The 55,913-nt window shown below is 64.0% G+C and carries 53 protein-coding genes and 1 tRNA gene (2 of these 54 running past the window's edge); 30 read left to right on the top strand and 24 right to left on the bottom strand.

Annotated features, from left to right (window positions below):
- The 7 genes from RX331_RS36140 to rpmH all read right to left on the bottom strand — a co-directional run.
- Positions 1–552, bottom strand: the 5' portion of a protein-coding gene (locus tag RX331_RS36140) for a DUF1036 domain-containing protein (RefSeq protein WP_317258327.1). Its footprint begins 435 nt before the window's first position; the window shows 552 of its 987 coding nt (coding positions 1–552); its start codon is at positions 550–552; the stop codon falls past the left edge of the window.
- 77 nt (positions 553–629) lie between these two features.
- A complete protein-coding gene (gene argB, locus RX331_RS36135; RefSeq protein ID WP_317254331.1) occupies positions 630–1,526 on the bottom strand; it encodes an acetylglutamate kinase in 897 nt (298 codons plus the stop codon).
- 255 nt (positions 1,527–1,781) lie between these two features.
- The gene (locus tag RX331_RS36130; RefSeq protein WP_317254330.1) at positions 1,782–2,153 is read right to left on the bottom strand and encodes a DUF423 domain-containing protein; all 372 of its coding nucleotides are present in this window, start codon (positions 2,151–2,153) and stop codon (positions 1,782–1,784) included.
- Positions 2,153–2,803, bottom strand: a complete 651-nt coding sequence (yihA, locus tag RX331_RS36125) for a ribosome biogenesis GTP-binding protein YihA/YsxC (RefSeq protein ID WP_317258326.1) — start codon at positions 2,801–2,803, stop codon at positions 2,153–2,155. Before yihA ends, RX331_RS36130 begins: the two co-directional genes overlap by 1 nt.
- A gap of 137 nt (positions 2,804–2,940) precedes the next feature.
- A complete protein-coding gene (yidC, locus tag RX331_RS36120; protein WP_317254329.1) occupies positions 2,941–4,818 on the bottom strand; it encodes a membrane protein insertase YidC in 1,878 nt (625 codons plus the stop codon).
- A 19-nt stretch (positions 4,819–4,837) separates the two neighbouring features.
- A complete protein-coding gene (gene rnpA, locus RX331_RS36115) occupies positions 4,838–5,284 on the bottom strand; it encodes a ribonuclease P protein component (RefSeq protein ID WP_317254328.1) in 447 nt (148 codons plus the stop codon).
- Positions 5,285–5,309: 25 nt separating this feature from the next.
- Positions 5,310–5,444 carry a 50S ribosomal protein L34 gene (rpmH, locus tag RX331_RS36110; protein ID WP_008542748.1) on the bottom strand — a complete coding sequence of 45 codons (135 nt, stop codon included), beginning with the start codon at positions 5,442–5,444 and terminating at the stop codon, positions 5,310–5,312.
- Between the two features lie 424 nt (positions 5,445–5,868).
- Here rpmH and RX331_RS36105 point away from each other — a divergent pair, with 424 nt between their 5' ends.
- The 3 genes from RX331_RS36105 (at position 5,869) to RX331_RS36095 (ending at position 8,337) form a co-directional block, all read left to right on the top strand.
- Positions 5,869–7,347, top strand: coding sequence for a HAMP domain-containing sensor histidine kinase (locus tag RX331_RS36105; RefSeq protein ID WP_317254327.1), 1,479 nt, complete (start codon positions 5,869–5,871; stop codon positions 7,345–7,347).
- Between the two features lie 224 nt (positions 7,348–7,571).
- A tRNA-Arg gene (locus RX331_RS36100) sits at positions 7,572–7,648 on the top strand.
- Positions 7,649–7,863: 215 nt separating this feature from the next.
- Complete coding sequence (locus RX331_RS36095) at positions 7,864–8,337, top strand: VOC family protein (protein ID WP_317254326.1); 474 nt, start codon at positions 7,864–7,866, stop codon at positions 8,335–8,337.
- Between the two features lie 15 nt (positions 8,338–8,352).
- Here the strand turns inward: RX331_RS36095 and RX331_RS36090 are convergent, their stop codons facing one another.
- The 3 genes from RX331_RS36090 to RX331_RS36080 form a co-directional block, all read right to left on the bottom strand.
- Positions 8,353–9,117, bottom strand: a complete 765-nt coding sequence (locus tag RX331_RS36090; protein ID WP_317254325.1) for a DUF6683 family protein — start codon at positions 9,115–9,117, stop codon at positions 8,353–8,355.
- Between the two features lie 25 nt (positions 9,118–9,142).
- Positions 9,143–10,288, bottom strand: coding sequence for a hypothetical protein (locus tag RX331_RS36085; protein WP_317254324.1), 1,146 nt, complete (start codon positions 10,286–10,288; stop codon positions 9,143–9,145).
- 214 nt (positions 10,289–10,502) lie between these two features.
- Positions 10,503–11,414, bottom strand: a complete 912-nt coding sequence (locus RX331_RS36080; protein WP_317254323.1) for a hypothetical protein — start codon at positions 11,412–11,414, stop codon at positions 10,503–10,505.
- Between the two features lie 292 nt (positions 11,415–11,706).
- Between RX331_RS36080 and RX331_RS36075 the strand changes: the two genes are divergently transcribed.
- Entirely contained in the window at positions 11,707–12,954 is a 1,248-nt protein-coding gene (locus tag RX331_RS36075) for an FAD-dependent oxidoreductase (RefSeq protein WP_317254322.1), read from the top strand.
- On the opposite strand, the gene RX331_RS36070 is transcribed toward RX331_RS36075, so the two are convergent.
- The gene (locus tag RX331_RS36070) at positions 12,942–13,778 is read right to left on the bottom strand and encodes a hypothetical protein (RefSeq protein ID WP_317254321.1); all 837 of its coding nucleotides are present in this window, start codon (positions 13,776–13,778) and stop codon (positions 12,942–12,944) included. The genes RX331_RS36075 and RX331_RS36070 overlap by 13 nt on opposite strands.
- Before the next feature lie 347 nt (positions 13,779–14,125).
- Between RX331_RS36070 and RX331_RS36065 the strand changes: the two genes are divergently transcribed.
- The 5 genes from RX331_RS36065 to RX331_RS36045 are packed head-to-tail and all read left to right on the top strand — an operon-like array spanning position 14,126 to position 19,417.
- On the top strand, positions 14,126–15,043 hold the full coding sequence (locus RX331_RS36065; protein ID WP_317254320.1) for an ABC transporter permease: 918 nt from the start codon (positions 14,126–14,128) through the stop codon (positions 15,041–15,043).
- Positions 15,040–15,921, top strand: a complete 882-nt coding sequence (locus tag RX331_RS36060) for an ABC transporter permease (protein ID WP_317254319.1) — start codon at positions 15,040–15,042, stop codon at positions 15,919–15,921. Before RX331_RS36065 ends, RX331_RS36060 begins: the two co-directional genes overlap by 4 nt.
- Entirely contained in the window at positions 15,918–16,895 is a 978-nt protein-coding gene (locus tag RX331_RS36055) for an ABC transporter ATP-binding protein (protein ID WP_317254318.1), read from the top strand. Before RX331_RS36060 ends, RX331_RS36055 begins: the two co-directional genes overlap by 4 nt.
- Entirely contained in the window at positions 16,892–17,842 is a 951-nt protein-coding gene (locus tag RX331_RS36050; RefSeq protein WP_317254317.1) for an oligopeptide/dipeptide ABC transporter ATP-binding protein, read from the top strand. Before RX331_RS36055 ends, RX331_RS36050 begins: the two co-directional genes overlap by 4 nt.
- 45 nt (positions 17,843–17,887) lie before the next feature.
- Complete coding sequence (locus RX331_RS36045; protein ID WP_317254316.1) at positions 17,888–19,417, top strand: ABC transporter substrate-binding protein; 1,530 nt, start codon at positions 17,888–17,890, stop codon at positions 19,415–19,417.
- Positions 19,418–19,490: 73 nt separating this feature from the next.
- On the opposite strand, the gene RX331_RS36040 is transcribed toward RX331_RS36045, so the two are convergent.
- Complete coding sequence (locus RX331_RS36040) at positions 19,491–20,015, bottom strand: CGNR zinc finger domain-containing protein (protein ID WP_317254315.1); 525 nt, start codon at positions 20,013–20,015, stop codon at positions 19,491–19,493.
- Positions 20,016–20,187: 172 nt separating this feature from the next.
- Between RX331_RS36040 and RX331_RS36035 the strand changes: the two genes are divergently transcribed.
- The 3 genes from RX331_RS36035 to RX331_RS36025 are packed head-to-tail and all read left to right on the top strand — an operon-like array spanning position 20,188 to position 22,795.
- A complete protein-coding gene (locus RX331_RS36035; protein WP_317254314.1) occupies positions 20,188–21,081 on the top strand; it encodes a haloalkane dehalogenase in 894 nt (297 codons plus the stop codon).
- Between the two features lie 6 nt (positions 21,082–21,087).
- Positions 21,088–22,482, top strand: a complete 1,395-nt coding sequence (locus tag RX331_RS36030) for an amidase (RefSeq protein ID WP_317254313.1) — start codon at positions 21,088–21,090, stop codon at positions 22,480–22,482.
- A gap of 55 nt (positions 22,483–22,537) precedes the next feature.
- Positions 22,538–22,795 carry a hypothetical protein gene (locus RX331_RS36025; RefSeq protein ID WP_317254312.1) on the top strand — a complete coding sequence of 86 codons (258 nt, stop codon included), beginning with the start codon at positions 22,538–22,540 and terminating at the stop codon, positions 22,793–22,795.
- A 362-nt stretch (positions 22,796–23,157) separates the two neighbouring features.
- On the opposite strand, the gene RX331_RS36020 is transcribed toward RX331_RS36025, so the two are convergent.
- Positions 23,158–24,633 (bottom strand): amidase, encoded by a 1,476-nt coding sequence (locus RX331_RS36020; protein WP_317254311.1) that lies wholly within the window; start codon positions 24,631–24,633, stop codon positions 23,158–23,160.
- A gap of 70 nt (positions 24,634–24,703) precedes the next feature.
- Complete coding sequence (locus tag RX331_RS36015) at positions 24,704–25,669, bottom strand: VOC family protein (RefSeq protein ID WP_317254310.1); 966 nt, start codon at positions 25,667–25,669, stop codon at positions 24,704–24,706.
- A gap of 1,372 nt (positions 25,670–27,041) precedes the next feature.
- On the opposite strand from RX331_RS36015, the gene RX331_RS36010 reads away from it, so the two are divergent.
- Positions 27,042–27,608, top strand: a complete 567-nt coding sequence (locus RX331_RS36010) for a thiamine pyrophosphate-binding protein (protein WP_317254309.1) — start codon at positions 27,042–27,044, stop codon at positions 27,606–27,608.
- Positions 27,605–28,204 (top strand): thiamine pyrophosphate-dependent enzyme, encoded by a 600-nt coding sequence (locus tag RX331_RS36005; protein WP_317254308.1) that lies wholly within the window; start codon positions 27,605–27,607, stop codon positions 28,202–28,204. Before RX331_RS36010 ends, RX331_RS36005 begins: the two co-directional genes overlap by 4 nt.
- Before the next feature lie 10 nt (positions 28,205–28,214).
- Here RX331_RS36005 and RX331_RS36000 read toward each other — a convergent pair whose 3' ends face one another.
- Positions 28,215–29,168 (bottom strand): LysR substrate-binding domain-containing protein, encoded by a 954-nt coding sequence (locus RX331_RS36000; protein WP_317254307.1) that lies wholly within the window; start codon positions 29,166–29,168, stop codon positions 28,215–28,217.
- Positions 29,169–29,302: 134 nt separating this feature from the next.
- Between RX331_RS36000 and RX331_RS35995 the strand changes: the two genes are divergently transcribed.
- Complete coding sequence (locus RX331_RS35995) at positions 29,303–30,535, top strand: rhodanese-like domain-containing protein (protein WP_317254306.1); 1,233 nt, start codon at positions 29,303–29,305, stop codon at positions 30,533–30,535.
- A 39-nt stretch (positions 30,536–30,574) separates the two neighbouring features.
- Here RX331_RS35995 and RX331_RS35990 read toward each other — a convergent pair whose 3' ends face one another.
- Positions 30,575–31,291 carry a DNA-3-methyladenine glycosylase I gene (locus tag RX331_RS35990; RefSeq protein WP_317254305.1) on the bottom strand — a complete coding sequence of 239 codons (717 nt, stop codon included), beginning with the start codon at positions 31,289–31,291 and terminating at the stop codon, positions 30,575–30,577.
- Positions 31,292–31,517: 226 nt separating this feature from the next.
- Between RX331_RS35990 and RX331_RS35985 the strand changes: the two genes are divergently transcribed.
- The 6 genes from RX331_RS35985 to RX331_RS35960 all read left to right on the top strand — a co-directional run bounded on the left by RX331_RS35985 (position 31,518) and on the right by RX331_RS35960 (position 35,937).
- The gene (locus RX331_RS35985) at positions 31,518–33,380 is read left to right on the top strand and encodes a DEAD/DEAH box helicase (protein WP_317254304.1); all 1,863 of its coding nucleotides are present in this window, start codon (positions 31,518–31,520) and stop codon (positions 33,378–33,380) included.
- A 43-nt stretch (positions 33,381–33,423) separates the two neighbouring features.
- Positions 33,424–33,711 (top strand): DUF1330 domain-containing protein, encoded by a 288-nt coding sequence (locus RX331_RS35980; RefSeq protein ID WP_317254303.1) that lies wholly within the window; start codon positions 33,424–33,426, stop codon positions 33,709–33,711.
- 210 nt (positions 33,712–33,921) lie between these two features.
- Positions 33,922–34,203 carry a hypothetical protein gene (locus RX331_RS35975; protein ID WP_317254302.1) on the top strand — a complete coding sequence of 94 codons (282 nt, stop codon included), beginning with the start codon at positions 33,922–33,924 and terminating at the stop codon, positions 34,201–34,203.
- Complete coding sequence (locus RX331_RS35970; protein WP_317254301.1) at positions 34,196–34,384, top strand: hypothetical protein; 189 nt, start codon at positions 34,196–34,198, stop codon at positions 34,382–34,384. The genes RX331_RS35975 and RX331_RS35970 overlap by 8 nt, the downstream gene beginning before the upstream one ends.
- 22 nt (positions 34,385–34,406) lie before the next feature.
- Positions 34,407–34,622, top strand: a complete 216-nt coding sequence (locus RX331_RS35965; protein ID WP_317254300.1) for a hypothetical protein — start codon at positions 34,407–34,409, stop codon at positions 34,620–34,622.
- A 58-nt stretch (positions 34,623–34,680) separates the two neighbouring features.
- Positions 34,681–35,937, top strand: a complete 1,257-nt coding sequence (locus RX331_RS35960; RefSeq protein WP_317254299.1) for an aminopeptidase — start codon at positions 34,681–34,683, stop codon at positions 35,935–35,937.
- Here the strand turns inward: RX331_RS35960 and RX331_RS35955 are convergent, their stop codons facing one another.
- Both RX331_RS35955 and RX331_RS35950 read right to left on the bottom strand, forming a co-directional pair.
- Positions 35,938–36,990 carry an amidohydrolase family protein gene (locus RX331_RS35955; RefSeq protein ID WP_317254298.1) on the bottom strand — a complete coding sequence of 351 codons (1,053 nt, stop codon included), beginning with the start codon at positions 36,988–36,990 and terminating at the stop codon, positions 35,938–35,940.
- Between the two features lie 148 nt (positions 36,991–37,138).
- Positions 37,139–37,954, bottom strand: a complete 816-nt coding sequence (locus RX331_RS35950) for an MBL fold metallo-hydrolase (RefSeq protein ID WP_317258325.1) — start codon at positions 37,952–37,954, stop codon at positions 37,139–37,141.
- A gap of 214 nt (positions 37,955–38,168) precedes the next feature.
- On the opposite strand from RX331_RS35950, the gene RX331_RS35945 reads away from it, so the two are divergent.
- Together RX331_RS35945 and RX331_RS35940 are read left to right on the top strand one after the other, a co-directional pair.
- On the top strand, positions 38,169–39,053 hold the full coding sequence (locus RX331_RS35945) for an alpha/beta hydrolase (protein ID WP_317258324.1): 885 nt from the start codon (positions 38,169–38,171) through the stop codon (positions 39,051–39,053).
- A gap of 3 nt (positions 39,054–39,056) precedes the next feature.
- Positions 39,057–40,076, top strand: coding sequence for an alpha/beta fold hydrolase (locus tag RX331_RS35940; protein ID WP_410708046.1), 1,020 nt, complete (start codon positions 39,057–39,059; stop codon positions 40,074–40,076).
- Between the two features lie 31 nt (positions 40,077–40,107).
- Here RX331_RS35940 and RX331_RS35935 read toward each other — a convergent pair whose 3' ends face one another.
- Positions 40,108–41,631 (bottom strand): permease, encoded by a 1,524-nt coding sequence (locus RX331_RS35935; protein ID WP_317254297.1) that lies wholly within the window; start codon positions 41,629–41,631, stop codon positions 40,108–40,110.
- Positions 41,628–42,380: an ABC transporter ATP-binding protein gene (locus RX331_RS35930; RefSeq protein WP_317254296.1), complete on the bottom strand. Its 753-nt coding sequence runs from the start codon at positions 42,378–42,380 to the stop codon at positions 41,628–41,630. The genes RX331_RS35935 and RX331_RS35930 overlap by 4 nt, the downstream gene beginning before the upstream one ends.
- A gap of 285 nt (positions 42,381–42,665) precedes the next feature.
- Here RX331_RS35930 and RX331_RS35925 point away from each other — a divergent pair, with 285 nt between their 5' ends.
- The 6 genes from RX331_RS35925 to RX331_RS35900 all read left to right on the top strand — a co-directional run bounded on the left by RX331_RS35925 (position 42,666) and on the right by RX331_RS35900 (position 49,547).
- Entirely contained in the window at positions 42,666–43,541 is an 876-nt protein-coding gene (locus RX331_RS35925; RefSeq protein WP_317254295.1) for a branched-chain amino acid ABC transporter permease, read from the top strand.
- Complete coding sequence (locus RX331_RS35920; RefSeq protein ID WP_317254294.1) at positions 43,541–44,692, top strand: branched-chain amino acid ABC transporter permease; 1,152 nt, start codon at positions 43,541–43,543, stop codon at positions 44,690–44,692. Before RX331_RS35925 ends, RX331_RS35920 begins: the two co-directional genes overlap by 1 nt.
- Complete coding sequence (locus tag RX331_RS35915; protein WP_317254293.1) at positions 44,689–45,447, top strand: ABC transporter ATP-binding protein; 759 nt, start codon at positions 44,689–44,691, stop codon at positions 45,445–45,447. Before RX331_RS35920 ends, RX331_RS35915 begins: the two co-directional genes overlap by 4 nt.
- A gap of 10 nt (positions 45,448–45,457) precedes the next feature.
- Complete coding sequence (locus RX331_RS35910; protein ID WP_317254292.1) at positions 45,458–46,237, top strand: ABC transporter ATP-binding protein; 780 nt, start codon at positions 45,458–45,460, stop codon at positions 46,235–46,237.
- A gap of 180 nt (positions 46,238–46,417) precedes the next feature.
- Entirely contained in the window at positions 46,418–48,256 is a 1,839-nt protein-coding gene (locus tag RX331_RS35905) for an AMP-dependent synthetase/ligase (protein WP_317254291.1), read from the top strand.
- A 91-nt stretch (positions 48,257–48,347) separates the two neighbouring features.
- Positions 48,348–49,547, top strand: coding sequence for an ABC transporter substrate-binding protein (locus RX331_RS35900; protein WP_317254290.1), 1,200 nt, complete (start codon positions 48,348–48,350; stop codon positions 49,545–49,547).
- 225 nt (positions 49,548–49,772) lie between these two features.
- Here the strand turns inward: RX331_RS35900 and RX331_RS35895 are convergent, their stop codons facing one another.
- The 4 genes from RX331_RS35895 to RX331_RS35880 all read right to left on the bottom strand — a co-directional run bounded on the left by RX331_RS35895 (position 49,773) and on the right by RX331_RS35880 (position 53,783).
- Positions 49,773–50,693, bottom strand: a complete 921-nt coding sequence (locus tag RX331_RS35895) for a transporter substrate-binding domain-containing protein (RefSeq protein ID WP_317254289.1) — start codon at positions 50,691–50,693, stop codon at positions 49,773–49,775.
- Entirely contained in the window at positions 50,690–50,968 is a 279-nt protein-coding gene (locus tag RX331_RS35890) for a c-type cytochrome (RefSeq protein WP_410708346.1), read from the bottom strand. Before RX331_RS35890 ends, RX331_RS35895 begins: the two co-directional genes overlap by 4 nt.
- 88 nt (positions 50,969–51,056) lie before the next feature.
- A complete protein-coding gene (locus RX331_RS35885) occupies positions 51,057–52,721 on the bottom strand; it encodes a methanol/ethanol family PQQ-dependent dehydrogenase (RefSeq protein WP_317254288.1) in 1,665 nt (554 codons plus the stop codon).
- 255 nt (positions 52,722–52,976) lie between these two features.
- A complete protein-coding gene (locus RX331_RS35880) occupies positions 52,977–53,783 on the bottom strand; it encodes a transglutaminase-like cysteine peptidase (RefSeq protein WP_317254287.1) in 807 nt (268 codons plus the stop codon).
- A gap of 595 nt (positions 53,784–54,378) precedes the next feature.
- Between RX331_RS35880 and RX331_RS35875 the strand changes: the two genes are divergently transcribed.
- Positions 54,379–55,913: the 5' portion of a VCBS domain-containing protein gene (locus RX331_RS35875; RefSeq protein WP_317254286.1), read on the top strand. It continues 3,664 nt past the right edge of the window; only the first 1,535 of its 5,199 coding nucleotides appear in the window; its start codon is at positions 54,379–54,381; its stop codon lies beyond the right edge, outside the window.

Raw genomic sequence — 55,913 nt, 5'->3', positions numbered from 1 at the left:
CAGCCCGCGGCTCTTCAAGAACGCCGACAGCGCTCCTTGCGTCTTCGGCCCGTCAACGCCGTCGATCGGGGCGGCGTCAAAGCCGGCGATAACGAGCAGCCGCTGGATGCCAGCGAGCCGCGCCTGCTCGTCGTCATATTCGCTATCCTCGGCGAGATAGGCGACCAGGTTGCCGTCGTCGGTTCGCGTCGGCGTGATCTGGGTGAACGACGCCGGCGTCTGGTTGCCGCGGCATTGGCGGGCAGCGGCGATGACGAAATTGTCGGGCGCGATGCACAGCGTGTCGCTGCCGTTCTGCGGGATCGGCGAGGCGCCATAGACGCCGAGCGCCCGCGCATTCAGGAGGATACGGTCGGCGGTCAGCGCGCCCTGCAGCACCACGCGGCAGGCGGCCGGATCGATCCGGAACCAGCCTCGCGTCGCGGTGGCCGCCTTGTCGTCGATGCCGATCGCGGCCTCGACCACATAGCTCATGCGGTTGCAGAGCTTGAGATCGGCAAAGGCGGGCAGGGAGGAAACGAAGAACGAGATCGCGGCGGCCGGCAGCGCCAGCATCGTGCGCTTTCCATGCCGCCGCACTCCTGCGCGGACGCGGCGCGCGAAAGACGGCGGCGAGGAGGTCGCGGCGGTCACTTGTGGATCAGCGTGCCGGTGCCCTGGTTGGTGAAAAGTTCGAGCAGCACCGCGTGCTGCATCTTGCCATCGATGATCACGACGCCCTGCACGCCCTGCTCCAGCGCGTAGATACAGGTCTCCACTTTCGGGATCATGCCGCCGGAAATCGTGCCTTCGGCGATCAGTTTGCGCGCGTCTTTGACCGACAGTTCCGGGATCAGCTTCTTCGACTTGTCGAGTACACCGGGAACATCGGTCAGGAGCAGCAGCCGCTTTGCCTTCAGGGCACCGGCAACGGCGCCGGCAAATGTATCGGCATTGACGTTGAGCGTGTGGCCGTCATGCGAGGTCGCGAGCGGCGCCAGCACCGGGATCAGCTCATAGCCGATCAATTGGTTCAACAGCGTGAGATCGACCTTGTCGGGATCGCCGACAAAACCGAGATCGACGGCCTTTTCTATGTTCGAATCCGGATCGACCATGGTGCGCGACGTCTTGGTCGCCTTCACCATGTTGCCGTCCTTGCCGGAGAGGCCAACAGCCTTGCCGCCGGCTTCGTTGATGTAGCCGACGAGCTGCTTGTTGACCGAGCCCGCCAGTACCATTTCGACGATCTCGATGGTGGCGGCGTCGGTGATGCGCAGGCCCGCGGCGAATTCCGACTGGATGCCGAGCCGCTTGAGCATGGTCGCGATCTGCGGCCCGCCGCCATGCACCACCACCGGATTGATCGCGGTCTGCTCGAGCAGCACGATATCCCGGGCGAATGCTTTGGCGGTCTCCTCGGCGCCCATGGCGTGCCCGCCATATTTGATGACGATGGTTTCCTCGTCATATTGCTGCATGTGCGGCAGCGCTTCCGACAGGATGCGGGCCTGATCGAGAGCACTGATATTCGGCGCTGAGGTCATGAAGCGGGTCTCGCCATTTCTCGGATGTCGGGCCGGGTTCTATCCGATTGGCGGGCAGGGCGCAAAGTGGGGGGAATTGCGGAGGCTCATGCCCCGGACGCAGCGCAGCGCGTCCAGGATCGCGCTTTGCGCGACTCCGGCAGTGCGCTGCAGAGCCGGGGCCTATGTGGCCGCCAATGGGTCCCGGCTCTGCGGAGCAGCGCTGCCGGACGATGCTACGCATCGCCTAGGCTGCACCGCGTCCGGGACACGAGATTACCCTTTCTTCGGCCACGCCGCTGCGACCGCGAGCGCCAGCCAACTGGCGATCAACAGCGTCCCACCGGTCGGCGCGGCCATCGGAAACAGCCCGTCGCCAGCATAGTGCCGCAGCGTCAGGTCGCCGGCGAACAGGCTCGCGCCGAGAACAAGGCCGAACGCCGCCACGAGGCCGATTCTCGTGTGAACGATGGCGCGCTCAGCCAGCACGACGGTACCCAATACCGCGGAGGCATGAAACAGCAGCATCGACGAGGCCGACGCCAGCCGCGACGCGTCCGCGCCATGGGCCGAGGCTGCCGCCAGCATGACGCCGTCGGCACCCATGATCGCGGCGAGCACGATCAGGATGCGACCGGTGCGGCCCATCAGCCTCGCTCCTTCAACAGCCGCACCATCGCAGCGCGCAATTCGGGCATGCCGGCACCGGTGCGCGAGGATGTCACCAATATCTCCGGAAACGCCGCCGGATGCTTGGCGAGCGCCGCCGTGGTTGCGGCGATGTTTTTCTCCAGCTCGGGCTTCTTCACCTGGTCGGCCTTGGTCAGCACGACCTGATAGCTTACCGCGGACTTGTCCAGCGTCTTCAAGACGTCCTGATCGACATCCTTGATGCCGTGGCGCGCGTCGATCAGCACATAGACTCGCGCCAGCGTGGCGCGTCCCAAGAGGAATTGATGGATCAGCTTGGTCCAGGAGGCGACTTGGGTCTTGGGCGCCGAGGCATAGCCATAGCCGGGCATGTCCACCAGCCGCAGGCCTGTGCCATCCGGGCCGTCGAAGAAGATCAGTTCCTGGGTGCGGCCCGGCGTATGCGAGGTGCGGGCCAGCGCGTTGCGGCCGGTGAGCGCGTTGATCAGGCTCGATTTGCCGACATTGGAGCGGCCGGCAAACGCCACTTCCATGCCGGCCATCGGCGGCAGCGTCTCGATCGAGGGCGAGGCCCAGACGAACTTCCAGTCGCCCGCAAAGAGCTTTCGCCCTTCTTCAATCAGCTTCGCATCGATGTCGGTGGTCATGTGCGAAGGTTCTTTCCATTGCTCGTCATGGCCGGGCTCGTCCCGGCCATCCACGTCTTTTTTCTCCATCGCGGCACTTTAAGACGTGGATGCCCGGCACAAGACCGGGCATGACGGTTCAGTACTCAGAGAAGCTGTTATGAACTACTCGTCAGGCTTTCTTTTTTTTTAGGCGTGAACGTCGCCTTGAGATTGTCGAACAGCTCCACCTTCACGCCGTTCTTGCGCATGATGTAGCTCTGCTGCACGACCGAGAGCAGGTTGTTCCAGGCCCAGTAGATCACGAGGCCTGCCGGGAAGCCCGCCAGCATGAAGGTGAAGATCAGCGGCATCCAGTCGAAGATCATCTTCTGGGTCGGATCCGGCGGCGTCGGGTTCAGCTTCATCTGAAACCACATCGTGATACCCATGATGATCGGCCAGACGCCGAGCGCGAGATAATGCCCGAACACCGGCACAACAGTCGGATCGAACGGCAGCAGCCCGAACAGGTTGAAGATCGTGGTCGGATCGGGCGCCGAGAGGTCCTTGATCCAGCCGTAGAACGGCGCGTGGCGCATTTCGATGGTGACGAACAGCACCTTGTAGAGCGAGAAGAACACCGGGATCTGCAGCGCCACCGGAAGACACCCGGCGATCGGGTTGATCTTCTCCTTGCGGTAGATCTCCATCATCTCCTGCTGCTGCTTCTGCCGGTCGTCCGGATAGCGCTCCTTCAGCGCCTGCAGCTGCGGCTGCACCGACTTCATCTTCGCCATCGACGCGTAGGACTTGTTGGCGAGCGGATAGAACGCCAGCTTCACCAGCACCGTCACCAGAAGGATCGAGACGCCGAAATTGCCGACCAGGTGGAAGAAGTAGTCGAGCAGCAGGAACATCGGCTTGGTGATGAAGTAGAACCAGCCCCAGTCGATCAAGAGATCGAAATGGTTCAGCCCGAGCTGCTTGTTGTAGCCGCCATGGCCGGCGAGCGGGAAGTTGATGCCGACGACGCCGGCCTCCTTGGCGCCCGCGAACAGCCGCGCATTGGCGCTGCCGCTGCCGCCGATCGCAATGGTCTGCGGCTCCAGCAGGTAATCGGTCTGGTAGTGGTGCTTGGTGCCGACCTGGTTGGAGGCGAAGCGTGCCTGCAGCTTGGCCGTGGTGTCGGGCAGCAGCGCCGACGCCCAGTATTTGTCGGTGATGCCGAGCCAGCCATTGGTGACCTTGAAGTCGACGGATTTGGCCTCATCGATCTTCTTGTAGCCGAATTCCTGCAGGCCCTGCTCGCCGAGATAGCCGATCAGGCCTTCGTGCAGGATGTAGTAACCCGAGACCTCGGGCGTGCCGTGCCGGGAAATCAGCGCGAACGGATAGAGCGTGACCGGCGCACTGCCGACATTGGTGACGTCATCCTTGATGGTGAAGAGATAGCGGTCGTCGATCGCGATCGTGCGGCGGAATGTGAGGCCCTCGCCATTGTCCCATTTCAGCGTTATCGGCTTCTCCGGCGTCAGGCTGCCGGAGCCCTCCTGCTGCCACACCGTCTCGCGGTCAGGAAGCCGCGCGGTCGTGCCCGAGGCCGCGACCCAGCCGAACTCGGCATAATAGGGGTGCGCCGTATTCGACGGCGAGAACAGCACGATCGCGGGCGATTTGGGATCGACGGTGTCGCGGAATTTCTCCAGCGAGAGGTCGTCGATACGGCCGCCCTTCAGCGCGATGCTGCCGGAAAGGCGCGGCGTCTCGATCTTGATGCGGGGCGTCGCGGCGATGGCGGTGTCGCGGCTGACGACCGGCTGGGCGGCCTGACCGGCCTGGCCGGCGGGCGCGCCGGGGGCAGGCGTCGCGCCCGGTTGCGGCGTGGCGGCGCCCGGGGCCGGGGCCGACTGCGGCGCCGGCTTGTTGAGCTCGGCCTGAGTCTGCTGTTGCGCGCGCTGCCGCTCCATCTGCGGCACGTTGTAGAAATACTGCCAGGCGATCAGGACCAGGCCGGACAGAATGACGGCGAGGATGGTGTTGCGATTATCGGTCATCGTTTCGGGGTCTCGCCATTCAATTCGGACTGCGGGTCTTGCCGGTTCCGACTGCCGTCGGACCCGAGGCCCTCGTTTTTGGTTCGGATGCGCCGGTATCCACCGCGCTCAAGCGCGCCTTGCCGCCGCCTTGCGGTTTCGGCTGCCGGTCGAGGCGATGCAGCGCCGAGCGGAGATCGTCGAGCATGGTGGCGAAGTCGCGGGTGAGCGCAGCCCGGCGGCCTACCAGCACATAATCATGGTGGGGTCGCATGGATATGACATCCAGCCGCTTCACCAGTTCGCGAAGCCGGCGCCGGATTCGATTGCGCTCGGTAGCGGTGCCGTTTTTCTTGGTAACGGTGAAACCGATCCGGATCGGGCCAGCATCGTCGCGGGGCCGGCCCTGCACGACGAAGGCAGCGCTATTGGCCCGCGTGCCATTGGCAACGGCGAGAAAATCCGCCCGCTGCCTCAGCCGATCCATGAATAAAATCTCCGGAAGATCCGGCTCAGGCGCTCAGACGCTTGCGGCCGCGCGCACGGCGGGCGGCGAGGACCTTGCGGCCGCCGGCAGTGGCGAGACGGGCGCGGAAGCCGTGACGGCGCTTGCGCACCAGTTTGCTGGGTTGATAAGTCCGCTTCACGGGTAGTTCTCCGCTGACCGGGCAATTTGCCTGTTGGATTGAGATCAAGTCCGATGATGCGGGCCGGCCCCAAAAAGGCCATTTACGGCCCCAAATGAGCCGCCCCCGGGTGAACCGGGCCATCGCGGACAGTTGGCGCGGCTTATACGGGAGTGACCTGTTTTCGTCAATGTCGGGGGTTGCCGCAGCGTGCGTTCTTTGAAACGTCGCAATTGAGGCGAATATATCTGTTTTCGCGGGGTTTTTAGGGGCGAGACGGCGCCGTCTCCGGATCGCCCGAACCACGGGACATTAGCGATCGGTAATTTGACCGGCCGACGCCCCAAACGCATCCTCGGAATCAGGGTCCGACCGACCCATCTATAGGTTGGGCAGCGTGGGTCGGGCGGGGTCCATAGCCTCAGAGATATCAGGGCAGCTATTCGTGTCAGCGATCGACGACCAGCCGACCCCCCAAGCACCGCGGTCCTGCGCACCGCGTCGGCTCGGGCTGTCCGGCAAGCTGTTGCTGCTGACCATCCCGCTCGTGATGATCGCCCTTCTGTTGATCTACATACCCTCGATTGCAAATTTCTGGACCAACCGCCTGAACGACCGCCTTGCCGCGGCCAATACCGCCGCGCTGGTGCTTGACGCGGCGCCGCTCGGGATGGTCCCGGATTCGCTGGCGCGGCAGATCCTGACCAGCGTCGGCGCGCGGGCGGTCGCGATCAAGATGGGCCAGCAACGCCGGCTGCTTGCCAGTGCCGAGCTGCCGGCGCAGATCGATCGCGATATCGACCTGCGGACGATCACGGTGTGGTCGGCGATCGTCGAATCGTTCGAGACCATGCTGGAGCGCGGCAACCAGTCGATCCGCGTGGTCGGGCCGGCGCCCGGCGGGGCGCAGTTCATCGAGGTCGTGATCGACGAATTGCCGCTGCGGCAGGCGATGTACCGGTTTTCCCGCAACCTTCTCGTGGTGTCGCTCGGCATCGCGTTGCTGGCGGCAGGCCTGGTCTACCTCGCGCTGCATTATTTGTTCGTGCGGCCGATGCGTCGCCTGACCGCCAATCTCGTCGGCTTCCACGAAAACCCGGAAAGCGCGGCGCGCATCATCGTACCGAGCCAGCGCGGCGACGAAATCGGGGTTGCCGAGCGCGAACTGTCCGACATGCAGCGCGATTTGGTCTCGATGCTTTCGCAGAAGAGCCGCCTCGCCGCGCTCGGCCTTGCGGTGTCGAAGATCAATCACGATCTGCGCAACCTCTTGGCGTCCTCGCAATTGCTGTCGGACCAGCTCGCCAGCGTGCCGGATCCGAGAGTGCAGCGCTTTGCGCCGAAGCTCATGCGCTCGCTGGAGCGCGCCATCGATTTCTGCCAGTCGACGCTGTCTTACGGCCGCGCCCAGGAAGCCGCGCCCGACCGCCGCATGATTCAGGTCGAGCCTGTCGTGACCGAGGTGCGCGAATCCGCCGGCCTTGCCGCCGACGCCTCGATCACATGGATCAGCGCGATCGAGCGCGGGCTGTCGATCGATGCCGATCCGGACCAGCTGTTCCGCGTGCTGCTCAATCTGGTGCGCAACGCGGTGCAGGCGCTGGACAGCCGGCCGAAAGGCGACGGCTCGCCCTTGCAGATCCGCATCACCGGCCGCCGCGAAGGCTCGGTCGCGATCATCGAAGTGTCCGATACCGGTCCCGGCGTGCCGGCCAAGGCGCGCGAGCATCTGTTCGAGGCATTCCAGACCTCCGGCCGCCCCGGCGGCAGCGGGCTGGGTCTTGCGATCGCCGCCGAGCTGGTCCGCGCCCATGACGGCGACATCCATCTGGTCGAGGGCACCATCGGCGCCACCTTCCGGATCTCGATTCCCGATCGTCCGGTGGAACTGCAGAGCGTCCGCAACGAGCGGGCGCTAGCGTAATGGCTTGTTCTCTCAAGTCATTCCGGGGCGATGCGAGGCGTCCCCCCCAATCCAGCGGCAAGGCGCGAGACTAATCCGAACCGCGCATTTACCACCGCTTTATTCGCCCCCTAACCGCATTTCCGGACCTTGCAAAGCGAAGCCGGAGCAGGTAGCTAGAGCGCTCTTTCGCGGCCGTCCGAGCCTTCGGACGCATCCGGGCCTGTCAAGCCCTAAGCGAAAACGCGCCCGTAGCTCAGCTGGATAGAGCACCAGACTACGAATCTGGGGGTCAGAGGTTCGAATCCTTTCGGGCGCGCCATTCCGTTCTTGCTGGAACGCGCACGCTTGCGCACTACTCCAATCGTAACAGCCTCTGCAACGTCGCGGCGGACGGCCTTGCGCGTTCGTGATGTCGCGCAAAGAAGGATGTCGGAAAGAGGCGTCGCCGGACGTCTTCTAGGCTGGACATCAAGGCTCGCTAAGCAGGGTATGCGCTGATGGCCGGACCTCAGCCTGGAACCGAAAGGACGCACAATGGCAAAGAACACGATCTGTCTCTGGTACGACAAGGACGCCGAGGCTGCGGCCCGCTTCTACGCGGAAACCTTCCCCGACAGCGCCGTGCACGCGGTCCATCGCGCGCCCAGTGACTACCCGTCCGGCAAGGCGGGTGATGTACTGACGGTCGAATTCACTGTTGCCGGCGTGGCGTGCCTGGGCCTCAACGGCGGCCCGGCCTTCAAACACAACGAAGCCTTCTCGTTCCAAATCGCCACCGACAATCAGACGGAGACCGACCGCTATTGGAACGCGATCGTCGGCAATGGCGGGCAGGAAAGCGCCTGCGGCTGGTGCAAGGACAAATGGGGCATCTCCTGGCAAATCACGCCGCGCGTGCTGAACGAGGCGCTCGCGGCGGGCGGCGCTGAGGCCAAGCGCGCATTTGATGCGATGATGACGATGAAGAAAATCGACGTCGCCGCGATCGAGAAGGCGCGCCGCGGCTGACGCCGGATTTTCCCGTCAGAGTTTCTTGAAGAATCCCCGCTCGGTCAGCCGAAGCTGCGACATGTCGATGCCGATATGTGCCTGCAGCGTCGCGGCCGCCGACTGCCGGACCTGCGTGACTCGCGCGCGATCGCCGCTGCGCAGCGCCTCGTCTCTCGCCAAGGTGCCAAGCACGACGTGGTAGGCGATCCGCTCGGCCATGTCCTGGCGCTCGGCATTGGTCATCGCGCGCAGTCTCGGCGTGCCGAGGAAGATGCCAAGGACCTGCCGGCGGATGCCCTTGATCTCCGCCTTGCTGGCGGTGCTGCCGCTGAATGTTTCCCACGTGAAGCGGAGCAGCACCGACATGTCGTCGGCGACGTTGCGGCTCGAATAGCCGCTCGCGGACATGATGCGGTCGAACTCCTTCAGCACGGCGTTGTCAGCGAAAGCTTTTTCCAGATCGGCGCGCAACGCGGCATCCGATCCGCTCATGTTTGTGATCATCTCGGCGCGGATGCGCTCGCTGTGCTGCGGGTCGGTTGCATAGTTCAACGCCGCGGCGGTCTGCGCCGGCGTCGTGAGGCCTGGCGCCGCGGGCGAGCCGGGCGACGGCGCGGCATCTCCGAGACGCCGCGTGCCGCTGAGGATCGATTGGCTCAGCGCCAGATTTCCGTAGCTGCGCCCTATGCTGGCCGTGGCACGTCCGCTCCACTGGGCGAGCGCCGCATCGGTGCCAAGGAAAACAGCAAGGCACGCAGTCAGAACAAGGAGGAGGGTGGTCGAGGCGACGCGGGTCATGGCAGGCTCACATTTGCTCGCGGACTCAGGGGATAGCGTAGATCAGCGCATCGGTTTCGCCATTGATGGAGCGGATGGCGGCGAGGTGGCGTGCATCCTGCGACCAGCCGATCCGGTAACCGACATTGCCCCTGATCGGAAACGAGGCGAGCCGTTCCACCGATGCTCTGGCATCGCGGATATCGATCAGGGTGCGCCACGCTCCATCTGATGTCTTGCCGGCATAGACGATCGCGAGCCGGTCGTTGCGGGGCGAGAACGACGCAAACAGTGCCGTGACGTCCTCCCAGCCAGGAGGTCCGACGAGCAGGCTGACGGATTTCGTCCCGCAGATGATTGCCGCCAGCTCGCTGCTGCGGGCAGATCGGCTGAGCTGAACCGGTGCGCCCGACAGGGCCGTCGGCAGCAGCACGACGGATTTGCCGTCGCGGCTGCGGACGCTTCCGCTGTTGCTTTGCCCGACATGGCCCGATGCGCGGCAGGCTTCGGCCTGGTCAAAGCCGGGCGCAGGCGTCGATTCGGATGCCGCATCCTTGATGCGAAAGCTCCTCCGCCGCGCGGCATCGCCGGTCAGGATGCCGGAACCGTCCTCGGAGAACGCCACGTCAAAGAACAGACGGCTGCCGAGCGCGTCGGCCGGCACCGCCATGATGGGCTTGCCGCCGGGCAAATCCAGCACGCGAATGCCGCCTGTGCCCCAGGCCGCGGCCTTGTCGCCGGCGGCGGAGACGGTGATCCTGACGTCGGGACCAAAGTCATCGAGCGCGGTGCGCCACATCTCCCGCTGCTCCGCGACGTTGAACGCGGCGAGGACGACCTTTGTCGTGTCGCTGCGAAGCGGGCCGCCGAGCAGCAGCGTGTCGCCATTTGACGAGAGCCGGACCGTCGCGGTGATCGTCACCGCAATGTCAGGGATCGGCAGCGAAGCAATGCATCCGCCAAGGTCGGAGCCGCGCGCCGACGGCGAGCAGGACGGTTCATCAAACAGGAGGTCGGGAGCGAACAGAACGCAGGCGGCTCCTCCGATCGCGCCGATGAACGTTGCGCCCGCCAGGCCAATCACAAACCTGCGCCGCAATGTCGTCGCGCTGCCGCGGCCGGCCGGCGCATCCTGGCGAAGGATCGCCAGACTCTCCGCATCGGCCGTTTCGCGACCTGCTGATACGGGCATTCGGAATTGCTCGCTACGCTTCTACAAATGCGACCCGGCTCGCCGCCGATATCGTCGAACCTGAATCGCGCAGGATCAAGGCGGTGGCCGTGCCACATGATGGCGCGCGGGCGACATTCGCGTGCCTTGGGCCGCGCCGTCATGCGGGCCTTTATCAATTGAGCGTCGTTGATGCGCCTAAAGACCTGATCGTGACTTGATCGGCCGGCTTTTTTCAGAAGTGATGAATTCCCAGTGCCGAGAATGCGCCGTCATGGGGTTCATGGCCGTCCATCGTCGGCTGGCCGAGAAAGCCAAGCTGCAGCGGCATCGGATGCAGCAGCGATGTCGGAATCGCGCCCGCGGTGTCGAGCAGAGAGATGCGGTGGGTGCCGGAGTCTATTGGGCTGAGCGCTTGACCGAGAAGGTTCGCCGCCGGCGGCTCGACCACGCCCGTCGACGGTGCGTCATGGGCAGAGCCGGTGACCGTGCCGAGCAGGCCGTCGGTGAGGTGGCTGACCGTATCCGATACGGTCGAGGTCACTTGCGTCACCGTGGCGGTCAAGCTTGCGATCGTGCCCGAGACCGTCGCTAGCGCCGTGTCCAGGATACCGGTGACGGTGTCTGCGACGGTGTGAACGGATGCGCCGAGGTGGTAACGGACCGGAGGAGTGCCGCCAGCCGGCGCGCTGCTCGCGGCAACTGATGTCGGGTGGTCTATCGACGCGGTGAAGCTCGATGGCGCCGACGAGGATGTCGTGATTTCTGTGGCGACCGTTCTAATCGAAGACGCATCGTCGACGAGAAGGCTTGCCTCTTGTGACGAGAAGGTTGCCGAGGCGTCGTTGTGAATGGCGGGCGAGATATCCGGTGGAGGAGCATCGATCGTACTGGCGTGCTGGTCGTCATGGGCAAGCCCGGCCTCAGTGGGTGCCGGCGCAACGGAGGCCTCTGCAGGGTGCGGCTGTAGGGCAGCTGGCTCCGACGCGCGGGCTTCGCCTTCGTGTTCGAGGCGATGCAGCGCGGTGTCGGAATCGTTGAGCAGGCCGAGCAGCATGGTGGCGAATGCGACCGATTCGGTTGTCGAGATATGGCGGCTGCGTTCGGCTTCGTCGGAGCGGCGCGCGTTCTTCTCGGATTCGGCCATGGCCACCTCCTCGTCAGCGTTCGCGGATCGCGCGGGTGATCTCGTCGCGCAGCGGCCCGAGCAGATATTCGAACAGCGTGCGCGGACGCGTCGGCACGATCACCTCGGCCGGCATGCCGGCCTGCAGGTCGACCCGCGACTTCTTGACTTGCGCGCCGCCATCATCGCCGTCTCGTTGGCCATCATTTGTGGGGATCGGAACTTCTGTTGGAAGCGGAACTTCCGATGTTGCCCACCGGCGCCACGCCGCCCATGATGCGAAGGTCTCGTTCGGGAAGTGGTCGGAAAATCGATGGTGGAAGACAGAGCTGACGTCGTGGTGCTCGGCGCGGGCATCGTCGGCGTGTCGACGGCCTATGCGGCACGAGCGCGCGGATTGTCGGTTGTCCTGATCGATCGGCGCGAGCCAGGCAGCGAAACGTCATATGGCAATGCGGGTATCATCAGTAGCGGCTCGATCGCGCCGTTCAACAATCCCACGCTATGGAAGGTGCTGCCGAAATACCTGACCAACCGCTACGCGGCGCTGCGGTGGAATCCGTCCTGGGCGGTGCGTAACGCCGGCTGGGTCGCGCGCTTTCTCGCCGACATGTCGGCGTCGCGCTTCAAGCCGCGCGCGGCCGCCCTGCACGGATTGATCGGCGCGTCGGCAAAACTGCACCGCGAATGGATCGTGAAGGCCGGAGCCGGCCACCGCCTCCGCGAAACCGGCTGGTTGAAGGCGTGGCGCGGCGAAGCGACCACCGCAGCGAAGCAGGAACAGGCGCTGCTCGCGGAATATGGCATCGCCAGCGAACTACTCGATCGCCAGGCCATCTCTGCGCTCGAGCCAGATATTCTGCCTGTCTACAAGGTGGGCCTGCTGCACACGCAGACCGCCTCGGTCGATTCGCCGGGCGCCGTGGTCAAGGCGTATGCGCGGATGTTCACCGGGGCCGGCGGCGAGATCAGGCAGGCGGAGGTCAAGGCGGTCGTGCCGGACGGCGAAGGCTGGCACGTGGTGCTGACCTCTTCCGCGATCTCGGCGCGCCATGTGGTGGTCGCGCTGGGACCGTGGTCGGCAGATCTTCTGCGCCCGCTCGGCTATCGCGTGCCGCTCGCCTTTGAGCGCGGCTACCATCGTGAATTCAAGCCGAACCCGGCGCGTTCGCTGCGGCGTCCGGTCTATGACATCGACGGCGGTTTCATCATGACGCCGATGGAGCAGGGCATCCGCGTCACCTCGGGTGTCGAGCTGACCGATCGCGACGCGCCGTCCTCGTTCGCGCAGCTCGATCAGGTGGTGCCGCTGGCGCGCGGCGTCATCGAGTTCGGCGATGCCGTCGGTGAACCCTGGCGCGGCTCGCGGCCGACGCTGCCCGACAGCCTGCCGATGATCGGCCCGGCGCCGCGGCATGCCAGGTTATGGCTTGCGTTCGGCAATCAGCACATCGGTTTTACGACCGGGCCCGCGACCGGCGCTGCCATTGCCGCCATGATCGGTGGCGCGCCGCCGCCCTATGACGTGGCGCCGTTCGCGCCAAGCCGTTACATCTCCTGACGTCGCTGGCGCAGCGCCGACGCTCCGGCCGCGAATAGCATGATGCAGCCGAGCACGCCGCTGACCCCGGCGGTCATGAAGAACGGCTTCACATCCGCGCCGTAGCTGAGGTCGAGCAGAATCGGCGGCGATGCGAGGGTGAGCTTGTTCTTGCGGTAGTGCTCGCTGACGGGACCCGGAAGGCCGTCACGCACCAGGACGCCCGGCTGCGTCGTGATCTGGAAGGCCGGCGTCCTCGGCGAAAGCATCATCATGCCGCCGCCGCCGGGCGGCATATAGGCCGTGGTGTTGGTCTTCATGAAATAAACGACGGGCTGGCCTGGCCGCCACGTCGCCGCGGTCAATGGAATGTAGCGATCGAGCATCGTGTCGGAAGATTTTCTCCCGAACTCGACGATGTATTCGGTTCGCGCAACGCCGGTGATGGTCACATGGGTTGATCGCGGCGTGTCGCCCTTCGACAGATCGAGGCTCTCGACGTCGACCGCTTCCATCGACTTCACATAGCCATACCAGCCGGCTCCGGCCGCGACCGCGACGGCCACGGCACCCACCAAGGCGAACAGCGCCGGCGATCCGCCGCCTTGGGTTGCACTGCGCAGTTGATCCTGCATGCCGGTAAGTGAGACAAGGACCGCGGCTGGTGCGAGCAGGACCAGCAGCGGAACGAGCAGGGTGAGCTTCAACTGGTAGGAGCCGTAGTGCTCCAGCTGCCATTCGGCGGCCAGCCGATAGAGGCCCGTGTAAGAATACCACTCGTAGAAAATATAAGCGCAGGCTGCTGCGATGTAGAGCCAAATGACCGGCTTCAGAACGGACTTCATCATTCCCCCCGACGGCGCCCGGGCCGCAAATTCGCGGCGCGACGCTCGGTCGGGATTGCGTCAATCCTGCGGAACAGACTGGGACAAAATCTTGACGTCGCCGAGCGGAGGGATGACTAGCGCTCTTTTATTCCCAGGAGGCTCGTCGCGCCCGTTCGCATCGTGGGCATTACATCTGGAGGCAAGCGGGACGTCTCCGAATGGCACACACATTGCATCAGCATAATAGACCGTTGCTGCAGCGGGACATTCCTGCAATCGTCTCTTGCATGGGAAGACGCTTTGATGACACGGTTACGCATGTTTCGCCGATAACGAAGCGTGTCGTCGGCGCTGGAGTTTTGTAGATGTTGCGTCTGATTGCCAGGCGTCTTGCTCTCGGGGTGCTGGTCGCGCTGACCGTCATGACGCTTGCGTTCATGCTGACGCGGCTGTCGGGCGACCTTGCGGTTTCGATCGCAGGTCCGTCGGCGACGCAGGCTGACGTCGAGATCGTGCGCAAGGCCTATGGGCTCGATCGCCCGCTCTACGTGCAGTTCTTCGCCTGGACCGGCCGCGCCCTGGTCGGCGATTTCGGCCAGAGCTATTTCTTCAAGGACAGCGTGGCCAACCTGATCCAGAAACGCCTGCCGATCACGCTGACCCTCGGCCTGGTCGGCCTCAGTCTCGCTTTGATCGTCTCGATCCCGCTCGGCATCCTGGCGGCGCTCCGGGAGAATACCTGGATCGATCGCAGCGTCACCATGTTCACGATGGTCGGGCAGGCGGTCCCGAGTTTCTGGCTGGCCCTGATCCTGATGATCGTGCTCGGTTTACAGCTCGGCATCCTGCCGATTTCAGGCACCGGCACCTGGCAGCATTTCGTAATGCCCGGTATCGTGCTCGCCTTCACCGCGATCCCGGCGCTGACGCGGCTGACACGCTCCGGCATGATCGAGGCGATGGCTTCCGATTACATCCGCACCGCGCGCGCCAAAGGCCTGTCGCGAGCGCGCATCATCTTCAAGCACGCGCTGCGCAACGCCGCGATCCCCGTCGTTTCGATCGCCGCGGTTCAGCTCGGCTTCATGCTCGGCGGCTCGATCGTGATCGAGACGGTGTTCGCGCTGCACGGCGTCGGCTATCTCGGTTGGGAGAGCATCGCCAAGAATGATTTCCCTGTCGTGCAGGCCGTGGTGCTGGTGCTGGCGGTGTTCTATATCGGGCTCACGTTGCTGGCTGACATCCTCAACGCGCTGCTCGATCCGAGGCTGCGAACGGGATGAGCGAGCCGATTGCCATTCAGGCGCCACAGCCCTCGACGATCGCGACGTCGCGGATCGGTACCGCCGGCTTTGCGATCGGCATTGCCATCGTCGCGCTGGTGCTGGCGGCAGCGCTGATCGGCAACTGGCTGGTGCCGGCGGACCCGTTCACCCAGGATCTCGGCAACCGTCTCAAGCCGCCGTTCTGGATGGAGGGCAGCCAGGCGGGCCATCTGCTCGGCACCGATCAGCTCGGGCGCGATTATCTGGCGCGGCTGGTCTATGGCGCGCGCATCTCGCTTCTGATCGGCATCATGACGGTGATTACGTCGGGACTGATCGGCACCACGCTCGGCGTGCTCGGCGGCTTCTTCGGCGGCCGCATCGACGACCTCGTGCTGTTCGCCATCACGACGCGATTGTCGATCCCCGTCGTGCTGGTCGCGCTCGCCGTGGTCGGGCTGATGGGATCGGGCCTTGGGCTGGTTGTCGCGACACTGGGGCTACTGCTATGGGACCGCTTCGCCGTCGTGGCGCGCGCCACCACCATGCAGGTTCGCAACCACGATTATGTCAGCGCCGCCTGGTGCGCCGGTGCGTCGATGCCACATATCCTGATCAAGGAGATTTTGCCCAATATCGCGAGCCATCTCGCCGTGGTGGCGACGCTGGAGATGGCGCTGGCGATCCTGCTCGAAGCGGCGCTGTCGTTCCTCGGGCTTGGCGTGCCGCCGCCGCTGCCGTCCTGGGGGCTGATGATCGCGGAAGGCAAGGACTACATGTTCTTCTCGCCCTGGGTGATCATGATCCCCGGCGTCGCGCTGGCCGTTCTCGTGCTCGGCATCAACCTGGTCGGCGACGGACTGCGCAATCTCCTCGGCTCGGAGCGGCTGCGATGAGCGCATTGCTGGAAGTGGAGGAGCTTCGTGTCACGTTCGGCCGCACCGCGGCGGTGCGCGGCACCTCGTTCCGGGTCGAGAAGGGTGAGACTCATTGCCTGGTCGGCGAATCCGGCTGCGGCAAGTCGGTGACGGCGCTGGCGGTGATGAACCTGCTGGCGCGCGGCGGCCAGCGTTCGGCGAAACGAATGAATTTTGCCGGCACGGACCTCACTTCGCTATCGGACCGCGAGATGGCGCGCCTGCGCGGCAACCGCATGGCGATGATCTTCCAGGAGCCGATGACCAGCCTCAATCCCGCCTTCACCATCGGCTCGCAGATGGCCGAGGTGATGACGCGCCACAAGGGCGGCTCGCGTACCGCCGCGCTCGACCGCGCCGCCGAACTGATGGGGCGCGTCGGCATCACCGCGCCCGGCATGCGGCTCGGCCAGTTTCCGCACCAGCTTTCCGGCGGCCTGCGCCAGCGCGTCATGATCGCGATGGCGCTGATGTGCGATCCTGAACTTCTGATCGCCGACGAGCCGACTACCGCGCTCGACGTCACCGTGCAGGCGCAGATCCTGCGGCTGCTCGCCTCGCTGCAGCGCGAGCTCGGCCTGTCGATCCTCCTGATCACCCACGACCTCGGCATCGTCGCGCGCGTCGCCGACCATGTCTCGGTGATGTATGCCGGCGAGGTGGTCGAGCGTGCCCCGACCGCGGAATTGTTTCGCGCGCCGCAGCATCCCTATACGCGCGGGCTGTTGTCCTGCGTGCCGGTGCCGGGCCGCGTGCAGCGCGACAAGCCCCTTGGCTCGATCCCCGGCATCGTGCCGGCGATCGGCGAAGGGTTTGCCGGCTGCGCCTTTCGCTCGCGCTGCGCCCATGCCGATGAGACCTGCACCCGCGCGATCCCGCGGCGGCCGGCGGGCGAGGCGCATGATTTTCTTTGCCGGCTCGAGCCGGGCTGGGCGGAGCTGCAACCCGCATGACTGCAGCGATCGAGGTCGAGAACCTCCGATGTGAATTTCGCGTCCGCACCGGCCTGATGGCGGCGGAAAAGCGCGTGATCGCGGTCGACGACGTCACCTTCAGCGTGCCGGCCGGCAGCGTGCTTGGCGTGGTCGGCGAATCCGGCTGCGGCAAGTCAACTCTGGCGCGGTTGATCCTCGGACTGCTTAAGCCGACGGCGGGGACCGTGCTGGTCGACGGCAAGCGGCTGTTCGATCTCGATCGCAAGGCGCGCGCCCGACTGATCCAGCCGGTGTTCCAGGACCCGTTCGCCTCGCTCAATCCGCGCCGGCGCATCAAGGACATCGTCGCGTTGCCGCTGGAGGCCCAGGGCACGTTCTCGCGCGCCGAGATCGAGCGCCGCGTCGGCGGCATTCTCGAGCGCGTCGGCCTCTCGGCCGCGATGGGCGAGCGGATGCCGGCGCAGCTCTCCGGCGGCCAGCGCCAGCGCGCGGCGATTGCGCGGGCGTTGGTGCTGGAGCCGCGCATCGTGATCTGCGACGAGCCGACCAGTGCGCTCGACGTTTCGGTGCAGGCGCAGATCCTCAACCTGCTGGCCGATCTGCGCAGGGACCTCGGCCTGACCTATCTTTTCATCAGCCACAACCTCGCGGTGGTCGAGCACGTCGCGAGCGAGGTCGCGGTGATGTATCTTGGCCGGATCGTCGAGCGCAACGAGACCGACGCGCTGTTTCGAAGGCCCGCGCATCCCTACACCAAGGTGCTGTTGGAAAGCGTGCTGACGCCGGAACCGGGCCGGGGAGTGCCCGATCTCGGGCTTGGCGACGCCATGCCCGACCCCTCCAATATCCCGCCGGGCTGCCGGTTCAATCCGCGCTGCCGCATTGCGGTCGAGCGTTGCCGCCATGAGGCACCAGCGCGCATGGTCCGCCCGCCCCAGGGAATGGTAGAATGTCATCTGGCATAGGGCGTGTTTTACGGCGTCTGTAGTAGAAAAATAATGGAGAGCGATATGCGCATGCAAACCAGGCTCGGCGTTGCAATTCTGGCGATGGTTCTATCGGGCGCCGTCGTGCAGCCCGCAGCCGCGCAAAAATCTGCCGATACGTTGCGCATCGTGATGCGCGACGCGCTGCCCAACATCGATCCCTTCTACAACAATCTGCGCACCGGCGTGGTGATGCACCACCAGGGCTGGGATGCGCTGGTCTACCGCAATCCGGATACCTTCAAGCTGGAGCCGCTGCTCGCCACCGAATGGAAGCTGCCGGATCCGACCACGATCGAGTTCACGCTGCGGCCGGGCGTCAAGTTCCATGACGGCAGCACGCTGACCGCCGATGACGTCGTCTACACGATCAACCTCGTAGCCGATCCGGGAAGCCGCGTATCGACGCCGGCGAACTACAACTGGATCGACAAGGCCGAGAAGACCGGCGACCTTTCGGTGCGTGTCACGCTGAAGCGGCCGAACCCGGCGGCGCTGGAATATTTCGCGCTGGTGCTGCCGATCTATCCCAAGGCCTATCGCGAGAAGGTCGGCGCGGAAGGCTACGCCAAGGCGCCGGTCGGCGCCGGGCCCTACAAGATGACCAAGGTCGAGCCCGGTGTCTCCATCGATTTCGAGCGCTTCGAGGATTACTGGGCCGGCAGCCCCAAGGGCAAGCCGGCGATCAAGAAGATGAGCGTGCGCTTCGTGCCGGACGCGGCGACCGAGATGACGGAATTGCTTGCCGGCCGCGCCGACTGGATCTGGAACATGAATCCGGACCAGCTCGAAGCCGTGAACCGGATGCCGCATCTGCAGGCGGTGCGCAAGGAATCGATGCGGATCGGATATCTCTCCTTGGATGCCGGCGGGCGCACCGGGGCCGATAATCCCCTGACCAAGCAGAAGGTACGGCAGGCGATCTGGCATGCGATTGATCGCAAAGCGATCGCCGAGAAGCTCGTCACCGGCGGCAGCCGCGTTCCCCCCGCGCCCTGCTTCCCGTCGCAGTTCGGCTGCGATGCCGAAGCCGCGGTGGCCTACGACTATGATCCGGCAAAGGCAAAGAAGCTTCTTGCCGAGGCCGGATATCCCGACGGCTTCGATGTCGAGCTTGCGAGCTACGTGCTGCCGCAATGGGGATCGTCGGTCCAGAATTACCTCCACGCGGTCGGCATCCGTGCCAAGCTCAACCAGCTCCAGACCGCGGCGCTGATCCAGCGCGCCAAGGCCGGCGAGCTGCGCGCCTATCTCGGTAGCTGGGGCAGCTACTCGATCAACGACGTCTCGGCCATCATGCCCAATTTCTTCGATGGCGGCGCCGACGATTACGCGCGCGATCCCGAGGTGCAGAAGCTGTTGTTGCAGGGCGGATCGACCATCAACCCGGAAGCACGCAAGGAAGCCTATTCGGCGGCGATCAAGAAGATCACCGAACAGGCCTACTGGGCGCCGCTGCACACCTATGTGACGACCTACGGCCACTCCAAGCAGCTCGACTTCACGCCATACCCGGACGAGCTGCCGCGCTTCTATCTGGCGAAGTGGAAGTAAGGCGGATCCTGAGATCCGCATCAGCGGCTCATCCTCGGGCAATGCGAGCCATCTGCCCGGGGATGCATGGCCATCAATCACCGCGGCGATGGCGGTCGCGATAGGCCCGGGTCTTCTCCCGGTTTCCGCATCGGTCCGATGAACACCAGCGGCGATTGCCCGGCTTGGAGCGGTCGTAAAAGATCCAGTGGCACTCGTCGGAACTGCACATCTTCATACGTTCGAGCCTGCCGCTATCGGATAGGCGCACGAGTTCAGCTAAAACGGCTCCGAGTCCGCTGCTCGCCCGCCGCTCAAGCGGTCGCAAGTCGAGCGAATGCTTTCGGGAGGCCGTGACTAACAAGGGAAAGCGGGCGGCGGCGCGTTCAACATCGATGGCCGCCGCGCTCAGCTGCGTTGCCGAGGAGCTGAGGAATTGCCTGAGGGCCGTCCGCAGCTCCAGCGCTTCGCGATGCTCGGCTGGCGAAACCCTTGCGCCAGGTTTCAACAGGCCGCGACTCTGAAGCCATCTTTCGAGCTGCGCCGGCGTCTCCAGTTCGTCGCCAGGCTCATGCGCGACACCCTGCTCAACGTATCGGCGCTGGTCGATCGAGTTCACGAAATCGTAGAGCAGCGCGACATCGCCGGGAACCGGGAATTTGTCCGAATGTCTCATGACACCAGCATAATATTTTTGCTGGTTTCTGCAACCGACACTGGTAAATCGCGTTAGCAGGTGTCCGAATTTGGCGCGAATGGTTCCGCCCGGTTGAACAAGAGGAGTATTCCCGATGACCTATCCCGCAATCTCGACCGAAGATGTGTCCTACCGGAAACGCGTTGCGGTGCTCGACAGCAACATGGCGTACGTCGACGTTGGCGAAGGCGATCCGATCGTGTTCCTGCACGGCGTTCCGACGCCTTCGTATTTGTGGCGCAACATCATCCCTTATCTGTTGCCCTATGGACGCTGCCTTGCACCTGACTATGTGGGCATGGGCAATTCCGGTCCTGCTCCTGACGGTAGTTACCGGTTCTTCGATCATCGCCGCTATCTCGATAGCTGGTTCGAGGAGATGGGCTTGACGAAGGACGTGATCCTCATCGTTCACGACTGGGGCTCGGCGCTGGGCTTCGATTGGGCCCGACGCAATCCTGGGCGAGTCAAGGCGATCGCCTATATGGAAGGGATTGTGCGGCCGTTCGCGTCCTGGGATGAGTGGCCCGCGGCGACGCGCGCCTTCTTTCAGGGGCAACGGAGCGATCGCGGAGAGGACCTGATCCTCCGGCAGAATCTTTTCATCGAATATCTGCTTCCGCTGCGCCATATCAGCGAGGAAGCCATCGAGGTGTATCGGCGCCACTATCGCATTCCTGGCCTATCGCGTATGCCGATGCTGGCATGGACGCGGGATCTGCCAATCGCCGGCGAGCCGGCGGACGTGGTGGCTATCGTCGAAGACTACGCGCGCTGGCTCTCGGCCAGCCCGATGCCAAAACTCTTTATCGACGCGGAGCCTGCCGGATTTCTGATCGGCGCCCAGCGGGAGTTCTGTCGCTCCTGGCCCAATCAGCAGACCGTGATGGTCAAGGGGGCGCACTTTCTGCAGGAGGAAGCGCCCGACGATGTCGGCAAGGCGCTGGCTCGGTTTGTCGCGGATGTCCGCGCGGGAGCGATGGGCTGAGCGGCCATGAGACAAGTGCATTTCCTGGAATTGACTGAGCTGGCGGAGCTGATCCGCACGCGCGAGATATCGCCGGTGGAGGCGGCCCGTCAGCAGCTCGACCGGATCGCAGCACTGGATGGCAGGCTCGCGAGCTACGCTCTCGTCACGGCCGAGCGCGCGATGGCCGAGGCGCGGGCGGCGGAGGCTGACATAATTGCCGGTGATTATCGCGGAGCGCTGCACGGAATTCCGCTTGCCGTCAAAGACTTGTTCTGGACCGAGGGCGCTCCGACCGCGGCAGGGACGACGATCTACAAGAGCTTCAGGCCGGCCGAGGACGCCACCGTCGTGCGGCGTCTGCGCGCAGCGGGCGCCGTGCTGCTCGGCAAGCTGCAGATGACCGAAGGCGCCTATTCCGACCATCATCCCGAGATCACGCCGCCCCGCAATCCCTGGAATGCCGATTACTGGCCGGGCATCTCGTCAAGCGGGCCGGGTGTCGCGGTGGCAGCCGGGCTCTGCTTCGGGGCACTTGCCTCCGATACCGGCGGCTCGATCCGCTGGCCGTCGGCTGCCAACGGCTTGACCGGCCTCAAGCCGACGTGGGGACGGGTGAGCCGGCACGGCGTCTTCGACCTAGCGCCGAGCCTCGATCACGTCGGGCCGATGGCGCGCAGTGTCGCGGATGCCGCCGCGCTGCTGACGGCGATCGCCGGCGCCGACCCGGCCGATCCCACCGCATTGCAAGCGCCGGTTGCCAGTTTCGCGCCGATGGCGAACGCCAGCATTGGCGGTCTCAAAATCGGCGTCGATCGCAACTTGAGCCGCCGGGACGTCGATCCGCAAGTGGTTGCGGTTCTCGATGACGCCTCGCGCGTGCTCACCGCGCTCGGCGCCGAACTCGTGGAAGTCCAGGTGCCGGATGTCGCTCAGGCTATTGCCGATTGGGCTCCGAATTGCGCCGTGGAAGCGGCGGTCGCTCATCGGGCGACATATCCGGCGCGCCGGGATTCCTACGGTCCAGTGTTGAGCATGGTTCTCGAGGCCGGAGGCGCCTTGTCCGGCCTCGACTATCAAGAGGTGCTGCTGCGGCGCATGGCTTTCCGCGGCCGCATGCGCACTCTGTTCGGGAAGATCGACCTGCTCCTTGTGCCGGCGCATCCGTTCGCGCCATTGTCCCTGAAGGCCATGGGGACGATGGGCCTGCAGCCGGAGCTGATCGCCAGGCTGCAGGCCTATACCGCCCCCTTCAACATGACGGGGCAGCCGACACTGACCCTGCCGGGCGGGTTCAGCAGCGATGGCTTGCCGATTGCGATCCAGTTAGCGGCCGCGGATCTCGATGAGGCGATGCTGATCCGTGCCGGTATAGCGTTCCAGAGCGCGACGGACTGGCACCGCCGGCATCCGCCGCTGTAGCAGCGCTGCACGTCCATGCAACGATCAGCGCATGGGATGCTGCAGGCCGCGCCGCATGATCGCCTCAATCACCGAACCGCTCGATAACGTCCGCGAGCAGGATGTGGCCGCTGCAAGCGCCGGAGCCCGAAGCCGTATCTCCGCCCTCCAAGGCCTTCGCATAGATGACGGCGGGGTCGGCTTCGATGCGCCGACGCAAAGCGGCGAGCTTCGGCCAGCGCGCCGGATCGGCGAGTTGATGAAAATCGAGCCACCGCGCAACGCCGACCAGAATGCCGTCGGCGTCGGGCGCTCACCCATGAGAAAGGGTTGATCTCCGATCATCGCTTCGAGCTTGTAGACAACTGCATTTGCGGGTTCGGTTTCGCCATCTCCATCGCGGCCCAGCGGCGAGAAGGCGCTGGTAAAACCTGTGTCGATAAAGCCGAACAGTTGGTGCATCCGGGCCGCTTCCGGCGAAAGCGGCGTGAAACTGATGCGCCGCTCGCTGTCTCTTGCCTCGAGCCAGGCGGCGAGCGCGACCGTCTCGGTCAGCACCCGCCCTGCGTCCGTGACCAGGACCGGCGTTTCATGCCGGGCATTGATGCGCGCAACGCCGCTCCGGCTGCGGTGTGGGACGGTCCTGATCGCTATTCAGTGGAGCTTCGGATCATTCAAGCACGACGTGCCTGCCATTCACCCCGCTGTCACATGGACGCCGGGCTTCTGGCCCGCGTTCCACTTGCCGTCGATCGCGCGCTCGATCTGGGCGGCGAGCTGCAGCAACAGCCCGTCATTGGCTTGCCGGGCGATGGCCTGGATGCCGAGCGGCAGGCCGTGCTCGTGGGTGGCGAGCGGCAGCGAGATCGCGGGGATGCCGCAGAGATTGGCGAGCGGGGTAAAGGCGAAATTGCGCCAGAGATTGCCGAACCAGTCGAGCACATCGGGATTGTCGCTGATCGTGAGATAGTCCGTCGTGCCAACCTTCGGCGTCGGCAACGCCGTGATCGGCGTCAGGATGATGTCCCAATCCTCGAAGAACGTGCCGAAGCCGCGCGAGGTCGTGTTGAACACGGCCTGCATTTTCGCGCGGTCGGCATAGCTGGTGTTCCGGCCGTGCTGCCATATCCGGATGTTGATCGGCTCGATCAGGTCCGCCGGCGGCTCTTCGAGCCCCCGCGCGGCCAGCATGTTGGAGATGACGACGGCAAAATTGCTGATGTAGCAGGTAGTCTGCGCGGTGAAAGCTGCGCTGTAGTCGATTTCGGGCAGGGCGTAGTCGACCTGATGGCCAAGGCCCTCGAGGAAGCGGCCGACCTTTTCCAGTTCAGTTGCGATATGCGGCGTCGCTTCGTAGTCGCCCCATTTGTGCGACAGCGCGATCTTCAGCCGCGACGGATCGCGCATGATCATCCGCGAATATGGTTCCGGCGGACTCCAGAACGGCATGAATTCGCCCGGCGCCGGGCCGCGGCAGGCGTCGATGAATACAGCGGTATCGCGCACCGTGCGCGATTGGCAGCCCTGAATGGAGACCAGGCCAGAGAGATCGGAGAGCAGTGGCGACAGCGAGAAAACGCCTCGCGACACCTTCAGCCCGATATTGCCGTTGACGCCGGCCGGAATCCGGATCGAGCCGCCGCCATCGGTCGCATGCGCGATCGGCACCGCACCTGCGGCGACCATCGCGGCGCTGCCGGCCGACGATCCGCATGTGGTGTAGTCGGTGTCCCAGGGATTGCGCGTGACATAGACAGCAGGGTTTTCCGCCGAGCTGCAGACGCCGAACTCCGGCGTGGTGGTGCGCCCGATCAGGTTGAGCCCGGCCGCGCGCATCTTCCTGGTCAGGAAGGTGTCAGCGCTCGCGCGATTGCCGCGCATGTAGAGCGAACCCATTTCCTGCAACCGGCCCTTTAGGGTCGGACCAAGATCCTTCATCAGGAAGGGAAGCCCGGCAAACGGGCCGTCGAGATTGGTGCCGTCGGTCGCGGGGTCTGTGACGGCATCCTCGAACACTTCGACGACGGCCGAAAGCGGGGGATCGACCTTGGCGATCGCGGCAGCGGCCTGCGCCGCGAGCTCGGCGGCCGTCAGTTCGCCCTTCGCGACACGCGTGGCCAGCGCAACGCCATCGTGTTGCGCCCATTCCTCCCAGCTCATCGGCAAATTCATGAAATCATCCTTCTTGGCACAGCTTCGATCCCCGGCGCGGCGACGCTGTGGCTTGTTCGTTATGGCGCCGTCAAACCTTGATCAGCCGCACCTTCGTGCCCCAGGGGTCCGCCGTCTCAATTCCATTGGTAATTGCCGCAGCCGGCGCCCCGGATTGCCGCAGGCGCTGCTCCTGCGCCTCCAATATTTCCGGCGCCGCGATTTCCAGCGAGAACCAGGCAAGCCCGGTGGCTGCATCGTCTCGCCGGCCGGCGCCTTCGCTCTGCCAGACATTGATGCCGAGATGGTGGTGGTATCGTCCCGAAGAGAGGAACGCAGCGCCGGTCCGTTTGCGCGTCGGGTCGAAGCCGATGACGCCGCCATAAAAGCGGTCGGCTTGGTCGAGATCGCCGACACGCAGATGCATGTGGCCAACGCGCAGGCCCTCGGGTGCGCCGGCATAGTTGGAGACGCGCGGGTTGGTCAGGGCCAGCAGATTGTCGAAATCGAGCGGGTCGGTCGCCATCGCGACCGTCGCGCCGTCCCACTTCCACATCTCAGGCGCGCGGTCGGCATAGACCTCGATGCCATTGCCTTCGGGATCGTCGAGATAGACGGATTCGCTGACGAGGTGATCGGCAAAGCCGGAGAGCTGCACCTTGTTGGTCGCGGCATGCACCAGCCAGCGCGCCAGGTCCTTGCGCGTCGGCATCAGGAAGGCGGTGTGGTAAAGGCCGGCCGCGTTCCGCGCCTCGGCCGGGGCGTTCGCGCGCCGGGAAAGATCGAGCAGCGGCACGCCGCTTACGCCGAGACGGGCGCCCGTCGCCGTGCGTTGCATGACGGTGAGCCCGATGGCGTCGCGATAGAAGTCGGTGACGAGATCGAGGTTGCGCACGCGCAAGGTCACCATGCCGATCCGCATCGGCGTCTGGCTCGCGAAGGTCGGCCCGTTGCTATCGGCCGCGCCCTCGGCCCGTGCTGCTGCGGCCGCCGCAGCGGACAGTGATGAGGCGCCAGCGAGATGAAGCAGCGTGCGGCGTGTGAGGTCGACGGTCATGCAAGCTCCGTTTTCGATCAGCCTGGCAAAGCAAATACCGCGCCGGTTCGAATGCTCTGCAACGTCGCATCTGGGCTGCCGGGAATCATCGTTGCAGCAGAACGTTCTGCTCCGGGCAAGCTATTTTTCAGCCACCGGAGACGAAAATGACTCGCGTCGCGGCAGCGATTTTTGCAGCGGTAATCGGAGTGAGTACGGCCTCGGCCCAGACCACGGCGGGCTAGGCCGACAAGCAGAAGACGGCCTGCACGACGTCACCGGCGGCATCTTTCGGGCAGGGCGAGGAAAAGACGCCGAACTCGCAGACCGTCGACAAGAGCGCGGTTGCTGCCTGACGCCGGCGGCTCCAACTCCGCCGCGCCGGCGGTACAGAGTGGCAACAAGCCGCTGAAGGTCTCACCGGACTGCCCGCCGGATTCCAAGCCGAAATGACGATTGCGTAGGGTGGGCAAAGGAGCGCAAGTGACGTGCCCACCATTTAGCACCGAGCACGTTGCTCGCTGGTGGGCACGCTGCGCTCTGCGCACCCTACAACACCTATGATCTTGGCTGTGATTTGCTCGATGGGGCAAATCACTTCTGATTTACAGAAGTAATGTCAAGTTGAGAATTTCTGTAAATCAGAAATATTCCGCTTCCATTCCGGCCCAAATCAGCGGCATATTCCGCCCGTCTCACCGCGAGATGAGTGGCGTTGGCCATCGTCACTGACGCGCGGTAAGATGTGATGGACGCAGAGGCTGTGACCGACGAGTATGGCTGATGCGTACGGTGAAGTCGTATGGTTCTGGCGCCGTGGTGCTGGCGTTAAGTCTTCAAGATGCGAAAGCATCCTGCAGGCGACGGAGGCAAAAGAGCCGTTCTCCGGGGAGAGCACGAAGTAAGCCGTAAAGCCATTGCGCAGGGAAGGCGGGGATGCTTCCGCCGAACCTGTATGCTCGTGTGCACCTCTTGCTATGCGCATAATGGCACACGAGACCGCGGGTGCGGCGCGCACCCGGTCTTCCCTGCGCCCTCACAATGGAGAGGGCGGAAGTGGTCTGGCAAAACCTCGGGCAAAACATGTCGCGAGATCGCCCCTTCACACTCAGTCGTCGTCCTCCGCTGCGCAATTGCGCACTAGGGCGGGGGACCCAGTAATCCGAGGCGCCAGTGATCGAACCGAGAAGCCGCGGCGTACTGGATCCTCCGCCGCGCGGAGGATGACAGTGGTTAGTGCAGCGCCATCTCCGCATAGCATCGGCCTCGCCACTGCCCCCAGCCTTTCAATTTTGCGATAGAAGCCATGTCCACATTCAAATTCCTTGAATTCCGGCGGCGGTCTACTCTGCCGGCAATTCGACTCCAAGAATTGCAGAGGAAACGAGCCCCGATGGCGGAAGCAGCAGAATCACAGAGCGAGGCGCCGGCGGCGCTGGCGACGTGGCCGGATGAGATCTATCGCGTGCTGAAGGACGCCGGCATTCGCCAGGTCGCGATGGTGCCGGATGCCGGCCACAGCCGCCTGATCCGCGCTTTCGAGGCCGATCCAGAGACCCGCGTCGTCACGCTGACGACGGAAGAAGAGGGTGTGGCGATGCTGGCCGGTGCGTGGCTCGGCGGCGAGCGTGGCGTCCTGCTCTTGCAATCGAGCGGCGTCGGCAACTGCATCAACATGCTGTCGCTGCCCGTAATCTGTCACATGCCGTTACTGATGATCGTCACCATGCGCGGCGACTGGGGCGAGTTCAACCCGTGGCAGATTCCGATGGGGCAGGGCACGCGTCCCTCACTCGAAGCCATGGGCGTGATCGTGAACAAGGTCGACGAGCCTGACCTCGTCGCCTCCACCGTGCAGGGAGCCGCGAACCTTGCCTTCAACACCTGGAAGCCAGTGGCGGTGCTGATCGGCCAGCGCGTGCTCGGCGCCAAGAACTTCAAGGAGCTTGCCCGCAAATGAACAATCCGAACGCGCTCCTGCACCGCCGCGACGTCGTCAACGAATTATTGCGCGACCGCGCGGATCTCCTCGTCATCGCCGGCCTCGGCGCGCCGAACTGGGACGTCTCTGCCGCCGGAGATCACCCAAATAATTTTCCGCTCTGGGGCGCCATGGGCGGCGCCTCGATGATCGGGCTTGGCCTCGCGCTGGCGCAGCCCAAACGCAAGGTGCTCGTCCTCACCGGCGACGGCGAGATGCTGATGAATGTCGGCTCGCTCGCCACGATCGCGGTAGAGGCGCCGAAGAATCTCACCATCGCCGTGCTCGACAATGAGCGCTTCGGCGAGACCGGCATGCAGAAAACGCCGACCGCGTCAGGCGTCGATCTGTCCGCCATCGCCAGCGCCTGCGGCATCCGCACCTCGCGCATCGTCCGTACCATGGCCGAGGTGACCGAGCTTCGCGAACTCGCGCATGCGGGACGGGGCACGGCCTTTGCGCAGATCAAGATCAATCCGGAGGCCCTGGTGTTCGTGATGCCACCGGCGGACGGCGTGATCCTGGCGACGCGCTTTAGGCAATCGGTGCTGGGCGACGAGGCGCTGTTTAATTGAGGGAGTGGCGCTACGCTGTCATGTCGATCTTCCAGCGGCCTTGCCGGGAGAGCTCCTGAATCTCTGATACGATCAGCGTCGCAATCGTAGTCGTGGCGATCGACGGCGGATGCGCGATCGGCGAGGCCAGGATCAGCTCGCGCGAGACCGATGGGTTGACGGCCGCCATCTCCAGGCGCTTGGCCGCCACCTCGGCGCGGATCGCCGAGGGCGGCAGCAGCGTATAGCCGAGCCCTTCCTCCATCAGGCTGATCTGCGCGCGGTAGGAATCGACCTCGATCATGGCCTCCAGCTTGAGCTTTTCGCGCGCCAGCGCCTTTTCCAGCAAGGCGCGCAAGCCATGCGAGATGCTGGGCAGGATCAGTTTCTGCTTGGCGAGCCACTTCAGGTCGACCTGCTTGCGCTTGTTCAGCCCCGATCCCGGCGGCCCGACCGCGACGATGTCCTCACGGCCGATCGACTGGACCTGAAGATGCAGATCGACCGCGGGCCCATAAATGATCGCGAGATCCATTTCGCCGCGGTGCAGCCACTCGACCAGATGGCCGCCATAGCTTTCGACGAGACGCAGCGAGACGTCGGGAAATTCGTGGAGCACGCGGCGGGCGAACCGACCGGACAATACCGCGCTCACCGTCGGCACCAGCCCGAGGATGACGCGGCCCGACGGATTGCCGTTGGCCGATTTGAGGTCGTCGCTGACCTGCTCGATCTGGCGGATCAATCCAGTGGTGCGGTCGAGCAGCATGCGGCCGGCGCTGGTCAAGAGCATGCCGCGCCCGTTGCGGACGAACAGTTCGACGCGAAGCTCGTGCTCCAGCAGTTTGATGTGCCGGCTCAGCGCGGGCTGCGCGGCGCGCAGCCGGTCGGCCGCCTTGCTCAGGCTGCCGAGCTCGGCGACAGCGCGAAAGGTGCGCAATTGCTTGAGGTCCATCGAATGCCCGGCTGCTGGTCTGATGGGCAATCATATGCCGCTTCGGGCAGGTCGGTGCAATCGGTCCAATGCCTGATGACATGAGAGCCAATACCTTCCCGGCGGTGACGCGCATCTGGCGATGCTGCTAAAGGAGGGCGGTCCTCACCCGGAATCCAGGATTCATGACCGTCCCATCCGTAACTGCCTCGCAAATCCGCACCTCGCTGCTGCTGCGGGAGGAAATCGCGCTGCTCGATGTCAGGCACGAGGCCGTCTTCGCCACCGGCCATCCGCTGTTTGCCGCCAACATGGCGGCTGGCCGTATTGCGCTGGAGGCGGAGGCCCGCTTGCCGCGCAAGGACGTTCTGATCGTGCTCTATGATGATGGCGAAGGCCTCATTGCCGTGGCGGCGAAGCGGCTCGCGGCGCTCGGCTACAGCAATATCCGCCAACTCGAAGGCGGGCTGCAGGGCTGGAAATCGGCCGGCTATGAGCTGTTCGAGGACGTCAACTCCTACGCCAAGGCGTTCGGCGAGCTTGTGGAGGCGCGGCGGCACACGCCTTCGCTGGCCGCAGAAGAAGTCAACGCGCTGATCGCCGATGGCGCCAACATCAGGATTCTCGATGTCCGCCGGTTCGATGAGTACTCCACCATGAATATCCCGGGCTCGATCAGCGTGCCGGGGGCGGAGCTGGTGCTGCGCGCAGGCCGCGCCGCGCCGGACCCCGAGACCACCATCATCGTCAACTGCGCCGGCCGCACCCGCTCGATCATCGGCACCCAGTCGCTGATCAATGCCGGCATTACCAATAAAGTGCGGGCGCTGCGCAACGGGACGATCGGCTGGACCTTGGCCAGGCAGAAGCTCGAGCATGGCGCCGGCAGGCGCGGCGAGATCGGCGCGATTGCCGGCGGCGAAGCCAATGCGCGCGACGTCGCCTATCGCGCCGGCGTCCGCCACATCGGCCGCGCGGAAATGGCCGCGCTACAGGCGGAGGACTATCGCACGCTGTACCGCTTCGATGTCCGTTCGGAGGAGGAATATACGGTCGGCCATCTCGCCGGTTTCCGCCATTACGCCGGCGGACAACTGGTGCAGGAGATCGACATGGCGGCTCCCGTTCGCGGCGGGCGCATCGTGCTGACGGATGATCGAGGCGTCCGCGCCGACATGACGGCGTCCTGGCTCGCGCAGATGGGCTGGGAGGTCTACGTGCTCGAAGGCGGCTATGACGGCGCGCTGGAGATCGGGCCGCCGCAGGTGATCCCGAAACCCGACCCGTCACACCGCTATCGCCGCCCCTATGAGGGCACCGACGTCAAGGAAAGCGCGATGCAGGCCTATCTCGATTGGGAATACGGTCTTGTCGACCAGCTCCGCCGCGACGGCACGCACGGATTCTTCGTCATTTGAACGGGCTTGTCTCGCCGAAGCTCGTAGAGCGAAGGCCGATCACTCGTCAGCGCCCATGCTCGCGAGCCGGTCCGCCGAATAATTCTCGCCGATCGACAACGCGCAGATCCGCGACATCTGTACATAGGAAAGCCCGGTCTCCTCGGCCCATTCGTTGAACTGCGCCTGCACCTTGGCGAGGTCGCGCTTGGAGGTGATGGTCTCGGCGACGTCGAGCCCGGCATCGCGCAGGCACAGCACGACGTCGCGGGAGGTGACGAACCCGTCCCAGCCGAGGAAGCGCAGCATCATCTGTCCGGTATTGCCGCCGAGCCGGCTGCCGCGCTTGGCCAGCAGTTCGAGCAGCGCGGCCTCGTCGGACGAAGGCCAGTTCGCCAGAAACTTGCCGAAGCTGCCATGCTCTTTGGCGATGTCGCGGACAAAGGTAGCATTGGCGCGCACCGACATGATCTTGGCGCCGTTCCGGACGATGCGGGTGTCCTTCATCAGATCGTCCCAGAACTCGTCCGGCTTCAGCGACAGCGGGCCCGGCTTGAAACCGAGGAATGCCTTTTCGAAGCCCGGCCACTTGCTCTCGATCACGCTCCAGGCAAAGCCCGCGCAAAACACCCGTTTGGCCATTTCGGCGAGAACGCGGTCGTCACCGAGCTTGGCAAGCGCCTTCGGATCGGGCTTTGCCGGCAGCAGCTTGGCGAGCGCCTTGGGGCCGCCCTTGCGTTTCTCGGCGCGGGCACGAATGGTCTTAAAAGCGGTCAAGGTGTCGGCTCCCGGTAAATTCCCCTCAAATCCAGTCTAGAAGTGATTGGCGAATCTGCAAAGAATGGATGGCGCGCGGGATGGAATTCGCCTAAAGCATCCCCACTTCACCCACATCCGTCGGGCCGTGCCGCTTCGCGCTATTTGCGCAAGCTTCGAGCCGTTTCGGTTCCGGGACGATATTCAACATTTTCCGGCTCATCGAGCCAACAGGGTCTGATCTCTCGTGACATTCTTGACCACCCATCCGCCGCTCGCGCGAGCCTTGGCGGAGCGCAATTTCGAGTCCCTGACGCCGGTGCAGACGGCGGTTCTCGCCGATGACGCCGATGGCCGTGATCTCTTGGTCTCGGCGCAGACCGGCTCGGGCAAGACCGTCGCCTATGGTCTCGCCATGGCATCGAGCCTCCTGAACGGGACAGAACGGCTTGGGCCGGCCGCCGCGCCCCTTGCATTGATCATCGCACCGACCCGCGAGCTGGCGCTTCAGGTCCACCGCGAACTCGCCTGGCTGTACCGGCATGCCGAGGCCCGCGTGGTTTCCTGCGTCGGCGGCATGGATCCGCGCCGCGAACAGCGCGAACTGGCCCATGGTGCTCATATCGTGGTCGGAACGCCGGGCCGGCTCTGCGACCATTTGCGGCGCGGCAAGCTCGACGTTTCCGGGTTGAAGGCGATTGTGCTCGATGAGGCCGACGAGATGCTCGATCTCGGCTTTCGCGAGGACATCGAATCCATCCTGCAGGCGACGCCCGAGAGCCGCCGCACGCTGTTGTTCTCGGCCACCCTGCCGCCCGGCATCGTCGCCCTGGCGAGGGAATATCAGCAGGATGCGTTCCGCGTCGAAGTCGCGGGCGACGCGGGCGGCCACGCCGATATCGAATATCGCGCGATCCGCATCGCCGCCGGCGATGTCGAACATGCCGTCGTCAATCTCCTGCGCTTCTATGAATCGCCGGGCGCGCTGGTGTTCTGCAACACCCGTGAGGCGGTGCGGCATCTGCAGGCGACGCTGCTGGAGCGCGGCTTCTCGGTGGTGGCGCTATCGGGCGAACTGACCCAGAACGAGCGGACGCAGGCGCTGCAATCGTTGCGCGACGGGCGCGTCCGCATCTGCGTGGCGACCGACGTCGCCGCCCGCGGCATCGACCTGCCGAAGCTCGACCTCGTCATTCATGCCGACCTGCCGAACGATCCGGAAGTCATGCAGCATCGCTCGGGGCGCACCGGGCGGGCCGGCCGCAAGGGCGTAAGCATATTGCTGGTGCCGTCGGCCCGGCGTCGCCGTGCGGACATGCTGCTTAAGCTCGCCGGTGTCGACGCGGCGTGGGGCGTCGCGCCGCAGGCCGATGACATCCGAAAGCTCGATCAGGAACGGCTGCTGCGGGACGATGTGCTCACGGCGGAGACGACGGCCGAAGACCAGGCGCTCGCGCAGGCGCTGCTTGCCGAGCGGTCGGCCGAGGAGATTGCCGTCGCGCTGGCACGGCTCTATCGCGCGCGGCTACCTTCGCCTGAGGACATCGCCGATCCCGGCGAGGATCGCGTCAAGTCGCGTGCGGAACGCGCGCGGGAGCGGGCGGATCGGGAGGCGGAGGGTGGAGCGAAGCCCGGAAAATCCGTGGGCCGCCACCGCATGGCGGAAGACAGCGTGTGGTTCACCGCCGCGATCGGACGCCGCAAGAATGCCGAAGCGCGCTGGCTGTTGCCGATGCTATGCCGCCGCGGCAGCATCAAGAAGGAAGACGTCGGTGCCATCCGCGTTCTCGATACCGTTACCGAGTTCGAGATTTCCGCGCGCGTTGCCCGCCGTTTCGCCGCGCGCATCCGCCGCCCCGACAAGGAAGACAGCATCCGCATCGAAGCGATGCAAGATGCTCCGCCGCCCAATGCGCATCGCGAACAGAACGAGAAGCTGGACCGCAAAAGCGGAAAGCGGCCCGATAAAGCGCCGTTTGACAAGAAGACGCGTTACGATACCAAGAGACACCGCGACGAGCCGGCTCACGCCGGAAGGCCGCGGCATGAAAGCGGGGCGGCGGCGAAGGCCGCGTTCGGAAAGAAGAACAAGAAAAAGTTTCGCGGCTGATCGTTGGTAGACCAAGGGCGCCGCCAGGAGCATAGAGATCGCCATGAGCGTCTACATCATCGCGCAACTGAAATTCACCCGCCGCGAGCTCTACGACCGTTATCAATCGCGCTTCATGAGCGTGTTCAAGAAGTTCAAGGGCAAGCTCCTGGTGGCGGACGCGCATCCGGTGGTGCTCGAAGGCGAATGGCCACGCGACAAGGTGGTGATCATGGAATTTCCCGACGCCGCCGCGGCAGAGGAGTTTCAGCATTCGCCGGAATATCAGGAAATATCGGTCGACCGGAAGGCAGGCGCCGACGCCATTGTGCTCACGGTGCGCGGTCTGTGACGCAGCGTGATCGGCAGCTTGTAACGGCGGAAGCCGCTGCCTGACGAAGACGTGGCACGTCCCACCTCAAGGGCAAATCAAGCGTTCATCAAGCCGACTCACGTCCATTTGTCTCGCGCGATGAATGCCCTGTGAACTATTTCACAGCGCTTGGTCGCGCGTGCTGACATTTTGCCCGCGCGAAACACACACCGACGCGGGGCATCAGCGATGCGTACTTACTCCGTTGAAGGCGAGCAGGAGCAGCACAGGAAGCGCAGGGGATTCTTTGCGCGCATCCTCGAGGCGCTGCATCGCTCGCGGCGCCGCGAGGCGATCCGCGTGCTTCGCCGGCACCGGCATTTGATGGCCGGGCAGGCGCGGGTGCGGCCCCCGAAGCCCGAGGCGGGATCCCGAGACATCGAAAAGAGCAATCGAAATGCCCACGGAAATACCGCGCCCGCGCGCGTCGGCCGCAGGACAGGCGAGACCCCCAAGACCCGGTTTGCGTGACGGGGCGCCGCTGAGCGTCACGGCGCTCGGCATCATCGCCGCCCTGATTCTGATCCTTCATGTCGCCGCCAGCGCTGTGCTGGCCGACCCGCTGGCGCATGCGTCGCCGCCAGCGCCGGACGATGAGGCGACGTGCCTCGGCGGTGCGAAGCCACCGGCGCCAGCACTGCCATTTGATTAGCTGAGGGTGACGACTTGCCGACATGACGACCCATCTCCTGTTGAGGGGCGCCATGCTGTTGCTCGGGCGCCAAAGCCTCTCGCCCAGGCTCGTGGTCGACCTCGCCATCAGCCTGCCGGCGCTGTTTGCCGGTTCCGTGCTCGGCATTGTTGCATTCCGGAACGTCAACGAGATCGGGTTTCGGCGGATCATTCTTGTGCTATTGCTGTTGTCAGGCGCTTCGCTCGCTCTGGCTTGATTTTCGGCCGGAGGCTGCGAAGCCGTAAAAGAATCCAGCAGCATTGGCCGAAAGAATCATGACCGCACATCAGCGCAACGTTTCCGCCTCGATCGATCCCGTGAAGCTCGACCGCCTTGCCGAAGTTGCGATCAAGGTCGGCTTGCGACTGCAGCCCGGACAGGATTTGCTGCTCACCGCGCCCTCCGTTGCGCTGCCGCTGGTGCGGCGGATCGCCGAACACGCCTACAAGGCCGGCGCGGGCCTGGTGACCCCGTTCCTGTCGGACGAGGAAATCACGCTGGCGCGCTATCGTTATGGTCACAATGACAGTTTCGATCGTGCCGCCAACTGGCTCTATGAGGGCATGGCGAAGGCGTTTTCGGCCAACACCGCGCGCCTCGCCATCGTCGGCGACAATCCGATGCTGCTGTCGGGCGAAGATCCGACCAAGGTGGCGCGTGCCAGCAAGGCCAATTCGATGGCCTATCAGCCGGCGCTGGAGAAGATCGTCAATTTCGACACCAACTGGAACATCATCGCCTATCCGAGCCTGTCCTGGGCCCGGCAGGTGTTTCCCGATGTGCCTGATGATGTCGGGGTGGCAAAACTCGCGGATGCGATCTTTGCGGCGTCGCGGGTCGATCAGGATGGCGCCGTCGCCGCATGGGAGAAACACAACGCCGTGCTGCGCGAACGGACCGAATGGCTGAACGGCCAGCGCTTCCATGCGCTGAAATATTCCGGTCCGGGCGCCGATCTGACCATCGGTCTCGCTGACGGCCATGAGTGGGAAGGCGGCGCCTCGACGGCCAAGAACGGCATTACCTGCAACGCCAATATTCCAACCGAGGAAGTCTTCACCACACCGCACTGCCGGCGCGTCAGCGGCCATGTCGTCTCCTCTAAGCCGCTGTCCTATCAGGGCACGCTGATCGACAACATTCAGGTCCGGTTCGAGGAAGGCCGCATCGTCGAAGCGAAGGCCTCGCGCGGTGAGGAGGTGCTGAAGAAAGTGCTCGATACCGACGAAGGCGCGGCGCGCCTCGGCGAAGTGGCGCTGGTGCCGCACTCCTCGCCTATCTCGAAGAGCGGGCTGTTGTTCTTCAACACGCTGTTCGACGAAAACGCCGCGTCCCACATCGCGCTCGGGCAGTGCTACTCGAAATGCTTCGTCGGTGGCGACAAGCTGACGCCGGAGCAGATTGCGGCCCAGGGCGGCAACAAGAGCCTCATCCACATCGACTGGATGATCGGCACGGCCGAGACCGACATCGACGGCGTTCACGCCGATGGAAGCCGCGTGCCGGTCATGCGCAAGGGCGAATGGGCGTAATCAGTCCAGCTTCAGCTTGTAAAAGTCTGTCGCCGTCTTGGAGAACAACGCCGTCTTTTCCGCTTCGCTATATTGCGCGGCGAGCCGCTTGAAGGCGTTGAAGATCACCTGATAGCTGCACTGGCCTTTATCCGGCGGAAAATTGCTTTCGAACATGCACCGGTCGGGCCCGAACGCCTCGATGCAGGTCTCGATATAGGGACGCCACGCCGCCGCAGCCTCTTCCGATGACGGCGGCTTGGGCCGCAGGTGAAAGTCATAGCCGAGCAGGCACATCGCGAGGCCGCCGAGCTTGACCACGACGTTCTCGCAGTGGGCGATTTCCTGGATCGAAGCTTTCCACTCCGGAAAAACTTCCTCGCGCCGGCCGGCAAAGCGGCCGATGCCGGCCGGGCCGCCGCAATGGTCGAGCACGATCCTGGTATCGGGGAATGCGCGGGCGAGATCGGTGAGCTCGCCGATCTGCGGATGAAACAGCCAGGCATCAAAGCTCAGGCCGAGCGGCGCGAGACAGGCAAAACCCTTGCGGAAGGTGCTGTCGAGCAGCAAGCCCTTCGGCCGCGTCGCATACATGCCGGCGACGCTGGGATCGGAGTCCCAGGCCGAGGAATGACGAATGCCGCGGAAGCGGCCGTTGCCGGCGGCAATCTCGGCTTCCAGCACGATCCGTGCGCCTTCGCCGAGCAAGAGGTTGACGTGGCTGACGATGCCGGCGCAGATCGCCGCCGTGCCGTAGCCGCCGCTCGCCGCCATCGCGGCAACGCCATTGGCGAACTCGACCTCGCCCACAGGGCGGAACGCCTCCGGGCCATGCTTGCGGTACATCGAGCGGCAATCGACATAGACGGTCGCGATGATGTTGTGGCCGGAGGCGATGTCGGACACCATCTCCTCGATCAAGTAGCGCAGCCCGCCGCGGTCCCAGAGATGGTGATGCGGATCGACGATCGGGCGCGCGGGATCGATGATCTCCTCGGTGTGCTGCGCCAGCCAGTCTTCGCGCGGATCGGCAAAAAGCCCGCTTTTAGAAGCGGGTGCGGTGCTGGCGGCCATGAGTTTCTCTCCCGTTATTATTGTTGATTTTGCTGAGTCGTCGTCATTGCGAGGAGCGCAGCGACGAAGCAATCCATGTCCCCACAAGCGGTGAAATGGATTGCTTCGCTGCGCTCGCAATGACGGTAGTTATCAATAGCACCTTACCTCACACCCCTTCCAGAATGATTACCGTCGGCGTGCCCGGTAGCGTTTCCCTGGAAATCTTCAGGGTCCGCTCGCTGCGCTGGTCGATGGTGAATTGCTGGCCGATCAGGCGCATGAATTCGTCGAGCGGGGTGGCGAAGCGATGCATCGGCAGCACCACGGACGAGCGCAGGCGTTTTGTGATCTCGGAGACGCCGTCGAGCGACATCGTATAGGTGCCGTCGATCGGCACCATCACGATATCAAGCCGGCCGATCGCGGCGAAATGCGTCTCATCGAGCTTGTGATGCAGATGCCCGAGATGGCCGATGCAGAGGCCGGCGACCTCGAAAATGAAGATCGAATTGCCGTCCTTGAGCATCGCGCCGGAACCCTCGCCATAATAGCGGCGGATGTCGGTCGGCACGTTTCGGATATAGACGTCGCCGACGCGGGTCGAGACATGCGCGGCCTCTCCGTTCTCGCCCCAGCCGTGCAGCACATGCGCGATCTTCGGATCGGGAAACAGCGTGTAGTGCGTGGAGTGCGCCCGGTTCATGGTGACGACGTCGGGCAGCCGTCCGGTCCGGTACGCGCCGTTGAAATCGGTTGCGATCCGTACGCCCTCGGGCGTGTCGATATAATAGGTGGAATGCCCGACATAGGTGATCGCGACTTCCTGGGATTTGGCAGCAACGCGCCGGAAGCTGGCCGGGATAGCGCGGGGCGGTGCGTTCGCCATCGCGAGGCACTCGCTGCGCAATGGCTCTTGCTGGGCGGCCACCGGGACGATCAGCGAGCCGAGCAGGGCGATGGCGACAGAAAACGATCGCAGCATGACATGACCCGTCTGCGGCAACGGCCGCTCCTGCTACTCTATCGCCGAAATCCGAAGCCGTCATGATCAGAATAGCGCACAGCCATTCGCCGAATTTGCTTCATCTGGAGGCGGCCCTGCCCTAGTCTGAAATTCAACCAGGGAGGTCGTTTTGTCTGAAAAGGCCGCAACCGCTTCCGCGCCGCGCGCGCCATCGTCCAAACGGCTCGAGCCGTTGCGTCAGGTCGATGCCGGTGTCCTCAGCATCGCCTGCTACGAGGCCGGTCCCGCCGATGGGCCGGCAGTGATGCTGATGCACGGCTTTCCCTATGACATCCATTCCTATGTCGATATCGCGCCGCTACTGGTGGCGCAGGGCTGCCGCGTCATCGTCCCCTATTTGCGGGGCTATGGCCCGACGCGGTTTCGCGATGCTAATACCCCGCGCTCGGGTGAGCAGGCGGCGATCGGCGCCGACATGATGGCGCTGATGGATGCGCTCGGCATCAAGCGCGCAATATTTGCGGGCTATGACTGGGGCGGCCGCGCGGCCTGCGTCGGCGCGGCGCTCTGGCCGGAACGCTGTATCGGACTCGTCTGCGTCAATTCGTATCTCATCCAGGATATCGCCAACGCCATGGTGCCGATGCGCCCTGAACGCGAGGTGGCGCTGTGGTATCAATATTACTTCCATCTCGAGCGTGGCCATGCCGGGCTCGCCGCCAACCGGCGCGAGATCGCGAAGATGTTATGGAAGCAGTGGTCGCCGAGCTGGGCGTTCGACGAAGCCTGCTTCGAACGGACGGCGATCGCCTACGACAATCCCGATTATGTCGATGTGGTGATCCACAGCTATCGCCATCGCTTCGGTCTTGCCGATGGCGATCCGCAATATGCCGATATCCAGCGCCGGCTGGCGGCGCTGCCGCCAATCACGGTGCCATCGATCACGCTTGACGGTGCCGACGATGGCGTCACCCCCGCGACCGATGGCGCTGCCGGTGCGCGGAAATTTCCCGCACGCCGGGCCCACCGCGTCGTGCCGGGCGCCGGACACAATCTGCCGCAGGAAGCGCCCGAGGCGTTTGCGGCGGCGGTGATGGAGCTGGTCAAGGCATAGCGGATGGCTGATACCATCGATCGCCAGCGCCGTCTGCTGCTCGGCGCGGCATTGTCGGGAATGACGGCCAGGGCGTTTGCACAGACAGCAACGTCCGCGCGGCCGGCGCGCCCGCCGTCTTCGCAGCGGATGGAGCCATTGAAGCACGTCGATGCCGGTGTCCTCAGCGTCGCCTATTACGAGGCGGGCCCCGCGGACGGACCGGTGGCCGTCCTTCTGCACGGCTTTCCTTACGACATCCACACCTATGCAGATGTCGCCTCGCAACTTGCGGCGCGGGGCTGCCGCGTCATCGTTCCTTATTTGCGCGGCTTCGGCGCGACGCGGTTTCGCGATCCGGCGGTAATTCGTTCCGGCGAGCAGGCGGCGATCGGCGCCGATGTCGTCGCGCTACTGGACACATTGGACATCCGGCGCGCGGTCGTCGCCGGACACAATTGGGGTGGCCGCGCCGCCTGCGTCGCCGCCGCACTGTGGCCCGAACGCTGCCGCGGCTTGGTCACCTTGAACAGCTACCTGATCCAGGATATTTCCCAGACCATAGTGCCGGGCCATCCGCAACTCGAGGCCGCGCTCTGGTACGAGTTTTATTTTCAGCTCGAGCGCGGTCGCGCCGGGCTCGCCGCCAACCGGCGCGAGATTGCAAGACTGTTATGGAAGCAGTGGTCGCCCGAATGGAATTTCGACCACGCCACCTTCGAGCGCACGGCGGCGGCACACGACAACCCGGATTACGTCGATGTCGTGATCCACAGCTACCGGCATCGCTTCGGCCATGCGGCGGGCGATCCGCGCTATGCCGACCTGCAGCGAAGGCTGGCTTTGCTGCCGCCGATCGCCGTGCCGACGGTGACGCTCGACGGCGACAGGGACGGCGTCGTCGGCGCGAGCGACGGCAACGCCAGCGCCGCCAAGTTCACCGGCAGCCGCATCCATCGCGTGGTGCCGGGCGCGGGACATAACGTGCCGCAGGAAGCGCCGGAGGCGTTCGCGGCGGCGGTGATGGACCTGATCCGCGGCTAACGCCGCCATGACGAGGAGAAAGCGCAGCCCCTCACGCCCGCCGCGGACTGATCTTCCAGGTCGCGGCCAGAATGCCTGATGTCAGCACGCCGCTGACGACAGCCGCGACCGGAATCGCAACGGCAAGTGCTGAGGTCGCGGCCCAGCCGATCGAGCAAAAAGCCTCCGCAAAGGTCGCCAGCCGCGATGAGGTCTGGCGGCGGCGGAATTGGCTGCGTTTGGCCTGCACGCGGAACCAGAGCTGGATCGCGGTGGCGGAGACGGTCGCGACGAGAACGCCGACCGCGGTGACGATCGCTTGCGTCAACGAGGCAAACGCAAGCGCTGCGACCAGTGGCGCGAAGATCGCGCCGATCGCCATCAGAACCACCTCGATCTTGGCGCGGATCACCCTGGAGGGCGGCAGGGGCGCCGTGGCGACGAGGTCGGCGGCGTCCTCGCCTGAAATCGTCAGCCAGGCGAGGCCGCCGGCAAGCTGGCCCGCCGCCATCACGATCACGGGCGTGATCAGCACGATCGCCGTCGAGCGATCGGAGAAGCTCCGCCACAGCATCAGGGCCGGCGGCACCAGATACAGGAGCTGCATCAGGCTTTGCGATAATAGCCATGGGTCGCGCCGCAGCAGCAGGAATTCCTTGGCGCGCAACGCCTGCTGCCGCGAGCCGCTTCGAAACGCCGTCGCGCGCGGACCGCGGCGGACGGTGCGGGCGGTCGCTGCGACGCAGACGACGGTTTCGGCAAATCTTGGCGAGAAGGATGCCATCACGACGCCGAGCAGCAAAAGGCCGCCGGCCAATAGCCAGGACAGCACCAGGCCGTCGCCGATCGCGGCGCGGGCCGGCCACCATAACAGACTATCGAGATCAGGTGCGTAGGCGGCAACGGCATCTGAGGTCAGCACCGCGAAGCGCGACAGCGTGCCGTAGGAAAGAATAGCTGCGACCTGCAGCGCGATGACGAAGCCGGCCCCGATCACGGCCGCCACGATCTGCGCGACGAGGCGGGTGCGGCTAGGGCCGATCAGCCTGAACAGCAGCAAGGTAATGGCGATTGCAACGGCCGCGGCCGAAAGGCCGATGGCGATCACGAGGCCGAATGCCAATAGCCAGCGCGCGCCGCCGCCGATCACGAGCACGTCGATAAAGGGCGTCGAAAACAGCAGCGCCATGCCGGTGACCGAGAGCGCAATCGCCACGATCCGCACCGAGAACACGTTGGCGAGGTTCGCCGGCGAGGACATGATGAGGTCGAGATCGGCGCGGGCGTAAAACACCCGCGTCACCGACTCGATGGCCTGCGACAGCATCAATGCCCAGGCGAGGAAGATCGTCGCCGTGATGACGATCAGCTCGGGCTTGCCGAGCGGAAATTGCAGATCGGCAAATCGGCCGATCACCGCGTAGGCTGGCAGGTGCATGATGGCAGCGAACAGAATCAGAAAAATGATCGCGCGCTTTCGCTTCCCCCGGCTGCCAGTCATCATCGCCAGCCATTCGCGCCAGGCGAGGCGGATTTCGTGGCGAGCAAACCAGGAGAGTGCCGCGGCCGAGCTCATGCGGCGGCCGCGCTGGTGTCGATGAGTGCGATGAACATGTCTTCGAGGCTGGTGTCGCCGCGGCCGTTCTGCTGGCGCAGCTCGGCGAGCGTGCCCTCGGCCACGAGGCGCCCCGCGGCAATGACGCCGATCCGGTCGGCCATCCGTTCGGCGACTTCGAGAATATGCGTGGTCATGATCACGGTGCAGCCGGAACGGACGCGCTCCTGCAGCAATCCCTTGACGTGGCGTGCGGACAGCGCGTCGAGCCCGGTGAGCGGCTCGTCGAGGATGATCAGCCGGGGATCGTGAACCAGTGCACCGGCCAGCGCGACCTTCTGGCGCATGCCCTTGGAAAAGCCTTCGCAGCGTTCGTGCAGATGCGGCTCCAGCCCGAGCGACAGCAGAAGCTGCTGTGCGGAGGCGGCGGAAACGGCGGGGTCGATGCCCCACAGGCCGGCGACGAATTCGAGGTATTCCAGCGGCGTCAGCTTGTCGTAGATCATCGGCTCGTCGGAAACCCAGGCCATGACCTGCTTGGCGGCGACGGGATCGGCGAGCGCATCTATCCCTAAGATGGAGACCGAGCCGGCATCGGGCTTGAGCAGGCCAGCGACCATGCGCAAGGTCGTGGTCTTGCCGGCGCCATTGGGGCCGAGCAGGGCGTAGAACTCACCGGCACGGATGGTGAGGTCGAGCGCGTCGACCGCCGGACGGTCAAAACGCTTCGTTAACCCTCGCACTTCGAGCGCCGATACATCCGGTTTCATGATTTCGGGACGATCCAGTTGGTCATCGCGGACCATGAACCGAAGAACTTTCGGCACGGTGAATTTTGCAGGCCAAATCGCAGCGAACCCCGCAACTTCCCGGGCTGCGGCATTTCTCCGCAATTGTTAACGGTGCCGCACGCAGCGCTTTGTTGACAGGGCTTGAACCTTTCGGCTCAATGCAGCGGGACATGTGCCGCTGCGTCGTGGAATACCACGCAGCGTGTAGACACAAGATGCGAAAAAGGCGGTCGACAGAATCGCCTGGCATCGGGGAGGGAAACGATGCTGGACTTCGTTCAGCAGCTGGTGAGTGGCATCGCACTCGGCTGCGTCTATGGCCTGATCGCGCTCGGTTTTGTGCTCGTTTACAAGGCAACCGAGGTCGTCAATTTCGCCCAGGGCGATTTGATGATGCTGGGCGGGTTCTTCGCCTTCACGTTCATCGGCATGCTCGGCCTCAATTACTGGATCGGATTCGCCGGCGCGGTCGCGGCGATGGCCGCGTTCGGCATGCTGGCGGAACGCGTCGTGGTGCGGCCGATCCTCGGCTATCCGCAGTTCTCCATCATCATGGCGACGATCGGGCTCGGCTATTTCCTGCGCTCCGTGGTCGGCATGATCTGGGGCACCGACGATTTCAAGATCGAGACGCCGTTCAGCGAGGGCGTGCTGCGCATCGGCTCGCTGGTGCTGGCCTATGACAAGCTCTCGGTGATTGCCGCCACGGTCATCCTTTGCGCACTATTGTATCTGTTCTTCAACCGCACCACGCTCGGCACCGCGATGCGTGCCAGTTCGGAGAACATGCTGGCTGCCTACTACATGGGCATTCCGGTCAAGCGCGTTGTGTCGATCGTGTGGGCGATCTCCGCGGCGGTTGCGACCGCAGCCGGCGTGCTGCTGGCGCCGATCACCTTCATTCACTCCAATGTCGGCCTCGTGCTTGGTTTGAAGGCGTTTCCTGCCGCGGTGCTCGGCGGCTTCGGCTCGATTCCCGGCGCCGTGGTCGGCGGCGTCTTGATCGGTGTGATCGAGAGCATGGCGGGCTTCTACTTGCCGCAGGGCTGGAAGGACGTCGCGCCCTACATCGTTCTTCTGGTGGTGCTGCTGCTCAAGCCCGAAGGCCTGTTCGGTATTCATACGCGGAAGAAGGTCTGATGCGGTTTCTTTTCAAAACGGACTATGAAGACGACATCAGGCTGTTTCCGCACAGCGGCTACTACGTTTCCTACGGTATCCTGGTTGCGTTTCTCCTTATCGCGCCGTTCGTGCTGTCGAGCTATCTGGTCAGCCAGCTCGTTTTCGTCTGCATCTACGCGACCGTCGGCGTCGGCCTGATGATCCTCACCGGCTTCACTGGGCAGGCCTCGCTCGGCCACGCCGCGTTTCTGGCGATCGGTGCCTACACAGCGGCCTATCTGCAGCAGTACAACGTGCCGTTTCCGGTCTATTTCCTGGCCGGCGGCCTGCTCACCGGCGTGGTCGGTGCGCTGGTCGGCTTCCCGGCGTTGCGGCTGACGGGCATCTACCTCGTCATCGCCACGATCTCGTTCGCCTTCATCGTCGAGGAAGTGCTGGCGCGCTGGGAAAGCGTGACCCACGGCAATGAGGGCATGCGGGTCAAGACGCTGAGCCTGTTCGGCCAGCCGGTGCCGCAAAACGGCCCGACCTTCTACTATCTCTGTCTTGCCGTCCTGGTCCTCACCATCGTCGGCACGCTTAATCTGTTGCGCTCGCCTACAGGGCGTGCCTTCGTCGCGATCCGCGACAGCGAGACGGCGGCGCGCAGCATGGGCGTCAATGTTTCGCTCTACAAGGTGAAGTCGTTTGCGATCAGCGCTGCCATCACCGGCTTTGCCGGCGTGCTGTTCGCGCACAAGCTTTCCTTCATCTCGCCGGAAATGTTCACGCTGCAGCTCTCGATCGAGTTCATCATCGTGATCCTGATCGGCGGCACTTTCAGCCTGCACGGCGCGGTGCTCGGCGCGATTTTCCTCGTGATGATCGATCCGTTCCTGACCTATCTCAAGGACGATATGCCCAGCGTCATCGCAGGGCTGGCCGCGACCTTCGGCGCCGACAGCATAACGGCCGGAAAAATTCACGCCAACGCCTCGGCCATCGCCTCCGCCAACGGCCTGAAGGGCGCGATCTACGGGATCATCATCGTGCTGTTCGTGCTGTTCGAGCCGCTGGGCCTCTACGGGCGCTGGCTGAAGATCAAACTCTTCTTCCAGCTATTCCCGCTCTACAAGCGCGCCACCTTCAAGCGTCAGAAGATCTACGTGAAATCGGAGCGGAACCGATGAGCTATTTCCGTGCGGAAAACCTGTCGCTGCATTTCGGCGGCCTGAAGGCGGTCGATAAGGTCAGCTTCGCGGTCGAGAGGGGCGAGATCCTCTCGATCATCGGCCCGAACGGCGCCGGCAAGAGCTCGATCTTCAATCTGATCTCGCGGATCTATCCGCCGACCTCGGGCAAGATCTTCTTCGAGGACCGGGACATCACCGAGCAGCCGGCTTACGAGATCGCCGGCCTCGGGATCGCCCGCACCTTCCAGAACATCGAACTGTTCGAGAATGCGACCATGCTGAGCAATCTGTTGGTCGGCCGTCACCGCCACTCGACGACGCAGCTCTGGGAGGAACTGTTGTTCCTGCCGAGCGTGCGCGCCGGCGAGAAGGCACACCGCCGACGCGTCGAGCAGGTGATCGAATTCCTCGACCTCGAAGCCTACCGCGACAAGCTGATCTCGGGCCTGCCTTACGGCGTCCGCAAGGTGATCGAACTGGCGCGTGCGCTGTGCTCGGAGCCGAAGCTGATCCTGTTGGACGAACCGTCCTCCGGGCTCAATGTTGAGGAGACTGAGGACATGTCGTTCTGGATCCGCGACATGAAGAGCGAGCTCGGCATCACCGTGCTGATGGTCGAGCACGACATGACGCTGGTCAACCGCGTCTCCGACCGCGTGATCGCGCTCAATTACGGCCGCGTGCTCGCGATGGGCTCGCCGTCGGAGGTGCAGCGCCATCCCGACGTCGTCGCCGCCTATCTCGGCGCATGAGGATGATGCCATGAGCGCTTCCGACATCATCCTCAAGCTCAGCAACATCGAGAGCTATTATGGGCCGATCATGGCCATCCGCGGCATCAGCCTCGAGGTGCCGCGCGGCCGCATCGTCACGCTGCTCGGGGCCAATGGCGCCGGCAAGACCACGGTGCTCAAGACCATCTCCGGCATTCTCGATCCCCAGAAAGGGTCGATCGAATTTTTGGGCAAGCCGATCCAGCGCATGGAGGCCGACAAGATCGTGCGGCTGGGACTCAGCCACGTGCCTGAGGGACGCGAGGTGTTTCCGTTCCTGTCCGTGCGCGAAAACCTGATGATGGGCGCCTATCCGCGCAAGGACCGCGACGGCGTCGCCGAGGATCTCGATCGCGTCTACAGCTACTTCCCGCGGCTGAAGGAGCGCATCAACCAGCCGGCCGGGCAGCTTTCCGGCGGCGAGCAGCAGATGCTGGCGATCGGTCGCGCCCTGATGAACCGGCCGACGCTGCTGCTGCTCGACGAGCCCTCGCTCGGCCTGTCGCCGATCCTGGTCAAGGAGATCTTCACCATCATCAAGCGCGTCAACGAGGAGCAGGGCATGTCCATCCTCCTGGTCGAGCAGAACGCCAAGGTGGCGCTGGAGACGGCGCATTACGGCTACGTGCTGGAGATCGGTCGCGTGGTGATGAACGATACCTGCGAGCGGCTGATGAATTCAAAGGACATCCAGGAATTCTATCTCGGCGCCAAGGAAGAGGGCGCCCGCGGCGAGCGGCGCTGGAAAAAGAAGAAGACCTGGCGCTAGGGCATGATCCGGAAAAGGGGACGCCGGTTTTCCGGCAAGATCGTGCTTAAGACTAAAGATGCCGCAGGTAAGGCCTTGGCGTTACGAACGAATTCGAGCTAAATTCGAGCCCTGCTTTTGACCCGAGACCGGCTCAAGACCGGTGGCAGATAGCAGGCGACAGAGGGAGGATGAGCGCGCATGGCGAAAGCTGCAGTGCTGACGGTCGCCGACACGATCGCGAGGAGCTTTCTGAAGTCCGTGGAGACCCGCGGCGACCGCCCGGCGATCCGCGAAAAGAAGTTCGGCATCTGGCAGGCGACCAGTTGGCGTGAATGGCTGCAGATATCCAAGGACATCGCTTACGGCCTGCATGCGAGCGGCTTCCGGCCGGGCGACGTCGCCTCGATCATCGCCAACGCCGTGCCCGAATGGGTCCATGCCGACATGGGCATCCTCTGCGCCGGCGGCGTTTCCTCGGGCATCTATCCGACCGATTCCTCATCGCAGGTCGAATACCTGATCAACGATTCCTCGACCAAGGTGATCTTCGCCGAGGACGAAGAGCAGCTCGACAAGATCCTGACCTGCCGTTCGCGTTGTCCGACGCTGCAGAAGATCGTCGTGTTCGATATGGAAGGCCTCAGTGCGTTCAGCGATCCGATGGTGTTGTCGCTCGCCGAGTTCACGGCGCTCGGGCGCAACCATGCGCAGGGCAGGGAGGCGCTGTGGGACGAGATGGTTGGAAGCCGCCGTGCGGAGGATCTCGCCATCCTCGTCTATACGTCCGGCACCACGGGCCCACCGAAGGGCGCGATGCACTCCAACCGCAGCGTGACGCACCAGATGCGCCACGCCAACGATCTGTTTCCGTCGACCGATTCCGAGGAGCGGCTGGTGTTCCTGCCGCTCTGCCACGTCGCCGAGCGGGTCGGCGGCTATTACATCTCGCTGGCGCTGGGATCGGTGATGAATTTTGCCGAGAGCCCGGAGACCGTCCCGGACAATCTGCGCGAGGTGCAGCCGACCGCCTTTCTCGCGGTGCCGCGGATCTGGGAAAAATTCTATTCCGGAATCACCATCGCGCTGAAGGACGCGACCACGTTCCAGAACTGGATGTATCGCAATGCGCTCGCCGTCGGCAACCGGATCACCGAGTACAAGCTGCAGGGCGATACGCCGCCGCTGTCGCTGCGGATAGCGAACCGCGCCGCCTATTGGCTGGTGTTCCGCAATATCCGCCGCATGCTCGGCCTCGATCGTTGCCGGCTGGCCTTCACCGGCGCGGCTCCGATCGCGCCGGATCTGATCCGCTGGTATCTCGCACTTGGCCTCGACATGCGTGAGGTCTACGGCCAGACCGAAAATTGCGGTGTCGCCACGATCATGCCGCCCGATCGCATCAAGCTTGGCTCGGTAGGCAAGGCCGCACCCTGGGGCGAGGTCGCGATCTCGCCGCAAGGCGAAATCCTGATCCGCGGCGATTTCCTGTTCATGGGCTACCTGAACCAGCCGGAGAAGACCGCCGAGACCATCGACGCCAAGGGATGGCTGCACACCGGCGACGTCGGCTCGATCGACAATGAAGGCTTTGTGCGGATCACCGACCGGATGAAGGACATCATCATCACCTCGGGCGGCAAGAACATCACGCCGTCGGAAATCGAGAATCAGTTGAAGTTCTCGCCTTACGTCTCGGATGCCGTCGTGATCGGCGACAAGCGGCCATATCTCACCTGCCTCGTCATGATCGATCAGGAGAACGTCGAGAAGTTCGCCCAGGACCACGACATTCCCTTCACCAACTACGCCAGCCTGTGCCGTGCGCAGGAAATCCAGGACCTGATCCAGCGCGAGATCGAGGCGGTCAACGCCAATTTCGCGCGCGTCGAGACCATCAAGAAGTTCTATTTGATCGAGCGCCAGCTCACGCCCGAGGATGAGGAACTGACGCCGACCATGAAGCTGAAACGCAGTTTTGTGAACAAGCGCTATGCAGCTGAGATCAACGCCATGTATGGCGAACGGGCGGTGGCATAAGCGGAATTTGGGACCAGAATATTTGAAAACGGCGAAGGATCGAGAAGGCCCCACCCTTCGCGCAACACGGGCCAAGGAAGAGGAGACTGCAATGTCGAAATCGTTCAAGGTGCTGGGCCTTGCGGTGAGCGCCCTTGCGCTGACGCAATTACCGGCGGCCGCCCAGACCAAGGTTACCGATCAAGGCATCTCGGCGAGCGAGATCGTCATCGGCACCCATCAGGACCTGTCCGGCCCGATCAAGGTCTGGGGTGTTCCGGTCTCCAACGGCATGAAGATGGCGGCCGAGGAGATCAATGCCGCCGGCGGCATCCATGGCCGCAAGATCAAGCTGATCCTGGAGGACAGTGGCTACGATCCGAAGCGCGCCGTGCTGGCGTCGCAGAAGATGGTCGAGCGTGACAAGGTGTTCGCCATGGTCGGTCCGATGGGCTCGCCCACCGTGCTCGCCGCGCAGGACATCCTGTTCGACGCCGGCGTCCTGCAGCTGTTCCCGCTGACAGCCGCCGAATTCACCTTCAAGTTCGATCCTGCCAAGCCGCAGGAGCGGCTGAAGTTCAACAACCTGCTGCCTTACGTCGAGAGCACCCGCGCCGCCGTCAAGTACATGATGGAGACGAAGAACTTCAAGAAGCCCTGCATCATGCATCAGGACGATGAGTACGGAAAGAACGTGCTTGACGGCTTCACCCAGCAGCTCACCGCGATGAAGGTGACGCCGGCGTCGGTGACGAGCTACAAGCGCGGCGCTTCCGACTTCAGCGCGCAGGTCGCCAAGATGAAAGCCGACGGCTGCGACATGGTCGTGCTCGGAACCGTGATCCGCGAGACCATCGGCGCGATGGGCGAAGCCAAGAAGCTCGGTTGGGACGTCACCTTCCTCGGCGCGACGCCGACCAACGTGCTGGAAGTGCCGGCGCTCGGGAAGGAAGCCGTCGAAGGTCTCTATGCGGCGTCCGGCTTCGAAATCCCCTACGAGGACACGGCAAAGGGCAAGGTCAAGGACTGGCTCGCCAACTACAAGAAGATGTTCGGCTCGGACGCCAACACCCAGGCGATCATCGGCTACAACGCCATGATGACCTTCGCGTTCTACGCCGACAAGGCGGGCAAGGACCTGACCGGCCAGAAGATGATGGACTCGCTGGAGTCAGGCGAGAAGTTCATGGACATCTTCAACTCGCCGCCGACCAAGTTCTCCAAGACCGACCATCTCGCCAACACCATTACCCAGGTCCAGCAGGTCAAGAACGGCCGCTGGGTGCTCGTGAAGGAAGGCCTGATGTTCTAACGGAGCGGTTGGCTCGGATCATACCGGGCTGAGCAACATGGGGCTGCGTGAAATGAAATCGCGCAGCCCTTCCGATTCTAACGTCATTGCGAGGAGCCAACGGGTCGCGCGAATGCGCGCCCGATGACAGGCTCCGCGGCGAAGCAATCCATCTATCCCGGTGCGGAGAGGTGGATTGCTTCGCTTGGCTCGCAATGATGGACAATGAGCGCTGTCGCGCAACCCTTACTGCTGCAGCACCCTCAGCAACTGGTCGCCGAGAATCGCGGGCTCCACCGGGGGCAGATAGGTGAGGCCGGCCGCCTTGGCGAGCTCAGCGATCGTTCCTGCCGCCTGCAACTCCGAGAGCGCCTTGTTGACCAGGACGATGAGCGCCGGATCGCTGGCGAGGCCGACATAGCCCCTGTTGATGCCGATCGGATAATAATATCCGGATGCCGTGAGCTTGCTGTCCGGCTGCGCGGCGCGGTGGGCATCGAAGCGGCGCAGGTCGAGCAAGGTGGCATCGAAGTCGCCGCGATTGAGCGCGCCGAGCAAATCGTCCCGTCCTGGAACCAGATGGGTGATGTCGTCGATCAAGCGTCCCTTGTCGAACGTCATCAGGATCGCATCGCCCAGTGTGCCGCTTTCGATCGCGATACGCAGCCCGGCGAGATCGGCGATGCCGGCGATCTTGCGGTCACGTGCCTTCTCGCTGAGCACGACAGTCAGCGGCGAATAGATATAGGGTTGGCTCGGGGCCAGCACGCCGACCGGCACGCGGCGGCGGCGGTCGTCGCGGGTCGCGCCTTCGAAATCCGGCAACCTTGCCGTCTTGATGCCGGGCACCACGAGCGCGTCCCTGGTCAGTGCATAGCTGCCGACCAATGAACAGCGGCCGTCGGAGAGTAAGGCGTTGGCTTCGAGGGCCGGACTCGAGGTTTCGTCGAGCTTGCTTTCGAACCACTGGATCTTGAGCGGCCGCCCCAGGCGAGCGGCCACCGCCTCTGCAAGCGTGACGTCGAATCCGCTGTCGGGCTTGCCGCGCTGGTGCAGCGAAAGCGGCGGCACATTCTCATCGAGACAGATTTTTAGCGGATCTTCAGCCGCGAGCGCTGTCGTCGCCGTCGTCAGCAATGCGGCCGCGACGGCCACCCGACGCTTCATGGCTTCCTCCGGCTCGATACAAAAGCCCAGATCTCCGCGATCTCCTGATCGCTCAAAATGTCTTTCCACGGCGGCATGTTGTTCTTGCCGTGCTTCACGGTGTTAACGAACCGCGCGTTGTCATCGGGGAATGCGCGCAAGTCGGGCGCCACCGTTCCCGCCGTCACCATGTTCGGGCCATGGCAGTGCGAGCACTTCTGCGCATAGGTGGTTCGGCCGGGAGCAATCAGCGCCTGATCGCTGACGGCCGCTTGTTGTTGTGCGGTGGCCGGCATCGACATCCACGCGATGGCCGTCACTGCGACGGCGGCAACAGATGCCGCCGCCGGTTTCGATACCTTGTCAGTCATCCGCGTTCCGCGATCAGTTCTTCACCGCGAACACCCACAGCGAACCGCCCGTCGGCACGTTGGCAAGACGCTCATCGCCGGAGAAGATCGAGTAGACGCCGCCATACCCGCTGGTGACGGCGATGTACTGGACGCCGTCCTGCTGCCAGGTCACCGGCTGTCCCTCGATGCCGGAGCCGGTCTGGAAGCTCCACAGCTTCTTGCCGTCGTTGGCGTCAAAGGCGTCGAACTCGCCGGTCAACTGGCCGGAGAACACGATCCCGCCGGCGGTCGACAGCACGCCCGAGAAACGCGGGATGTCGCTTCCCACTTCCCACTTCGCCTTTCCGGTCATGGGATCGATGGCCTTGAGATAGCCGCGCGGTCCGTTGGGCCACGCCCAGACATCAGTCAGGTCCATGCCGAGATACCATTCGCCTTGCTTGAAGACGGCCGGTTCGGCCTTGTAGTTGCCGCCGATATTGAGCGTGTTGGCGTAGGCGAGGCCGGTCTGTGGATTGTACGACATCGGCTCCCAGTTCTTGCCGCCGAGGATCGACGGCTGAACCACGACTTTCTTGCCGTCGCGGGCGTCCTTGGAGACGTCGGTCTCGATCGGGCGTCCCGTCTTCATGTCGATGCCACTGGCCCAGTTGACCGTCACGTAGGGATTGGCCGCGAGCAGTTTCCCGTTCGTACGGTCGAGGACGTAGAAGAAGCCGTTGCGATTGGCGTCCATCAACACCTTGGTGGGCTTGCCCTCGATGGTCATGTCGGCCAGCACCATCTCGGCGACGGCGTCATAGTCGAACGGATTGTTGGGCGAGAACTGATAGTGCCATTTGATCTTGCCGGTCTTCGGCTCGAGCGCCAGCACTGCGCAGGTGTACAGATTGTCGCCGGGACGCACTGCCGCGTTGAACGGCCCCGGATTGCCGACGCCCCAATACACCGTGTTCAGCTCCGGATCGTAGGAGCCGGTAATCCAGGTCGATCCGCCGCCGAGCTTCCAGGTGTCGCCCTTCCAGGTGTCGCCGCCGGGCTCCTCGGGGCTGGGTATGGTGTGGGTTCGCCACAGGCGCTTGCCCGTCTCTGGATCATACCCATCGATGAATCCGCGGGTGCCGAATTCGGCGCCGGAGATGCCGGTGATCACCACGCCGTCCGCGACCAGCGGCGCCACGGTCATCGAGTAGCCTTCCTTGATGTCGGCCGCTTTCTGCCGCCACAGTTCCTTTCCGGTCTTCATGTCGAGCGCGATGACGTGGGCATCGAGCGTGGTGCGGAACAGCTTGCCATCATGAATTGCTGCGCCACGGTTGATAATGCCGCAACATACGATGCGTGGTGTCTCTGCGGGATACTCGACCTTGGTCTTCCAGATCTGTTTGCCGGTCTTGGCATCGACCGCCATCGTCGCGTTGTGGCTCGTGATGTAGATGACGCCTTGGTATACCAACGGCTGCGACTGCGCGCTTCGATCGTCGGCGAAGCTGTAGTTCCACACCGGCACCAGGTTCTTGACGTTGTCCTTGTTGATCTGCGTTAGCGTGCTGAACCGCTGCAGATTATAGCCCATGCCGTAATTGAGAACGTTGGCTGTATCGGCCGCTCCCTTGACCAACTGCTCGGTCGTCTGAGCGCTTGCACCGAGTGGCGCAAGAAATACAAGGCTTGCGGCAATCGCAATGCTCTTCATGCTGTCCCTCCCAATGAACTTTATGCGCGCCTATTGTCTGGCACTGTGAGCCAACATCTTCCTGAAACGGGAAAGCGTCAATACGAAAGTCGAAGTTCGCGCGCGAAGCGGCGCGCGAAATTTAGTCTCATGATGTTTCGGAATGCGATAGGCGTACGGCTGCACCGCACCAAGGATTGCGCGGTGAGGAATATCCGGCAAGGAAAGCAGATTGTTGCCGATTGTCGTCGCGCAATATTTGCGCGCGGTCAGTCGTCAGTTGACAAATTCGAGCGGCTGATTTGCGGAGGCGGCCAGAGAGCTCGTGACGAGCGAAACTGCAGACGTCCGGTTCGAGGCCTCGGCGAGCAGGGAAGAATCGGCATATCGCATTACGCCGTGCTGGCCGATGACGAATCTCGGCCGCAAGTTCCTGACGTCGGCATCCGCAACCATTGCCATGCGGCGGTTGTCGAGCATCAGCCAGCGCCCGTCGAGCCGCGCGGCGGCGACTGCGTGGTCTTCGCCGCTGATGGTGTCGTGCAAGACCACGATCCTGAGATCGTCGGGCGCGAGGCCGGCGCGGCGCAACGCGACGAATTTCGCAATTGCATAGTCCTCGCAATCGCCGCCGCCGCGGGCGAGCGTTGCGAGCGGCGATGTCCAGACATCGATCAGGCCGTGCTGCGCGACGTCGCTGATCGGCCGGATCGCGAGGTTGATTGCCCGGTTGATTTCGCCGAGGCGGGCGCGGCCGTCGCGCTGGCGGGCCGCATCGACGATGTCGAGGAATTTCAGCGCGGCCTGGGATGCGCAGCCGTCACGGTCGCCTTCGCAGAGCGCGAGCTGCACCATTTCGTCGTCGAGGCGGCGCTGTACGCCGAGCCACCTGTCAAGCAGTCCGCCACTGGTGAGGAAAAAAGTTGCGAGCCCGAACGGCTCAGCCGATGGCTGGACCTCGACCGGCGCCACCATCACCGGCGGGTCCGCGGTCTCAGCCCGCAGGCCAGCCGGCCCGAACCAGGCCAGGCCGCACGCCACCATGCCCGCACGCCATGCGCGCGCGTAGACCGACAACCCCATCTGACGCCCCTTGTCCAGGCATCGGCGGGCTGGAACTGCCTGCGCGTGACCGGATCATTTGCAGGGGCAGGATGGGCGGGTGGGCTTTTGATCTGCTTAAACCGGGCAGTGCCGGCGGCCGAGTTGCGAAACAATCTGAATCCGGCCTTACCGTATTGCGGATAATTTATATCGACGGGCGGTTATGCCGTCCGTCACGGCGATCGAAATTAACCCTGCCGTGACGCCCTTCCCGATGCGCGAGTACAACCGGTTGCGGATGCTGGAAACGCACGCGGGCGCCCGTGGCGGATCTGGCCCTTCATCTGTCCAGGAAGCGGTGGTCGGTGCGGTGCGGCGACGATAAGTTATTATGAATGTTGGTCTTTGTCCGGGGAAAGGCCATGCCCGTTTTCCGGTCGGCGAGGCAACATTTTGGCCTTGCCGCCGCCATATTCCCGCCCGACAACGTTTTCCGGACCTTTTTGACCTGTGGCCGACATACACCATGTTGAGGGTGTTTGCGGCATGAGTACTTTTGTGTTGGTTACCTGCGTGGTATGAAAATCGCGCAAGGAAATTTAATAATTCTTAACCATTTTGACGTGGTGCCCCATTGAACTACGCCGGCAAATTCGGATCGGGCGGACTTGATCCCCTTGCCGGCACGGACATTGACCTTGGGTCGCTGTCACAGCACGGCCATCTTTTGGCTCCCGGCAAGTTTCACGTCGACAAGGTTTCGACACATGCGCCGTCCGACGCGATAATTATTTCTGATGCTCATCTGCTCTTCCATGGCGACTTCAAGCGGTCCGGCGTCGACCTCGTCCTGAGCAGCGGCGAGCACGAGGTGGTGCTGCGTGACTACTTCAAGAGCGAGAAGCGCGCGGCGCTGGCCTCGCCCGACGGCGCCCATCTCACCGGCGACATCGTCAGCGCCCTGAGCGGTCACACGCAGTTGGCGCAGGCCGACGGCAGCGCCAGCGTTGCGCCGGCCATCATCGGGCACGTCACCAAGCTGACCGGCAACGCGACGGCGATCCGCAACGGCGTATCCGTCATCCTGAACCAGGGCGACACCGTCCACAAAGGCGACGTCGTCCAGTCCGGCTCGGATTCGACGCTCGGCATCACCTTCATCGACGGCACCGTGTTCGGCCTCGCCTCGAACGCCAGGATGGTGCTCAACGAAATGATCTACGACCCCGACGGGTCGGACAATAAGTCGCTGCTCAGCCTGGTCCAGGGCACGATCTCCTTTGTGGCCGGCGCCACCGCCAAGAAAGGCGATATGAAGGTCGACACGCCGGTCGCCACCATGGGCATCCGCGGCACCGCGGTGCTGGTCGAGATCGACTTCGAAGTGCCCGGCCAGGGCGTCGCGCCGCCGGCGAAATTCCAGGTGCTGGTCGAACCCGACGGCACCACCGGCTCCTACATCCTCTACGACAAGACCACGCTGACGCAGATCGCCACCGTCAACCGGGCCGGCACGCAGACGATCATCAACGGCCAGGGCGCGGTCAGCTTCCAGTCCTCGGTGCAGCTGTCGCCCGACGCGCAGAAGATCATCAGCGATGTGTTTTCGCTGAAGTTCACCGACCTGAACAACCCGAACACCAAGCTCACGACCAACTTTACCGACACGATCCAGCCGGACACGCTGTTCCTCAAGCTGGCGAGCAACAGCGTCGTTCCGGTCACGCTGCAATTCCTCAACATTCCCGAGCGAATTGTGGCCGGGCAGGATACGCCCCCGGTCGAAAAGCTCGTGCACATTCCCGGGCCGCCGCAGGCGGCCGCGTTTGGCGGCGCGGTGTCCGAGCGGACCGGTGTCACCGCTAACCCAGCCGTCGACACAGTGTCCGGCACAGTGACCTATCTCGACGTCAACGCTGGCGATACGCCGAGCGTCAGCACGCAATTTTCGTCCTACACCTACAAGAATGCACAGGGCGTCGAGGTCACGGCGACGCTGACGGCGCAGCAAAAGGCGGCGATCGCTGCGGTCGAAGTCCCGCTGGTCGTGACGCAGGACTCCCACGGCAAGAACTTCGGCACTGCGACCTGGACCTATAACGTCCCAGATGGCGCGTTCGACTTCCTCGCTGCCGGCGAGACGCTGACGCTGACCTACATGGCGCGGGT

Origin of the sequence: Bradyrhizobium sp. BWA-3-5, assembly GCF_032917985.1 — a bacterium.
GTDB lineage: Bacteria > Pseudomonadota > Alphaproteobacteria > Rhizobiales > Xanthobacteraceae > Bradyrhizobium.
Note: the sequence above shows the minus strand (reverse complement) of the source record. Positions and strands in the feature narration are given on the sequence as shown.

What these genes read in the sequence shown, in the direction of transcription:
- argB (WP_317254331.1), bottom strand. Translation starts at nt 1,526, where the DNA reads ATGACCTCAGCGCCGAATATCAGTGCTCTCGATCAGGCCCGCATCCTG.
- RX331_RS36130 (WP_317254330.1), bottom strand. Translation starts at nt 2,153, where the DNA reads ATGGGCCGCACCGGTCGCATCCTGATCGTGCTCGCCGCGATCATGGGT.
- yihA (WP_317258326.1), bottom strand. Translation starts at nt 2,803, where the DNA reads ATGACCACCGACATCGATGCGAAGCTGATTGAAGAAGGGCGAAAGCTC.
- yidC (WP_317254329.1), bottom strand. Translation starts at nt 4,818, where the DNA reads ATGACCGATAATCGCAACACCATCCTCGCCGTCATTCTGTCCGGCCTG.
- rnpA (WP_317254328.1), bottom strand. Translation starts at nt 5,284, where the DNA reads ATGGATCGGCTGAGGCAGCGGGCGGATTTTCTCGCCGTTGCCAATGGC.
- RX331_RS36095 (WP_317254326.1), top strand. Translation starts at nt 7,864, where the DNA reads ATGGCAAAGAACACGATCTGTCTCTGGTACGACAAGGACGCCGAGGCT.
- RX331_RS36090 (WP_317254325.1), bottom strand. Translation starts at nt 9,117, where the DNA reads ATGACCCGCGTCGCCTCGACCACCCTCCTCCTTGTTCTGACTGCGTGC.
- RX331_RS36085 (WP_317254324.1), bottom strand. Translation starts at nt 10,288, where the DNA reads ATGCCCGTATCAGCAGGTCGCGAAACGGCCGATGCGGAGAGTCTGGCG.
- RX331_RS36080 (WP_317254323.1), bottom strand. Translation starts at nt 11,414, where the DNA reads ATGGCCGAATCCGAGAAGAACGCGCGCCGCTCCGACGAAGCCGAACGC.
- RX331_RS36075 (WP_317254322.1), top strand. Translation starts at nt 11,707, where the DNA reads ATGGTGGAAGACAGAGCTGACGTCGTGGTGCTCGGCGCGGGCATCGTC.
- RX331_RS36070 (WP_317254321.1), bottom strand. Translation starts at nt 13,778, where the DNA reads ATGAAGTCCGTTCTGAAGCCGGTCATTTGGCTCTACATCGCAGCAGCC.
- RX331_RS36065 (WP_317254320.1), top strand. Translation starts at nt 14,126, where the DNA reads ATGTTGCGTCTGATTGCCAGGCGTCTTGCTCTCGGGGTGCTGGTCGCG.
- RX331_RS36060 (WP_317254319.1), top strand. Translation starts at nt 15,040, where the DNA reads ATGAGCGAGCCGATTGCCATTCAGGCGCCACAGCCCTCGACGATCGCG.
- RX331_RS36055 (WP_317254318.1), top strand. Translation starts at nt 15,918, where the DNA reads ATGAGCGCATTGCTGGAAGTGGAGGAGCTTCGTGTCACGTTCGGCCGC.
- RX331_RS36050 (WP_317254317.1), top strand. Translation starts at nt 16,892, where the DNA reads ATGACTGCAGCGATCGAGGTCGAGAACCTCCGATGTGAATTTCGCGTC.
- RX331_RS36045 (WP_317254316.1), top strand. Translation starts at nt 17,888, where the DNA reads ATGCGCATGCAAACCAGGCTCGGCGTTGCAATTCTGGCGATGGTTCTA.
- RX331_RS36035 (WP_317254314.1), top strand. Translation starts at nt 20,188, where the DNA reads ATGACCTATCCCGCAATCTCGACCGAAGATGTGTCCTACCGGAAACGC.
- RX331_RS36030 (WP_317254313.1), top strand. Translation starts at nt 21,088, where the DNA reads ATGAGACAAGTGCATTTCCTGGAATTGACTGAGCTGGCGGAGCTGATC.
- RX331_RS36025 (WP_317254312.1), top strand. Translation starts at nt 22,538, where the DNA reads ATGATCGCCTCAATCACCGAACCGCTCGATAACGTCCGCGAGCAGGAT.
- RX331_RS36020 (WP_317254311.1), bottom strand. Translation starts at nt 24,633, where the DNA reads ATGAATTTGCCGATGAGCTGGGAGGAATGGGCGCAACACGATGGCGTT.
- RX331_RS36015 (WP_317254310.1), bottom strand. Translation starts at nt 25,669, where the DNA reads ATGACCGTCGACCTCACACGCCGCACGCTGCTTCATCTCGCTGGCGCC.
- RX331_RS36010 (WP_317254309.1), top strand. Translation starts at nt 27,042, where the DNA reads ATGGCGGAAGCAGCAGAATCACAGAGCGAGGCGCCGGCGGCGCTGGCG.
- RX331_RS36005 (WP_317254308.1), top strand. Translation starts at nt 27,605, where the DNA reads ATGAACAATCCGAACGCGCTCCTGCACCGCCGCGACGTCGTCAACGAA.
- RX331_RS35995 (WP_317254306.1), top strand. Translation starts at nt 29,303, where the DNA reads ATGACCGTCCCATCCGTAACTGCCTCGCAAATCCGCACCTCGCTGCTG.
- RX331_RS35980 (WP_317254303.1), top strand. Translation starts at nt 33,424, where the DNA reads ATGAGCGTCTACATCATCGCGCAACTGAAATTCACCCGCCGCGAGCTC.
- RX331_RS35975 (WP_317254302.1), top strand. Translation starts at nt 33,922, where the DNA reads ATGCGTACTTACTCCGTTGAAGGCGAGCAGGAGCAGCACAGGAAGCGC.
- RX331_RS35965 (WP_317254300.1), top strand. Translation starts at nt 34,407, where the DNA reads ATGACGACCCATCTCCTGTTGAGGGGCGCCATGCTGTTGCTCGGGCGC.
- RX331_RS35960 (WP_317254299.1), top strand. Translation starts at nt 34,681, where the DNA reads ATGACCGCACATCAGCGCAACGTTTCCGCCTCGATCGATCCCGTGAAG.
- RX331_RS35955 (WP_317254298.1), bottom strand. Translation starts at nt 36,990, where the DNA reads ATGGCCGCCAGCACCGCACCCGCTTCTAAAAGCGGGCTTTTTGCCGAT.
- RX331_RS35950 (WP_317258325.1), bottom strand. Translation starts at nt 37,954, where the DNA reads ATGCTGCGATCGTTTTCTGTCGCCATCGCCCTGCTCGGCTCGCTGATC.
- RX331_RS35940 (WP_410708046.1), top strand. Translation starts at nt 39,057, where the DNA reads ATGGCTGATACCATCGATCGCCAGCGCCGTCTGCTGCTCGGCGCGGCA.
- RX331_RS35935 (WP_317254297.1), bottom strand. Translation starts at nt 41,631, where the DNA reads ATGAGCTCGGCCGCGGCACTCTCCTGGTTTGCTCGCCACGAAATCCGC.
- RX331_RS35930 (WP_317254296.1), bottom strand. Translation starts at nt 42,380, where the DNA reads ATGAAACCGGATGTATCGGCGCTCGAAGTGCGAGGGTTAACGAAGCGT.
- RX331_RS35925 (WP_317254295.1), top strand. Translation starts at nt 42,666, where the DNA reads ATGCTGGACTTCGTTCAGCAGCTGGTGAGTGGCATCGCACTCGGCTGC.
- RX331_RS35920 (WP_317254294.1), top strand. Translation starts at nt 43,541, where the DNA reads ATGCGGTTTCTTTTCAAAACGGACTATGAAGACGACATCAGGCTGTTT.
- RX331_RS35915 (WP_317254293.1), top strand. Translation starts at nt 44,689, where the DNA reads ATGAGCTATTTCCGTGCGGAAAACCTGTCGCTGCATTTCGGCGGCCTG.
- RX331_RS35910 (WP_317254292.1), top strand. Translation starts at nt 45,458, where the DNA reads ATGAGCGCTTCCGACATCATCCTCAAGCTCAGCAACATCGAGAGCTAT.
- RX331_RS35905 (WP_317254291.1), top strand. Translation starts at nt 46,418, where the DNA reads ATGGCGAAAGCTGCAGTGCTGACGGTCGCCGACACGATCGCGAGGAGC.
- RX331_RS35900 (WP_317254290.1), top strand. Translation starts at nt 48,348, where the DNA reads ATGTCGAAATCGTTCAAGGTGCTGGGCCTTGCGGTGAGCGCCCTTGCG.
- RX331_RS35895 (WP_317254289.1), bottom strand. Translation starts at nt 50,693, where the DNA reads ATGAAGCGTCGGGTGGCCGTCGCGGCCGCATTGCTGACGACGGCGACG.
- RX331_RS35890 (WP_410708346.1), bottom strand. Translation starts at nt 50,968, where the DNA reads ATGCCGGCCACCGCACAACAACAAGCGGCCGTCAGCGATCAGGCGCTG.
- RX331_RS35885 (WP_317254288.1), bottom strand. Translation starts at nt 52,721, where the DNA reads ATGAAGAGCATTGCGATTGCCGCAAGCCTTGTATTTCTTGCGCCACTC.
- RX331_RS35880 (WP_317254287.1), bottom strand. Translation starts at nt 53,783, where the DNA reads ATGGGGTTGTCGGTCTACGCGCGCGCATGGCGTGCGGGCATGGTGGCG.